The sequence below is a fragment of the Novosphingobium sp. LASN5T genome, assembly GCF_003856955.1.
Taxonomy (GTDB): Bacteria; Pseudomonadota; Alphaproteobacteria; order Sphingomonadales; family Sphingomonadaceae; genus Novosphingobium.
This window is the reverse complement of sequence record NZ_RQSI01000028.1, coordinates 1-53,863: the sequence shown is the minus strand read 5'-3', so window position 1 is coordinate 53,863 and position 53,863 is coordinate 1. Positions and strand designations below refer to the sequence as shown.

Genomic DNA, 53,863 nt, shown 5'->3' with positions numbered 1-53,863 from the left:
TGTTCGGCCATCTCAAAATCAACCGCGCCATCGCCACCCGCTACGACCAGCTTGCCAACAGCTTCCTCGGCATGGTCCATCTCGCCACCGCCAGATACTGGCTCAAATTTGTCCACGCCGCCTAGGCTTCCGGCTCGAACGATCAGGCTCTGCACCCGCACCATGACACGCTCCACCCGCAGGTCCGTCATCAAGGCCATGGCGCTCACGCCGGCCCTGCCCTTTGCTGTCCAGGCACGTCCGGCCGGACCGACCCGGGATGCCATCGCAGCGGACCTCGACCGCTACGTCGGCTTCGGCAACAAGGCGTCGGGCGGCCCCGGCGATACCGCCTGCGGCGCGTGGATCGAACAGCAATTGAAACAGGCCGGCGCGCAGACCGAACGGCAGGCGTTCAGCGTACCGTTCTTCTCCCCGCGCCGCACGGAACTGGTGAGCGGCGCGGCGCGGGCGGCGGTGCTGCCACTTGCTATCGTCATGCCGACGGGCGGGTCCGGGCTGACCGGAAAGCTGGTGCGCGTGGAGCCCGGATTGGTGCCGGCATCGGGCCTGTCCGGTGCGCTCGTCATGGTTGAACTGCCCTACGCGCGCTGGTCGAGCGCGCTGGCGCGGCCGGTCGCGGAGACGGTGCGCGCGGTCGCCGCAGCCGGTGCCGCCGCGGTCCTGCTGGTGACCAATGGCCCCACCGGAGAGGCCATCGCGCTCAATGCGGACGGGAACAAGGCCATGGTCGATGTCCCTGCCGCCATCCTTGCGCCCAGGGCGGCTGCTCCGTTCCGCGCGCTGGCGCAGGCAGGGGAGGCCGCCACGCTTTTCCTCGAGGGGGATGCCGGTCGCCGGGAGGCGTTCAATATCGCCGGCCGATGGCGGCGCGGCGGTGCGGGAACGCTGGTCGTGTCCACACCGCGTTCAGGCTGGACGATCTGCGCCGGCGAACGTGGTCCCGGCCTCGTTACGTGGCTGGCGCTGGCGCGCTGGGCTGGCGCGGCTCTCCCCCGGCACGATCTCCTGTTCCTGTGCAACAGCGGGCACGAGTACGAAAACCTCGGATCGGAACATGCGCTCGACGCGCTTGCGCCGTTGCCGGAACGCACGGCGCTGTGGCTGCATCTTGGCGCCAACGTCGCCGCGCGTGACTGGCATGAACCGGGCGCAGGGCGGCTTCTGCCGCTGCCGAGCGCGGATCCGCAGCGATTCCTGGCGGTTGGCGCCGACCTCCTGCCCTTGGCGAAACGGGTGTTCGCGGGGCTGCCCGGCCTTGAAATGGCGTATCCGGCCAGTGCCGGTGCGGCCGGCGAACTTTCGACGATCCTTGCGGCGGGGCACCGGCGCGTGGCCGGTATCTTCGGCGCGCACCGTTACCATCACGTCGAAGGCGACGATGCGCGTTGCGTGTCGCCCGATTTCGTTGCGCCGGTGATCGCGGCCTGCAAGGCGTTGATTCTCGGCGCGACGGCCTGACGATCAGACTTGTTCGAGCGGCGGCACTCGCCATTTGCGCTCGATCAGCTCGTCTTTCGGCAGATAGGCGCGCAGCGCAAGCCGCATGGGGCCAGCGGGGGCCGGCAGCCAGTTCGCGGCTAGGCGACCCTCGGGGCGTTCGCGCTGGATGCAGATCACCGTGCTGCCGTCCGGTTCGCGCACGAGATCGGGCGTGCGATCGCCGATCGAATAGCGCCCTATCGGATTCTCCACCAGGTAGTAGCGGCCGTCCGGCTGCGCGTCGTACATCGTCAGCGACCAGAACGCCTTGGCCGGAACGCCGCCGGGCGGCACTTTCCAGCGATAGGCGTTCTGGCCCGACAGACGTGCGCCGTGCGCATCGAAGTTGGCATGAAAGTACATGGCTTCCTGTTCGCCCAGCGCCGCGATCCCGCCCAGCGCCACAAGCGAACGAAGACGGTCGTTGCTGCCGAAATTCCCGACGCCGCGGGGCTGGTAGCTCCATCCGTTGACGACAAGATCACGGAAAAGGAAGCCTTCGCGCAGGTCCTTGATCCCCATCGGCAGGAAGCGCGTCCAAGCGGCGAGCAGGGCAGGGGAGGGTTGTTTGTCGGTGCCGATGCCAAAGGCGGCGAACTGCCCGGAGCGCGCGAGTTCCCCCTTGCGTCCCGGCGAACGGCGGATCAGCTCGTTGACGACGGCAAGGAAATTGGCGGCATCGGTCGCTTGCGGCTGGGCCGCGACCGTAAAGCCACGCGGCGGTTGGCGACCTGCCGGGGCGGATATGGTGATCTGTTGCTGCACGGCCTCTGCGGCGGGAAGATCGCCAGGCCCGTCGACAAGAATGCGCGCGAGCATCCAGACATCGTTCGTGCTCGACCGGAACACCGGCACCCCGTCGGGAGCGGTCCCCCGCCATTCCGGTCCCGCGATCCAGAAGCGGCCGCCGTTCCCGTTGGTCGCGCGCGTGCCGACATAGGCGAAGTTGTCGGTAAACGCGTTCATGAAGGCGATGGACAGATAGCGATCGCGCACCGTGGGCGCGGCCAGTTCCATCGGACCACCCGACAGGTCGAGCAGGCAGGACGAATAGATCGTGTCGTTGTTGGGCGCGGTCACGTTGCGGGAACGCCAGTCGGACAGCTGCGACCGCCGGACGATGGTGTTGAGCGTGCCGGGCGCGCCGACGCACCGGGCCAGCGCCTGTTCGTTGCGCGCGAACTCGTAGAGCGTGAAGGCATAATAGAACGCGGCGCGAATGCCGGCATCGGGATCGTCGGCCGCAAGCAGGCGTGCCGGCAGCGCCGCGCCGAACGACAAAGCGCCCGCCGTGCCCAGCAAGGCGCGGCGGGTAAGCGGCAGGGAACGTGAAGCACCGTCTGAAGTCATGGCCTGTATCCTTTCCCGATTACCGTGTGCCCGCCGCTTCAAGCGGGGAGTTTTGACGGACGTCATCGCCGTCTTTCATCCTACCTGCCGTTCCCGGCCTTCCCAGAAGGGCGCGCGCAACTCGCGACGCAAAATCTTGCCGGCGGCGTTGCGTGGCACCATGTCGATGAAACGGAATTCGCGCGGACACTTGTATCCGGCGATCCGGTCGCGGCAGAAGGTGGTAACCTCGTCCGTGGTCAGGGCATGTCCGAAGGCGGGCACGATCATCGCCAGCACGGCCTCACCCCAGCGCGGATCGGGCACGCCGATGACGGCCGCGTCCGCGATGGCGGGATGATCGAGCAGCGTGTTCTCGACTTCCACCGGATAGACGTTTTCGCCGCCGGAAACGATCATGTCCTTCACGCGATCACGGATGAAGAGATAGCCTTCGTCGTCCAGATAACCGGCGTCGCCCGTTTTCAGCCATCCCGCGCGGATTGTCTGCTTGGTGGCCTCGGGGTCATCGGCGTAGCCCGACATGACGATGTCCCCGCGCACCACGATCTCTCCTGTTTCCCCAGCAGGGAGCGGTGCGCCGTCCGCGTCGATCACTGCGATTTCGATTCCGTCTGCCGCGCGCCCGCACGACAGCAGCCGCTGCGCGCCCGGCGCATGGTCCTCCGGCGTCAGCAGCGTGACCGGGCCGGTGGTTTCCGTCAGGCCGTAGCACTGCGCGAATGCGCATCCCATCCGCTCGCGCGCTTCGCGCAGGACGGATTCGGCAATGGGTGAGCCGCCATAGACGATCATGCGCAACGCGGTGGGCGCGGCGTCGCGGAACGATGGCGCGGCAAGGCAGGCCTGGATCATCGCGGGGGCGAGCGTGGTATAGGTGACGCCTTCGCGCGCGATCACACGCACCGCCTCGTCCGGCACGAACTGGCTGGCCAGCACCAGCCGCGCACCCGACTGGACCGACCGCAGCACCGGGCCGATCCCGGTGATGTGGAACATCGGAGCGGGGGCATAGATCACGTCGGACGTGTCGAGATCGAGCGGCGGGCGGCTGAACAGGGCGATCGAGGCCATGACGCTCGCGTTGGTGAGCATCACGCCCTTGGGCAGTCCGGTGGTGCCGCTGGTGTACATCTGGAGCACCACGTCTTTGGCGCTTCCCGAGCGCTCGACCGGCGTGTCCGGCTGGCGGTCACGCCAAGCCGCGAAACCCTTCGCCCCTGCCTCGTCGAGCACGATCAGCGGCACCGGCCTTCCCTCCATCGCCTGCGCCACGATGCCCGCGAACTCCCGGTCCACGAAGACGCGCGTCGCGCGGGAATGGCTGAGGATATACCGGATTTCCGGCGCGGCGAGGCGCCAGTTGACGGGCAGGGCCACTTGCCCCGCGCGCGCGATGCCCAGCAGCAGTTCGACTTGCTCCGCGGAATTACGTCCGACGATGGCGATCCGATCGCCCGCGCTGCCGGAGGCGACGAGACCGTTGGCGACCCGGTGGACCCGCCCGTCGAGCGTGGCGAAATCGATCGCCGTATCGCGTTCTCCAAGCGCCGGCGCGTGCGGATGCCGGGCCGCGATCCGGCGCAGCAGATCATCGAGAAGGTGGCTTTCGCTCTCGCGGGAAACAGTATCGGTAGCAGAGGTATTCAAGGCACCACCCGATCGTCATGAATGAAATCGATGTCGGGATTCTCCCCGACGAACATGGAAAGCGTATCGGCGAAAGGGAACGCGCCGCCCCATGGCGGTGGCGTGAACCGGGGTTCGGGATCGAGGAACGCCGCACGCCAGTCGGCATAGCTGTCGAACCACAGTTCCATCACGCGGGGATATTCGGAGCGTTCGCTGACCGCGCGGTAGAGACCAAACCGCCGCAGCCCCGGCCGCGCCGCGATTTCCGGCGCGGCAACCTTGTCGAACCATGCATCCGCGTCCGCGGCCGGCATGGTGGCCGGATAGCGCAGGAACACGATCCAGCGCAGGTAGGGCATGTCCCGGGGCGGGGTGGGTTTCGAGAGGTAAAGCATGTCCGGATTGACCGGGATCGTCGCGGTGGTGCTGCGGAACAGCCGGTTGCCGGCCCATCCGCCGGGCGGTGGGGTGAACGACGCAAGATCGCCGCCATAGAGACCATTCCGGCGGCTCTCGCGAAAATCGTCGATGCTGTCGAAGTAGATCTCGGTCATGCGCCCGAACGCGACATGGAACCGATGCACGGCTTCTTCCGGCGGCAGATAGGCGCGAAACGAGAGGTAATCGCGCTGCCAGGCCTGATAGGCCCGCCGCACCTGGGGTGCGTGAAAGGTCATGTACCAGCGGTCCAGCGCCAGTTGATCGGCCCCTGGCAGTAGCTCGATCAGGATGTAGTGCTTGATCGCGCCGGTCGCCAGGGCGGGTTGCGGCACAGCCAGCGCGGCCAGCACCGCGGCGCCACCGGCCATGGCTTGGCGACGGGAAAGGTGGGCGGCCATCATGGTTCCTTCCTGGTTGAGGGTAGGGCCAGCGCGACCAGCCTGTGCGGCGCCTTGCGGAAGCCCATGCCGCAAACGATGAATTGCCGGCCGCCGGCCATGTAGGTCATTGGCGGCCCCAGCGTGTGATCGGGCAGTGGGATCTCCGCCCGGAGCGCCCCTGTCGCCTTGTCGTAGGCGCACAGCATCTTGCGTGACTGCGCCGGGCTGTGCGGCCCTTCCCCCAGGAACAGTAGCGTCTGCGTCAGCAGCGGACCGGTGCGGCTGGTCGTGCCGATCCAGCCGGGATTGTAGGGCCGGAACATCGGCAGGTCGCGCGCGCCCGGCGCATTGGCGCGGGTCCACGCGATCACGCCCCGATTGAGATCGATCGCGGTGATGCGGCCATAAGGCGGCTTGAGCAGCGGCAGGCCGCCCGGTCCGCGCACGACGCTGGCGCGGCCGGCGATCTCGCTGTCGCCGTCGGCCGCGTCGGTGCGCTTGCCTTCCCCGTCCAGCGCCATGGACACCGGCGCGGTCAGCGACGGGACATAGAGCATCCCGGCTTCCGGATCGGCGGCGGCGCCCCACCAGTTCGCTCCGCCCACCCAGCTCGGTAGCACGATGGTCGGCTGCGTACCCAGCGGCGTGAACAGTGGCCCGGCGGTATACTTCGCCAGAATGGTCCTGGCCTCGTCACGCAGGGCCGGGGTGAAATCGATCAGGTCGTCTTCGCCGATGCCCTGTCGGTCGAACGGTGGCGGCTTGGTGGGGAAGGGCTGCGTCGCGGCAGTGCGTTCGCCCGCGATGGTCGATTGCGGTACCGGCCGTTCCTCGATCGGCCAGACCGGCTTGCCGTCGCGGCGATCGAACACGAAGCAGAAGCCTTGCTTGGTGACTTGCGCGATGGCGGGGATGCGCTTCCCGTCGACCATGATGTCGATGAGATTGCCGGCGCAGGGAATGTCGTAGTCCCAGATGTCGTGGTGGACGAGCTGGTAGTGCCAGCGGCGCAAGCCCGTTTCGACGTCGAGGGCCACCAGCGCGTTGCCGAACAGGTTGTCGCCCGGCCGGTCGCCGCCGAAGAAGTTGTTGGTCGGGCAGGTGCCGGGGACATAGACGAGGCCGAGATCGTCGTCCGCGCTCATCGGTGCCCAGGCATTGGCGTTGCCGGTACGTTGGGCGGAGCCTTCGCGCCATGTTTCGGCGCCCGCTTCACCGGCGCGGGGAATCATCCGGAACGTCCATTTGTGGCGCCCGGAGCGCACGTCGAAACCCTGGATGACGCCCACGGGCATCACCGGACGGCTCGGCACGTCGTTGATGTACTGGCCCACGATCACGGTGTCGCGGCAGATCACCGGCGGCGAGGTCGCGCCGATCAATCGGGCGGGGGTGTCGGGAACCGGCTCTCCCGAGGTACGGAGCAGGTCGACTTCCCCTTTTGCCCCGAACCCCGCAACAGGCGTTCCGCTGGCTGCGTCGAGCGCGATCAGGCGGTTGTCGCCCGTGGCGATGAGGACGCGCGCATCTTTCCCCGCGCGCCAGAAGGCCACGCCACGATGCTGGAAACCCTTGCTGGTGGGATAGCCGTGCCGCCAGGTGCCGGGGTCGTAAACCCACAGCGTTCGTCCCGAAGCGGGATCGATCGCCGCCACCTGACTCATCGCCGTGGAGGTGAACAGGCGGCCATCGACCATGATCGGCGTTGCCTGGAATTCGCCGGGCTGCAATTCGGGGTGCGCCTCCAGGATGGCGGCGTCCGGCGATGTCCATTCCCACGCCACTTCCAGCGTGGCGACGTTCGAGGCGTCGATCTGGTCGAGCGGCGAATACTTCGTCGCCGCGTTGGTCGCGCCATAGACCGGCCATTCGGCGGCGTTGCGCGTTGGATGGCCACGCGCGGCGAGGCCGGGAGCGAGAGCGAGCGCCGCAACGGCGCCCGCCCCCTTCATGGTCGTCCGCCTGTCGAAACCGGCCACGGCGCGGCTCACCAGTTGAACGAAAGCGTCGCGCCATAGGTGCGCGGCGTGTTGTAGTAGGAATTCCCGCCCACCGACACGATCCGGTAGAAATCGTTGGTGAGGTTCTTCACATACCCCATCAGCGTCCAGTGGGGCGTCCTGATGCCGGCCGAAAGATCCACCATCGAGTAGTTCTGGCTGGGTCGGGCCAGCGAGGCATCGTCGAACCCGCCGGCGGCGGTCTGGTAGCTGGCCGTGAACATCGCGTCCATGCCGCCGCCGATCGGATGATCGTACATCGCGTTGAGGTTGATAATGTAGTCGCGGGTGCGGGGCGTGGTTTTGCCCGCAAGGTCGATGAGCGCGCCCGCGTTGATGATCGAGGCCCCGTCGTGCCAGCGACCGCGCTCGCCCGAGACATTCAGGCTGGTCAAGAGCTGTCCGCCCGCCAGCGGAATGGTGCCGCTCAGTTCGAACTCGCCGCCGAAGATGTCGTCGGTGCCGACGTTCTCCAGCGTGAAGGCGGGGTTGGTAGCGGACAGCGTGGTGGTCTGCTGCACGTTGCGGGTCACGCTGTAGTACAGCGCCAGCTGGCTCCGGAAGACCGCGCTGCCGATCCGGAAGCGGCCTTTCACGCCGATTTCGCCCGATGTGATGTCTTCGGGATTGTAGGGAACGCGGTCGAAGAAGCCCTGCGCTGGGCTCTGGTTGAAACCGCCCGGCCGGTAGCCTGTCGCGACCCGGCCATAGAACGTGAGATCGGGATTGACCGTGTAGGTCAGGGACGCGGTGGGCAGGAACCGGTGCCATGTCCGCCGGAAGGTGGTGAGCGGAATGGTTTCGTTGGTCGTCGGATCGAGATCGATCTGGCGGAACCGGAAGTTCTTCCGGTCGATCTGGAAACGCGCTTCGACCGAGAGTTTCAACTGGCTCGTCAGATCGAAGCCCAATTGCCCATAGGCCGAATACGAATCCAGCGTTTCCTGGGATTCCTGCCGGCGAAGCTGGCGCTTGAGCGAGATCGCGGTGGCGTTGCTGCCGGTGACCGTGCCGGTGCGCAGCGAATAGACGTTCGACGTGTAGGTCAGGAAATCCACGCCGCCGAGCCAGGTGAAGCCCGTCTTTCCGGTCGATCCCCAGCGCGCTTCGGTGCCGTAGCGCTTGAAGTCCTCTCCCTGCGCGTCGTACAACTGCGCCGTGGGCAGCCGGATGCCGAGGTAGTGGTCGAAATCCGCGCCCGATCGGGCGCCATCGCGTCCCTTGTAATTCGCCAGCAGCGTCAGTTCGCTCGTCCCGAAATCATGCGTGAATTCGCCGATCATCTGCGTCTGGTTGATCGTCACGCGGTCCACCGCGTCGAGCCCGGTGCGCACGAAGGGATCGGGATCGAGCACCTGGTTCTGCCCCAGCGCCGTGAACCCCGGCGCTTCTGAGCGGGAATGTTCGACCATCAACGTGGCGGTGCTGTCAGTCTTGATGCCCACGCCGATCGCGCCGCGAATGCCCCAGTCGCGTGACGTGTCTATGGTCTTGCCGCTCACCTGGTCCTTGTAGAACCCGCCGGTCTGGTTGACGTAGTAACCGCCCACGCGAACCGCGGCGGTCCCGCCGATCGGCACGTTCACGGTCAACGACGTGTCCAGTTCGTTGACCGAATCGTACCCGACCTTGCCGCGCACCTCGGTATCGAGCACGGGCTTGCGGCTGATGACATTGACCGCCCCGCCCACCGCGTTGCGTCCGTAAAGCGCGCCCTGCGGTCCCCGGTAAACCTCGACCCGTTCGACGTCGTGAAAATCGATGCGGCTATAGCTGCGACCACCGAAACCGCCGCCGGCCACGAAGATGCCGTCGCGATAGATGCCGGTGCTCGATTCCGAGAAGCCCAGCCGTCCGCCGCCCTGGCCGCGCAAGGCAATGTCGTTGAGATATTCGGGGCCGGAACCGATCAGGATCGCGCCCGGGGTCTGTCGCGTATAGTCGGCAACGTCCTTGATCGCGAGGCGGCTGAGATCGCTGTCCGACAGGACGCCGACGGAGACCGGCACGGATTCGATCGTTTCGGCCCGCTTGCGGGCAACCACGAAGATTTCGCCGGAACCGTCCTGCGGCGCATCCTCGGCATGAGCCGGTGCGCCGATCAGCGCGGTCGCCAGAATGGCCAGCGCGCTTCCCGCCCTCAACGCACGCGCCTGCCGCTCCATACCTTTCATCTCCATCCCCTTCTCTCGAAACGGGTGGCGATTCATCCTGACGCCACCTCTGTAACTCATGAGTAACATCTAGTTCCGGGTGAGTAAATAGGCTTGCGCTTTGCGCCGCCGGGACGGAAGGGGAGATGCCCGGTTGCAATCCGGCCGGCGGCGGGAGAACGTGGCGCGATGACGCAGAGCTATTCGGAAATGCTGGACGCGCATCGTGCCCGCAGGCGGGAGACGCTGCTGCTCGCGGCGGCGACGGTGCTGAACGAACGGGGCCTGCGCCAGACGACCATGGATCAGGTGGCGCAGGGCGCGGGTGTCTCGAAGGTCGTGCTCTATCGCTACTTCGAATCGAAGGACCGGCTGGTGCATGAAGTGCTGTCCGATGTCGTGGATGCGCTGTTGCGCGCCGACGACGTGGACGTCGACTGGTGGACCAAGCGATTGCACCGGACGCTGGCGGTCGCCCGCTCACATGCCGCCGCGATGTGCCTGCTGGTGCGGCACGCCTCGCACGATCCGGAATTCGGGATTCATTTCGACCGGCTCACGCAGGCGCTGGTGGGACGTGTGGAAGAGCGTCAGGCCGCGATCCTGGGGCCGGAAAGCAGCGACACGCCGGGCGATGTGCGCATCCTGGCCGAATCCGTCACCGCCTTCCTGCTCGACGCCTATGTGCGCTGGATGGAGAACGGCGATCCGGCCCGGGATGAGCAGTTCCTCGCCTGGATCACGTCTTCGGTCCGGGCCACGGTCTATTACTGGCGAGGCCTCGCGCCCTGATTGCCGGCCCCACGGCGCTCCGCCTTGAACTCTGCGGGATAGGTGTGTAACTCGTGAGTTACATGCTTGGTGGAGAGAGGAGAACGCGAATGGCGGGCTATCGGATGATCGCGGGCGGAATGCTGGTTATGGCGCTGTTTTCCGGCGCCGCCGCTGCGCAACGCCCCGGCTTTGGCGAACGTCTGCGCGAATTGCGCGCGGCGCGACAGCAAGCCTCTGCGGATGTCGATGGCGCCACGCGCCAGACGCTGATGTTCGCGGGGCGGGAACGGAGCTATGCGCTGCTCGATGCGCACAAGGGCGGCACGCCCGCTCCGCTCGTGATCGTACTGCACGGCGGCGGCGGCAATGGCGGTACGATGCTGCCACGTTGGGCCGACAAGGCGCGGTCCGAGGGGCTGGTCGTCGCGGCGCCCGATGGTGTGGGCCGTATGCAGGGCATGGGAACCTGGAATGCCGGTGGCTGCTGTGGCGAGGCCATGACCAGCGGGCTGGATGACGTGGCCTTCGTCAATGCCGTGGTCGATGACATCACGCGCAAGGGCGGTATCGACACGCGGCGGATCTACGTGGCCGGTTTTTCCAACGGCGGGATGCTGACCCACCGCTTCGCGATCACGCACGGAGACCGGATTGCCGCCGCCGCCGTTGTTTCCGGGGCGATGTTTGGCGATGAAAAGCCGGCCGCCGCCCCGGTTCCGATGCTGATCATGCACGGCAGGAAGGACAATGTTGTTGGCTATGACGGGGGCATGAGCCCGACCAGTTTCGTCGCGCGTGCCCAATCCGCGCCGTTCCTGCCGGTGGAGCGCGCCGTTGCGTTCTGGCGGGACGCGGATGGCTGCCGCGCCGCGCCGGCCGTCACCACGGGCGGGGATGTGACCAGCGCGCGATCCTCAGGATGCTCGGGTGGATCGGAAGTCCTGTTCTACAGCCTGGCAAGCGCCGGTCATGGCTGGCCGGGCGATACCCGCAGCCGGGGGATGCTTGGGAACGATCCTTATACGCAGATCAATGCCACCGAGGTGATCTGGGATTTCTTCAAGGCCCACCGGCGCTAGGGTCAGAACGCAAAGCTGACGCCCGCCGACATCCGGTGATTGCGATAGCTCTTGCCCCGGTCCACGCCATCGTAGCTGGCCTGGACCGAAAGGTTGCGCGCCAGATTTGCGCTGACGGCGGCGCCATAGGCCATGCCGCTCTTTGCCAGACCGGTGCTCTGCACCGTCCATGCCGCACCGTTGAGGACCGTCGTGCGCGAGGCCGTTGGCGCATCGCCAAGCTGGGTCAGCAAGGTTCCATAGGCGGATAGCCTGGCGGACGCGAACGTCTGCACCAACTGGCCGCCGACGCGGCTGTCCAGCGTGTTCCAGCCGCTGTGGGGCAGGGTCAGGGCGAAAGCGCTGTTCGATGCGGTTTCGCTGACCTGCCCGGAGGACGCATTGCCAAGCTGCACCCCGGCCAGCGCATAGGCCGCAAATCCGCCGGCCTGCACCGCCCGCAGCCGTGCATCGACCGCCAGTTGCGCCACGGAGACACGCGCGTTTCCGCTGGCCCGCACGGTATCGCGGGCGGTGGCGATGGTCCGGCTGGCGTTCATCGTGCCGGAAGCAAACCCGCCAATCGCGGAGAGATCGACGAAAGCCGCTGGCGCATAGCGGCCGTAGAGGTAACCGACCGCTCCCGCGCCGCTGGCTTCCGCCCCGAGTCCGGTGTTGATCCGGGTATGGGTGTAGCCGCCCGCCACGCCAAAGCGCAGGCGCGGCGTGTCGACCAGAGTGGCCCCGGCGATGAAGCCGCGCGTCGTTGCCGAATTGCCGTTGCCCCGCGCGCTGTCGCCCGGCGCCTCGTGGCTGTTGATGTAGCGCGTCCACAGCTGGACGCCCTGCTCGCCGCGCGCTCCGACGTAGCCCCCCTGATTCAGTTGATCGCGCACCGTGCCCAGGGCGGTATTCGCCGCGCTGGCATAGCCCTGCAGCGCATCGGCATAGATCTGGCCGCTGATCTGCGAGAAGGCCCGTTCATAACCGGCCGCATCAAGCCCATAGAGACTGTTGAACAGGCCGCCGTTCGCGGCATTGCCGCGGAGGCTGTCCAGCGCGGTGGCCGTGGCCCGCGTATTGCTGTTCCATCCGCTGGTCGCGCCCAGCGAGCCGAAGCTCACCGGTGTTACGACCAATTGCGCGGTGGTATCGGTGTAGAGCGCATCGAAGCGGGTGTTGGCCGCCAGGCCGCTGGCAGGCTGCACGATGGATTCGAATGTACCCCGCACCGCCGTTGCCGATACAACGGTGTAGCGGCTGCCCAGCGCCGGCGTGTAGCTGTTGGTGGCAGCACCGGTGATGCCGCGCAGTGTGGGGACAATCGTGCCGCCCAGCGTCACGGTGCCATTGACCACTAGCCGGTCGTAACTGCCCGCGCCACCGCCGGCGGACCAGGTCGCCCCGTCGATGTCGACGGCCATGGTGGATCCCGACGCCAGCGAGACGGATCCGTTCACCATCAAGGTGCCCGGGGAATTGCCCGGCGCCAGCGTGGCGCCGCTGGAGACTGCGAGAATGCCGTCGCTGGCCATGGTGATCGTGCCCGAACCGCTCAGCACGGCGCCATTGGCCACGGTCAGCCCGCCCGTCGCCAAAGTGCCATTGACCGCAAGCCGCCCGGCGGAAACGGTGGTGGCGCCACCAATCGCGCTGCTTCCGGTGAGGGTGAGCGCACCGCTGCCCGATTTGGCAAGGGTGCCGGTTCCGGTGATCGATCCGGCATAAGTGCCATCGGTCGCCTGGATAAATTCAAGCGCGCTGTCGTTCAGGATCGCCCCTTGCAGCGAAGTGCTTGTGCCCTTCAGCGTCCCGCCGGCGATCGTGGTGCCGCCGCTGTAGCTGTTGGCGCCGGTGAGCGTCAGCGTGCCGCCGCTCAGGCCGAACTGTCCCGCTCCGGAGAGGATGCCCGAAAAGGTGCCGGTTCCGGCCGAGACGGTCAGCGCCTTGCTTCCCAGCACGACCGAGCCCGACCCATCGAGATCGACTACGCTGGTCCCCTGATCCGCGATGCCCGAAATATCGAACGTGCCGTCGACCGTCAGAGAGGAAGAAACCACCGCCCCGGAACCCGTCAGCGCCAGCGTGCCGCCATCGACGACGGTGCCGCCGGTGTAGCTGTTGGTGCCCGAGAGCGTGGTCGTGCCGCTGGACTGGCTGACGCAGCCGGTGCCGGTCAGCGTGGCGCTGACCGTGCCGCCCTGCAGGGCGAAGGTGCCCGAGGAGGACAGCACGCCGTTCTGGATCGTCCCGCCGGCAAGGGTGATGCCGCCGTCCTCGGTCTGGCTGGTGCCACCGAGGTCGAGCGTGCCATTGGCGTTGACGGTGGTGGAGCCGCTCGTGTCACCCAGCGTGCCATCGCCCGTCAGCGCCAGCGTGCCGTCGCTGACGACGGTACCGCCGGTGTAGCTGTTGGTGCCCGAGAGCGTGGTCGTGCCGCTGGACTGGTCGACGCCGCCGGTGCCGGCCAGCTGCGCGCGGATCGTGCCGCCCTGCAGGGCGAAGGTGCCCGAGGAGGACAGCACGCCGTTCTGGATAGTCCCGCCAGCAAGGGTGACGCCGCCGTTCTGGGTCTGGCTGGTGCCACCGAGGTCAAGCGTGCCGTCGGCGTTGACGGTGGTGGAGCCGCTCGTGTCACCCAGCGTGCCATCGCCCGTCAGCGCCAGCGTGCCGCCGCTGACGACGGTACCGCCGGTGTAGCTGTTGGCACTGGACAGAGTGGTTGTGCCGCTGGACTGGTTGACTCCGCCGGTGCCGGCCAACGCGGCATTGACCGTGCCGCCGTGCAGCGTGAAGCTGCCGGAGGAGGTGAGGGTGCCGTTCTCAATCGTGCCGCCGGCCAGCGTGACGCTGCCGTCCTGGGTCTGGCTGGTAGCGCCAAGGTCAAGCGTGCCGTCGGCGTTGATGGTGCTGCTGCCGCTCGTATCGCCGAGCGTGCCGTTGCCCACCAGGGCCAGCGTGCCACCGCTGACGACGGTGCCGCCGGTGTAGCTGTTCGCGCCGGAAAGCGTGGTGGTGCCGCCGGACTGATGAACGCCACCGGTGCCGGCCAGCGCGGCGCTCACCGCGCCCCCTTGGAGCGCAAAAGTGCCCGACGAGGAAAGGACGCCGTTCTGGATCTCCCCGCCGGCGAGCGTGACGCCGCCGTTCTGGACCTGGCTGGTGCCGCCGAGGTCAAGCGAGCCACCGCCGATGACGGTGGTGGTGCCGCTCGTGTCACCCAGCGTGCCGTCGCCCGCCAGCGCGAGCGTGGCGTCGCTCACGACTGTGCCCCCGGTGTAGCTGTTGGTGCCCGACAGCGTTTGCGTTCCCGCTCCCAGCACCAGCCCCCCGGCTCCGGCGATCGTGCCAGCGAACGTATCGTTGGCGTGGGTGATTGTCAGCGTATTGTCGCCCAGCGTGACGACGCCACTGCCTGCCAGAGAGGCAACCGATGCCACGCCGCCTGCTCCGGCAATGTCGAAAATACCGTTGTTCACGAGGCGCGCGGAATTCGTGATCGACGCCCCGCCGGAAAGGGCGAGTGCGGCATCGCTGTCGATGGTCGTATCGCCGGTCCAGTTGTTGCCGGCATTGGTCAGCGCGAAAGGCCCGCCCGAGAACGTCACCTGCTGATCGATGGCAACAGCATCGCCGTTGATGTTGTTGCCCGTTCCCGTGGTGATCGCGCCTGAAAGAGTCACCACGTGCCCGGACGTGTTCCGGAAGACGGTCCCGTTGGCGCTGGCGGGCGAGGCCACCTCGAGCGAAACGTTGTTGGCATAGGTGCCGTCTGCGGCAAAGGCGATGGTCGGGTTCACGGCATGGATCGTGCCCGTCCCTGCGGCACCGGTATCACCCAGTTCCAGTGTGCCGCCATTGACATAGAGATCGCCCGAGAAGCCACTGTTGTTGGCCATCAGCTGCAGCGTGCCGGCGCCCCGCTTCACCAGCGATCCCGAACCGCTCAGCGTTCCGGTCAGGGCGATGGCGTTGCCGTCGGTATCGATCGCGCCGCCCAGTGATTGCACGGTGAAATTGTTGCCGATCGTTCCGCCAGCGACGATCTTGAGCGTTCCGCCCGCGAACACGGGGTTGACGGCATTGGCGGCCAGATCGGTGGAACTGTAATAGCTGACCGCCGTGTCGATGTCGGGAATGGCGGGGGGCGCGGGCGGGTTGGTGATCACGACCGTGCCCGTGGTCGTCCCCAGCTTCGAAGCGACGAATAGGATGGGGTCAAGCGCGTTATCGATCGCGTTGAAATCACCGAACCCCAGTTGATACGTGCCGCTGTTGTCGATCGTGAAGGTCTGGGCAATGAATGACGTGCTGCCATAGCTTTGCAGGATGACGGTCTGCGCGGGGTAGCCGGTGGACCCCGCCGTGATCCCCGCAGCGCCGTTGCGGGCCAGCAGGTCGACCGTGTTGAGGCCGTTGCCCGCGATCGAAAAGAAGACGCCATCCGTATAGGGAAGGTAGTCTTGCGCGGCATAGGCCCAATAGAACGTGTAGGAGCCCTGCGACAGGGTCAGCTGCTTGGAGATGTAGCCGAAGTTCGTTGTCGTAAGGTTGGCGCCCACGCCATTAATCGTGACATTACCGGTACCGGTGGCCGACAGCATCGTACCCGCACTGAGCCCCAGCGCGGCGTCGATGGAGTCGATCGTCGTGAGGCTGAGTTGAGGCTGGATCACGGCCATGGACTCACCCGGAGCCGGCGTCAGCGTGAAAGGGGAGACGCCCAGATTCAGCGTTACCGTGGTGGCGGTGACAGACGCGCCGCCGGCCGTCGTCCACCCGTTCAAGGTGCCATCGGCGAAGAGGTCGAGGCTGCCCGCGGTCTGCGCGATCGCGGCATGAGGCGGAATAATGGCGCTGGAAAAGAGCAGCGCCAGTCCAAAGGATTCAGCCTTTCTCGAAAACGTCATTCGCCGCCCTTTCCTGATCGACGCGCCAGTTTAAGTGGCGTTTTGAAAGCAACGGCTATCTACGATGGTAAAATATCCATCAAAATTACGGACGTATAAAGGAAAACACTTAGGGATTTCCGCGAGGGATAAGTGTTGGTCGTATTCCATTGTCCAGCACCCGTGCCGAACTGGGAAATCGGGACTTTCCCATTCCGCCGTCGGAAGCCGCCGCCGCATTGCACGCGCGTCCGGCCGTGCGCTTGACGAGGTGCTCCAAGGCCCCGCGATCAGCGCTGGCGGCGACCGGAGCGTGCGGATAGGGTGCGCTTCCGCCGTGCGGGAATCCCTTGGCCCGCGAAAACAAGGAAGCTGCGATGCGCCGTTTCACAATGCACGCGATAGGGTTGAGCCTGCTCGCGCCGATGGCCACCGCCGATGCCGCGCCCGCCCGCCATGTGCCGGCGGCTGTAGGCTTTCCGTTTTCCAAGGCGGTGGCGGTCGATGGAATTCTGTATCTCTCGGGCGAGATCGGAACGGGGCCGGACGGGAAGCTGGTGCAAGGTTTCGACGCGCAGGTGCGCCAGACGATGGACAACATCGTCGCCACGCTCGCGCGGGAGGGATTGAACACCGACGACGTGTTCAAGTGCACGGTCTATCTTGCCGACATGAGCCAGTGGAGCGCGTTCAACCGCATCTACGTGTCCTACTTCAAACCCGGTCGTTTGCCCGCGCGAAGCGCATTGGGCGTGAACGGTCTCGCGATGGGCGCGGTGACCGAGGTCGAATGCTGGGCCACGTTGCCCCGGAAGTAACCCGCTCCGAATCCGTCCTGGCCGCACTTTCCGCGTTGCCGCAAGCCATGCGGTGCGTCCTGCTCGTCACCGGAATTATTGGACAGGCCAATTTGGCATTTCCCGGGAAGGTTATTGCTCTGGCCCAGCCAACGAGCGGCGGGTGGCGGATTTTTTGCCGCGCCACGGTGAGCCTTCGGCCGTCCGAGGCTTCGTTTTCCGGGCGTTGCGATAGCGGCTATGATCCATAAATATATCGCTATATCAATGCCATGACGGGTTGTGCGGCCAATTCCCTGTAAGGAGGAATGACCAAAGTTGTCAAAATCTGCGAAGAACGGCTTGTATCTGGTAAGGCCATTTGATAGGAGGCCGATGCTTCACGGGCGAAGAACCCGTGCTTCTACTTCCAGGGAGAATGGAGATGACCTGTTTCCGCAATTCCGTTTGCCTCGGTGCGCTGGCTGCCGCGACGGCAGCGTTGGCGCAGCCGGCCATTGCGCAGAACGCGGCGCAGGATCAGGCATCTGCGAAGTCCGATTCCGGGGCTGATTCCGCGGCACCCGGCGAGATCATTGTCACCGCGCAGAAGCGCGCGGAAAACGTGCAGAGCGTTCCTCTCGCCGTTTCGGTGGTCGGGCCGACCCAGCTCAAGGCCGCCGGCGTCACGCAGTTCCAGGATCTGGGCAAGATCGCGCCCTCGCTGACGATCCGCCCCGCCGAACACCCCGCCAACGCCAACGTCTCGCTGCGCGGCGTCGGCACCTTCGCCTTCGGCATCGGCGTGGAGCCGAGTGTGGCCGTGCTCGTCGACGAAGTGCCGCTGGCCTTTCAGGCCCGCGCCTTCACCGATCTGCCCGACGTGGAACGCATCGAAGTGCTGCGCGGGCCGCAGAGCACGCTTTACGGCAAGTCGGCCTCGGCGGGTCTGATCAACATCATCACGCGTGAGCCGACCGACACCTTCCACGCCCGCGCCAATATCCTGGCCACCACCGATTCCGAAGTGGGCGGCAACGTGAGCATCTCCGGACCGCTTGCCCAGGATCTCGGCTATGTGCTCTCGGCCAGCTATTCGAAGTGGGATGGCAACGTCCACAACCTGTACAACGGCAAGACCGTGAACGGTCGCGAAACGGTGAACCTGCGCGGCAAGATCCGTTACGAGCCCAGCTCCGACGTCAAGATCACGCTGTCGGGCAACTACGTGAACGGCACCACCACCGTCGGCCGTCCGTTCATCCGCATGGCGCCCGGCGCGCTGCTGCGCAACACCGCCGGCCAGACCGTGGGCGTGACGATGCCCGGCGTGAACGTGAACCCCGAAAACCAGGACATCAGCAACAACTACGATTCCCGCACCAAGTATTACGGCGGCGGCGGATCGCTGCGCGGCGAATTCGGGCTGGGCGACCTGACGCTGATCTCGATCACGTCCTACGACAAGTTCCGCCTGAACGATTACCTTGATCACGACGATACCTCCTCGACGCTGCCGATCGGCAGCAACATCCAGGTCGGCGCGTTCAAATCGCGGCTGTTCACGCAGGAAGTCCGCCTGCTGTCGCCCGGCGACAAGCCGTTCCGCTACACGGTCGGCGCCTACTATGCCGATGTACGGTTCGAGCGGCCGTTTTATCGCGGCCCCGCGTTCTCGCCGGCCAACTGGTATGCCACGTCCAAGTCGCGGCAGGTTGCCGGCTTCGTGCAGGCCGACTGGGAATTCATGCCCAAGGCCACGCTGACGGCGGGCGGCCGCGTGCAGAACGAAAAGATCGCCTACACCTTCCAGGACAACCTGGCGGCGGCCGGCAGCCAGTTCTTCAGTGGCGGCGCCTCGAAGACGGCCGGCACCTACCGGATCAGCGCGCGCTATGAATTCACGCCCGACCTGATGGTGTTCGCGACCTATTCGACCGGTTACAAGGGCCAGACCTACGACCTCACCACCGGCTTCAATGCGGCGCGTGCGGCCGCCGGCCCGCTGCTGCCCGAACGCTCGCGCGATATCGAGGTCGGCGCGCGCATGCAGTTCCTCGACCGGCACGTGACGGTGAACCTCACCTACTTCGACACGACCTACAAGAACCTGCAGGCGCAATCGATCGAGACGATCGGCGGCACGCAGAACTTCCGCCTCACCAACGTCGGCAAGCTGGGCACCAAGGGCGTCGAACTCGATACCTCGGCGCGGACGGGCGACCTCTCGCTCAACTGGTCGCTGGCCTATCTCGACGCGAAGTACCTCTCGTACCCGACCGCGCAGTGCTATCCGTTGCAGACGGCCGCGACGGGCTGCATCAGCGGTTCGCCTAACTACCAGAACCTGACCGGCGCGCGCGCCGTGCAGGCGCCGAAGTGGAAGTTCGCGCTCGGCACGGAATACAGCCCGGCGCTGACCGACACCCTGCGCGGCGTGGCCCAGCTCAACTGGCAGTACCAGAGCAGCCTCTACTTCGTGGCGGAAGACCCGCAGACGTTCCAGCCGGCCTATTCGATCGTCAATATCGCGCTGGGCCTGCGCGCCGAGGATCGCCGCTGGGAACTGACCGGGTTCATCAACAACCTGTTCGACAAGCAGTACTACGGGTCGCTGGTGAACACGGCCAGCAACTTCGGCACGGTGCTGGCGACGCAGGCGGTGCTGCCGCGTGACTATCGCCGCTACGGCGGCGTGCGTTTCGGCGTCAATTTCTGACGATCCGGGTCCTCCGGTCGCAACGGTGGGGGCGTCCCTCAGCCCCCACCACCCTTCCGGAGCGCCAATAGACGTATCGGGCGACAAGCGCGGGAGAAGGACATGCGGCAGGTTCGGGTAAAAGCGGGATTGATCGTGGCGGCGCTGGGATGCGCCGTGCCGGCCATGGCGCAGGAAGCACCCGCGGTCCTGCCGCTCAGCACCGTGCAGAACGGGCCGCTGCTCGTTTCGGCCGACATGCGCCAAGGCACCGATCTTTCCGGCCCGTGGCATTATTCGATCGATCCCTATCGTGCGGGGATCGCCGGCTTCCATGGCGAGATGCCCGAGCGCGGGCAGCAGCGTTATGCCGATGTCGATGTCCGCAAGGCCATGGCCGAGGACAACCGCACGCTGTACGAATTCGACATGGCGCATTCGCCCACCGCCGCGCTGCCCGGTTCGTGGCTGGCGCAGACGCCCGAGATGCGCCACTATCAGGGCCTCGTCTGGTATCAGCGCGCGTTCGATGTGCCCGCGCAGCGCAAAGGGCGCACGTTCCTGCGCTTCGGTGCGGCGAACTACACCACCACGGTCTATGTCAACGGCCAGCCGGTGGGCCGGCACGAGGGCGGTTTCACCCCCTTCGCCTTCGATGTGACGAAGCTGCTGCGCGATGGCGCGAACCAGGTGACGATCGGCGTGGATTCGCAGGCGACCGCCACCACCGTCCCTCCGCCGGTGACCGACTGGGAGAACTATGGCGGCGTCACGCGCCCGATCCGCCTGATCACCACGCCCGACACTTACGTGGACGATGCGTGGGTGCGGCTGACGCGTGATGGCCGGATCACGGTCAGCGCGCATCTCGATGGCCCGCAGGCCGCCAACAGCGCGATCCGTCTGCGTATCGGGGAACTGAAGCTGGAGCTGGCCGGCAAGACCGACGCGCATGGAGACTGGCGCGCCACGATGACCGCGCCACGCGCACTGGTGCGCTGGTCGCCCGAAACGCCCCGGCTCTATGACGTGACGATCGCGGCGGGCGAGGATACCTGGCGCGACCGCGTGGGCTTCCGCACCATCGAAACGCGCGGGGCGGACATCCTGCTCAACGGCAAGCCGGTGTTCCTGCGCGGTATCTCGGTGCACGAGGAGGAAATCGGCAGCAATCCGGCGCGCGTGATCACGCCCGATGCGGCGCGGGCCTTGCTGGGCGAGGTCAAGAACGGCTTGCACGGCAATTACGTGCGGCTGGCGCACTATCCGCACAGCGAAGTGATGACCCGTGCGGCGGACGAAATGGGCCTGCTCGTGTGGAGCGAGGTGCCGGTCTACTGGATGGTCGCGTGGTCGAACCCGCAGACGCTGGCGACGGCACGCAACATGCTGGCGGAGAATATCCTCCGCGATCGCAATCGCGCCTCGGTGGCGATCTGGAGCGTCGCCAACGAAACGCCGGTAACGGACGCGCGCAACGTGTTCCTGCGCACGCTGGTCAGCGATGTGCGCCGGCTGGACGATACGCGGCTGGTCAGTGCGGCACTGCTGGTCGATCGCGCGAAGGATGCGGCGGTGCCGACGATGACGCTGGCCGATCCGCTGGCCGATGTTCTCGATGTCATGGCGATCAATACGTACAACGGCTGGTACACCAACGATCGGCTGGCCGATCTGCCGGGCAGCGTCTGGCATGTGCCCGCCAACAAGCCGCTGGTCTTTTCCGAGTTCGGCGCGGATGCCAAGGCGGGCTTTCACGATGGCGGCGCCGGGCAGAAGTTCTCCGAGGAGTTCCAGGCGGAATACTACCGCAAGACCCTGGCCATGGCGGACGAACTGCCCACGCTGCGCGGCATGTCTCCTTGGATCCTCAAGGATTTCCGCTCTCCCCGCCGCCAGAATCCGGATTTCCAGCAAGGCTGGAACCGCAAGGGTCTGATTTCGGAAACCGGCCAGCACAAGATGGCGTTCGACGTCCTGGCGCACTATTATCAGGCCAAAGATCAGGCAGGACGCTGAATGGCCCGGATCGTATGCGTGGGCGAAGCCATGCTCGAACTCTCGCGGCAGGGCGAGGGCTGGGCGCTGGGCTATGGCGGAGACACGCTGAACACTGCGATCCATCTGGCACGCGCCGGGCATGACGTAGCCTATTTCACCGCGCTGGGCAGCGATCCTTTCGCGGATGACTTGCGGCGGCGCTGGGCGGCGGAAGGGCTGGACTGTTCGCTGGCGCTGGCGCACCCGACCCGCCAGACCGGTCTTTATGCGATCAGCACCGACGCGCGGGGCGAACGCAGTTTCGCCTACTGGCGCGATACCAGCGCCGCGCGCGAAATGTTCGCGCTGCCCGGCGCGGCGGCGGCGCTGGAGCAGGTGGAGCGAGCGGACCTCATCCATTTTTCGCTGATTACGCTGGCGATCCTGCCGGCCGAAGCGCGCGAGGCTCTGCTGGCGCTGGCCCGCCGGGTGCGTGCGCGCGACGGCACAGTCTCGTTCGACGGGAACTACCGGCCCCGGTTGTGGAAAGATGCGGCAGAAGCGCGTACCGCGCGCGACAGCGCGATCGCGGTGGCGGATATCGGCCTGCCGACGCTGGACGACGAGATGGCCATGGGGGGCGCAAGCTCCGCACCGGCGGTGTCGGCGCACTGGCAGGCCGCCGGGTGCCGCGAAACCGTGGTCAAGCTGGGCGAGGCGGGGTGCCTGCTGCCCGATGCGACGATCATCGCGCCCGACGCCGTGCTCGATCCGGTCGATACCAGTGGCGCGGGCGATGCGTTCAACGGGGGCTATCTGGCGGAGCGGATGCGCGGCGCCGATCCGCGTGCCGCCGCGCGAGCCGGCCACGCGCTCGCCGGCTGGACGATCATGCGCCCGGGGGCGATCCCGGCGGATACGTTTGCATCCGTGGTGCCCAATTGACGCGGCATTCCCGCATCTTTACGCCTCCAGGCGCTCCGCGCAGCTTCCGGGAACAGGATCGCCTGAAATGACGAAAACAAGCGCATCGCCCGTTTATGACATCGTTGTCGTAGGAGGCGGCATCAACGGTGCCGGCATCGCGCGCGATGCGGCAGGGCGCGGGCTGAACGTCCTGCTGGTGGAGCGCGAGGATCTCGCCTCGCACACCTCGTCGGCCAGCACGAAGCTGATCCATGGCGGGCTGCGTTATCTCGAATACTACGAATTCCGCCTGGTGCGCGAAGCGTTGCAGGAGCGCGAACGCCTGCTGCGGATCGCTCCGCACATCATCTGGCCGCTACGCTTCGTCCTGCCCCGACCCAAGGGCGGCCGGCCCGGCTGGATGATCCGCATCGGGTTGTGGCTCTACGATCACATCGGCGGCAAGCAAAGCCTGCCAAAGTCGGAAGGGGTCTCGCTGCGCGATCCGCGCTGGAGCGATGGGCTCAAGCCCGGCCTGACCAGCGGCTTCGCCTATTCGGACGCATGGGTGGACGATGCGCGGATGGTCGTGCTCAACGCCATGGACGCCGCCGCGCGCGGGGCGACGATCCGGACGGGCGTGGCCATGACCGGGGCGCGGGTGGAAGACGGCCTGTGGCAGGTGGATTTGCGCGAGGAAGCCGGTGGCGCCGCGTCCACCGTGCAGGCGCGTGCCCTCGTCAACGCCGCTGGCCCGTGGGCAGGCAGCCTGCTGCACGACATCGGCGGCGTGGCGCATGAGGGCGGTATCCGGCTGGTCAAGGGCAGCCACATCATCGTGCCGCCGCTCTACAAGGGCGATCACGCGTTCATCCTGCAGAACCCGGACGGACGCATCGTCTTCACCATCCCGTACCAGAAGCGCTTCACGCTGATCGGCACGACGGATGTGCTGGTGGACGAGGCCGAGCGCGCGCGGCCCAGGATCAGCGCCGAGGAAACCGAGTACCTCTGCCACACCGTCAGCGAATACTTCGAGCGGCAGGTTGCGCCGGCCGACGTCATCTCGACCTATTCGGGCGTCCGCCCGCTGTACGACGATGGCGGAGACGACGCCAAGGCGATCACGCGCGACTATGTGCTCAAGCTGGGGCGCGAGGAAGGCCCGCAGCTGCTGAGCGTGTTCGGCGGCAAGCTGACGACGTATCGCCGGCTGGCGGAGCACGCGCTGGAAAAGCTGGCCCCGTTCCTGCCGGCGATGGGGCCGGCATGGACGGGCGCGGGGCCGCTGCCGGGCGGCGACTTGCCCGGAGGCGACTTCGATGCCTTCCTCCAGACCGTGCGCGCGCGCTGGCCGTTCCTGCCCGCCGACACGGCCGAGCGCGTGGCCCATGCCTATGGCACGCGCGTCGAGGAATGGCTGGGCGGTGCGGAGGGCTGGAACGCCCTGGGTGAGGATTTCGGCGCCGGCCTGACCGCTGCAGAAGTGGACTATCTCTGCGCGCACGAATGGGCGCGGACGGCGGAGGACATCCTGTGGCGGCGAACCAAGTTGGGCCTTGTCTGTCCTTCTGATACGGCGGAACGGCTCGCGCTCTATCTGGCAAGGCGCGCGGGACACGAAACGACCGCCGCGCCGGCGGTGGCCAGCGGGGGAGAAGGATAATGGCCGGGCTGATCCTCGCGCTCGATCAGGGCACCACGTCCACGCGGGCGCTGGTGTTCGACGCGGATCGCCGCGTCATTGCCAGCGCGCAGCAGGAATTCCCCCAGCACTACCCGCATCCCGGCTGGGTCGAACACGATGCCGAGGACATCTGGCGCGACACGCTGGCCTGCGCGAAGCTGGCACTGGAGCGCGGCGGGCTTTCGGCGGCGGACATCGCGGCGATCGGCGTTACCAACCAGCGCGAAACCACCGTGCTGTGGGACCGCAAGACGGGCAAGCCGCTGCACAACGCGATCGTCTGGCAGGACCGGCGCACCGCCGAAGTCTGCGCGGTGCTGCGCGATGCGGGCCATGAACCGCTGGTGCAGGAACGCACCGGCCTGCTGCTCGACCCCTATTTCTCGGCGACGAAGCTCGCCTGGCTGCTCGATACCGTGCCCGGCGCGCGTGCGGCGGCCGAAGCGGGCGAACTGGCGTTCGGCACGATCGACACCTTCCTGCTGTGGCGCCTGACCGAAGGGCGTTCGCACAGGACCGACGTGACCAACGCCAGCCGCACGCTGCTCTACGACATCCACCGCCAGCGCTGGTGCCCCGACTTGCTGGCGCTGTTCCGCATTCCGGCGGCGGTCCTTCCCGAAGTCTGCGACAGCGCTTCGGACTTCGGCCATACCGACCTGCTCGGCGCGCGTGTGGCGGTCGGCGGCATGGCGGGGGATCAGCAGGCGGCGCTGGTCGGCCAGTCGTGCTTCGCGCCGGGTCAGGCCAAGATCACCTATGGCACGGGCGGCTTCATGCTGCTCAACACGGGCGACAGGGCGGCGCGGTCGCAGGCGCGGCTGCTCACGACCATTGCCTATCGCGTCGGCGGACAGGCGCGTTACGCGATGGAAGGCTCGATTTTCGTCGCCGGAGCGGCGATCAAGTGGCTGCGCGACAAACTGGGCATCATCGTGGAGGCGCGCCAGACGCAGGAGATGGCCGCACGGCTGCCCGATAACGGCGGCGTCTTCATGGTCCCGGCCTTCGTCGGCCTGGGCGCGCCACACTGGCATACCGAGGCGCGCGGGATGCTGACCGGCATGACCTTCGACACCGGCGCGGCCCATATCGCGCGCGCCGCGCTGGAATCGGTTGCCTTCCAGACGGCCGATCTGGTCGCGGCGATGCAGGCGGACGGGGCGGGCAAGCTTGCCGTCCTGCGCGTCGATGGCGGCATGGCGGCGAACGACTGGTTCTGCCAGTTCCTGGCCGATATTCTCGACATCGTGGTGGAGCGGCCGGCCAACCTCGAAACCACCGCGCTGGGGGCGGCGCTGCTGGCGGGGCACCAGTCCGGCGCCTGGCCCGATGCGCTTTCGGCCGATCCGGGCGCGGAAGGCCTCGTCCGCTTCGCGCCGCGGATGGCGTCGGAAGAACGGGCCGGGCTGATCGGCGGCTGGCAAACGGCCGTGCGCCGGGCCATCAGCGCCTGAGGTAGAGAGGGAGAACCGCATGCGCATTTTCCATCGCGGTTGCATGGCGCTGATGGCGCTGTTGGCTCTGTCCGGCGTGGCGCGGGCCGCCCCGGGCGACTGGGTGCAACAGGTGCAACCCATCGCGATTCCGGCCGACGGCCAGGGCATCGCTCTGCCAGTCACGCTGCCATCGCCGAAGGGCGGGGAAAGCCGCCACGAAGCCTGGGCGCAGCAGGGGCCGGGACAGCGGCTGGTCTATAACGTCAACCGGCCGGAACTGATCGTCGTCCCTCCCGCCCAGGGTGCTGCGCCCGCAGGCGATCAACCGGCGGTGATTCTCGTTCCGGGTGGCGGCTTCGAGTTCCTGTCGATGGACAACGAAGGCTATGGCGTGGCCGAACGGCTCGGCAAGCTGGGCGTGCGCGTGTTTATCCTCAAGTACCGCACGCTGGTTCTGCCCGACAGCATCGACGGCTTCCGCGATGCGCTGGCGAGCACGTTCGCGGGCAAGGGGCCACCGATCGATATCCTGCAGGATCTGCCCTATGCCGTGGCCGATGCGCAGTCCGCCGTGCGCACGGTGCGTGCCCGGGCGAAGGAATGGCATGTCGATCCCCGCCGCGTGGGGCTGCTGGGCTTTTCCGCCGGCGCGATGACGACGCTCGCGATGATGCAGGCCGATGTGCCCGATACCATGCCCGATTTCGCGGGACTGATTTATGGCCCGACCAAGACCGGCCCCGTCCCGCCCCATGCGCCGCCCCTGTTCGCCGCGCTGGCGATGGACGACCGCTTCTTCGGCAAGGACGATCTCGGCCTGATCGATGGCTGGCGCAAATCCGGCGCATCGGTGGAATTCCACCTCTACAGCGGCGGCGGCCACGGCTTCGCCTCGCAGCCTAACGGCACCACCAGCGATGCCTGGTTCAGTCAGTACGCCTTGTGGCTCAAGGCCATGAAGATCGTGCCCTAGGGTCTTGACCCTAGATCCGCGCGGATTGTTTTTGACATAGGCGGCCCGCCAATCGGATACCACGGGCATGTGGGTATTGCTGGGCATCGCCATCATCGTCGCGGGCTTCATGCTCCGCTTCAATCCGCTGCTCGTCATCGTGGCGGCGGCGCTGGCGACGGGACTGGCGGCGGGGCTGAGCCCCGTGGCGATCGTCGCGGCCTTCGGCAAGGCGTTCAACGATACGCGCTACGTCAGCGTCGTGTGGATCGTGCTGCCGGTCATCGGCATGCTCGAAGCCTATGGCCTGCGGGAACGGGCGAGGACGCTGATCGGCGGGTTGCGCGGCGCCACGGCGGGGCGCCTGCTGGCGGGATACCTGCTCCTGCGCCAGGCGACGGCGGCGATCGGGCTGACCTCCGTCGCCGGCCATCCGCAGACCGTGCGGCCGCTGGTGGCCCCCACGGCGCTGGCCGCCGCCGAAGCACAGGCGGGCGATCTGCCGGAAGCGGAGCGCGAGGAAATCAAGGCCTGGGCTGCCGCGACCGACAATGTCGGGCTGTTCTTCGGCGAGGACATCTTCCTGGCGATCGGATCGATCCTGCTGATGAAGGGCCTGCTCGAACAATACGGGATCGTCGTCGAACCCTTCCAGCTTTCGGTCTGGGCCATCCCTACGGCGATCGCCGCCTTCGCGGTCCACGGCTTCCGACTATGGCTGCTGGACCGTCGCCTCGCCCGAACGAAGGGCCGGGAAACGGAGGCATGATCACGCTGCAATGGGTCTATGGACTGGCCGGGGCGGTCTTCGCCGCGTTCGCCGTGCTGGGGCTGCGCGATGCGGGGAACCCCCGGCGGTTCCGGAACGGCGCGTTCTGGGGGCTGATGGCCGCGAGCATGTGGGGCGGCGATCGGTTCGGCGATGTCGGCAACGGGCTGCTCGTGCTGGCGCTGGTGGGCATCGGCGCGCGGGGGCTGGGGCGGAGCGATGCGGGCGAAGTTCCATCGACCACCCTGACCGCGCGCGCGGCGCGCCATGGCAATCGCCTGTTCCTGATCGCGCTGGCCATCCCGTTGACGGCGCTGGCCGGTACGTTGCTGTTCAAGCAGTTTCCCGCGCTGATCGAAAGCAAGCAGGCGACGCTGATCAGCCTTGGGCTGGGCGTGGTGCTGGCCGTGGCGGCCGGTGGCGCGCTGCTGCGCGCGCCTCTCGCGCTGCCCTTGCAACAAGGCAGGCGGCTGATGGACCAGGTCGGCTGGGCCGCGATCCTGCCGCAGATGCTGGCCAGCCTGGGCGCCGTGTTCGCGCTGGCCGGGGTGGGCGAGGCGGTGGGCGGGATCGTCCGTCTTGGCATTCCGGAGGGCAGCCTGATCGGCGCGGTGGTGGCCTTCGGGCTGGGAATGGCGCTGTTCACCATGGTCATGGGCAATGCTTTCGCGGCGTTCCCGGTGATGTTCGCCGCCATCGGCATGCCCTTGCTGATTAGCACTTATCACGGCGATCCGGCGGCGATCAGCGCGATCGGGATGCTCGCCGGCTTCTGCGGTACGCTGATGACCCCGATGGCGGCCAATTTCAATCTGGTGCCCGCCGCGCTGCTGGAACTGCGCGACGAATACGGCGTGATCCGCCGCCAGATCGGCACCGCGCTGCCCTTGCTGGCGATCAACATCGCGTTTCTCTACTGGTTCGCGTTCGCCGCTCGATAGCCCCAAGGGCTGGCGCTTCAGTCGCAGGCGATGCCGGCCTGCTCCAGCCAGGCGCGGGCGGGGCCGAGATGCGCTTCGTAATGGCGCCAGCGCTGCACGGAATCGGCGTTCAGCGGCCGGCGCACCTGTTGCGCGCTGGGCGTTGCCACCGCGCCGCTGGCGGTGTGGAACGACAGGCAGGCATCGTCCCACGGCAGCCCGCAATGATCGAGCAGGCGCCGGGTTTCGCCTTCCTGATCGGCGATCAGGGCTTCGTAGCCGAGTTCGAGCACGGGGCCGGGAAACAGATCCCGCCACAGCGCGACCAGGCCATCGAACAGGGCATAGTACCGCGCCGCATCGACGAGGTCGTATGACCAGCCGTAGTAGGGCGAGGTGGTGGCGAACAGGTTCTTGTAGTTGCTCCACACCGCATCGAGCGGGTGGCGGCGCAGGCAGACGATCCGGGCGTTGGGCAGCGCGCGCGCGATGTGGCCGGCATAGAGGAAGTTGAGCGGGAACTTGTCGACGAAGATTGGCGCTTCGCCGCCGGCGTGCTGGCGCGCGCGGTCGAGATAGGCGCGGCCAAGGTCTTCGGGCCGTGCCGATCGCACGCCCGCGATAGTCTCGGGGTCGAGCACCATGCGCGAAGGGCTCTGCGACAGGCGTTTCAGCGCCAGCGGCATGGCCTGCAACTCGCCAACCGATTCCACCTGCGGGTGGGCCGCCAGGATGCGGTCGACCAGCGTCGTGCCGGTGCGCGGCATGCCCACCACGAAGATCGGCGCGTCGGCCAGCGTGCTTTCACCGGCGAAATAGGCGGGATCGGCAAAGGCCTCACGCAGCGCGGTGGCGTTGTGCTCGTCGCTCTCCATCGAAAAGCCCAGCCGCTTGCGGTGCGCGGCGTTGGCCGTGGAAAGATGGCGGAAGACATCCTCGTGCCGCCCCAGATCCTCGTATTCCTTGGCTGCGGCATAGTGGATGCGCAAGCGTTCGACCGGATCGGGCTGCGCGCCGATGGCCGTCTCCAGCCGCGCGGTGTGGTTCCGCTCCGCCTTCTGTCGCCGCAGACCAGCCAGGCCCAGATGCGCGCGGCCATGGCCCGGATCGTGCGCCAGCATGGCCTCGTACTGCGCTTCGGCATCGTCGGTGCGGCCGAAGAAGCCGTAGCTGCTGGCCAGGTTGAAGCGGAACGTAACGTTCGCGGGCATGGCGGCCACCGCGCGTTCGAACAAGGGCACGGCTGCGCCGTGATCGCCGAGCCGGGCATAAGTGCAGCCGATCGTATCCAGCACCAGCGGATCGTCGGTGGGACAGCGCGCGGCATGGTCGGCGGCGGCGCGGGCTTCGGCTTCCCGCCGCAGCAGGATCAGCAGGCGGGCGTGCTGCGCGGCGTATTCGGCATTGCTGCGCGCCAGTGAAACCGCCCGTTCCACGGCTGGCAGCGCGGCGTTGATCCGCCCGGTTTCGGCCAGCGCCATGGCGAGCAGGAAATGCGCCTCGGGGAGCGCGGCATTCACGCGCAGCGCGGCATCGGCGAGTTGCGCGCAACCCGCCACATCGCCCCGGCGCAGCGCCGCGCGCGCTTGTTGCAGCGAGGCGATGGTGCGATCGGGCGCGGGCGAACGCAGCAGGCTCACCGCTTAGCCGGCGGTAGCCGGGGGATCGTTGCGCCGGGCCTTGATCGCGTCGATCACCGGGCGGAACGGGAACAGGAACTGTTCCCATATCGACAGCCGCTTGCGTTCGTCCTGCCCCACGATGTCCGCTTCGCCTTCGCGATAGGTGCCGAACACGCGATCGATCAGGATCAGCGAATTGGCGTAATTGCAGCGGGTGTCCTCATAGGGCACCGAATGATGCAGGCTGTGGTTGCGGATCGTCGTGAAGAAGAAAGAATAGAACAGCGGCGGATCGGACCGCACATTGGCATGCGCGAACGTGGAAACCACGCCCAGGATGTTCGCCGCGCAGAAGATCGCGGCCAGCGGCAGATCGAACAGCGCCACCACGCTCAGGCTGATCAGGAACAGCTCTATCGGATTGCCGACATATCCCTTCATCGCGTTCAGCTGGGTGATGTGGTGGTGTGGCGCATGGGTGAGCCAGGCCGGATGCCAGTTGTGCATCAGCCGGTGCATCCAATACTGGCCGAACTCGATCAGGAACACGACAAGCGCCACCTGGAGGAGAAAGGGCATGTGCATCGCCCAGTCGGTGGTGATGCCCAGCGATTTCTTGACCGCCTTCAGGGGGTCTTCCGCGAGCGTGTTGGAAACCCACGAGATCGCGGTGTAGCCCAGGACAACATAAAACGTATCGGTCAGGAACTCGCGCTTGTTCAGCCGCCAGCCGGCGTGCCGTTCGAACAGGAACTCCAGCCCCAGAACAATCGCGGTGATGACAAGGCCGGCCGCGATGATGGTCGCCGGATGTTTGGCCAGCGCTTCGGGAATAAAGGCCCAGAACAGCACCACGGCGACGATCATCGCGGGCGGGATCAGGTTGACCAGCGTCTGCTTGAAGTCCTTGCCCATCGTGGTCCTCGGCGGATGGATTTCCGAATGATGCCGGCATGCTATCGATATTACCTATATCGTCAAGCGTAATATTCCGCATTTGCTAACGCGCCCCGCAACGCATCCGATGGCACGCGCGCCCAAAAAGGTATTACATAGCCACATTCTCGTAATAACGGCGTGGACAAGACGGTTGTTTCGGACAATGCTGCAACGCGAAAGCGCATGCGCTGTTTCCTTGAAGGAGAACCGAAATGAACAGGCTCGGGTTGGCGATGGTGGCGCTTGCCGCTCTCTGCGTGGAGCCGCCGGCGGCGCAGGCGCAGGAGGAACAGGTCATCACCGTGCCGGGCTTCGCGGATTTCCTCGCGGTCGATGGCGATACCGTGTGGGCGACCAACAAGGGCAGGGTGGAACAGTGGGCGCGTGGCGGCAAGCGCGCGGAAGTGCCGATGACGCGTCCGTGCGGGGCCATGGCGGTGGCCGATGGCGCGCTGTGGGTCGCCGATTGCAAGGAAGGCGCGCTCAAGCGCATCGACACGCGGACCGCGCAGATCACCGCCACGATCCCGACCGGCATCGCCAATCCGTTCGGCGAGCTGAACGTCGTGGCGGGCGCCGGCTCGATCTGGGTTGCCAGCGACGGCAAGGGCGTGGTCTCGCGCGTCGATCCCGCGACCAACAGCGTGATCGCGACCATACCGGTCGATCCGGGCACGTTCTATCTGGCGTTCGGGCTGGGATCGCTGTGGGCGGTCAGCAGCGCGCAGCAGTCCGTCCAGCGCATCGATCCCGCGACCAACACGGTTGCCGGGAAGACCGCGCTGGGCAAGGAACCCGGCTTCCTCGCCGCCGGCGAAGGCGCGGTGTGGGTGCAGGAGCAAGGCGATGGCACCGTCGCGCGGATCGATCCCGCCACGGGCGCTGTCACCGGCCGCGTCAAGGTGGGCGACAATCTCAAGTACGGCGACATCGATACCGGCGGCGGCAAGGTGTGGCTGCGCACCACCGCCGACCAGGTGTTCGTGGTGATCGACCCGGCGACGCTGGCGATCCGCGCGCGCATGGGCAAGGCTTCGGGCAGCGGCGCGCTGCGCTACACGCGCAAGGGTGTGTGGACGACCTCGCACGACGTGCACACGCTTTCGTGGTGGTCGAAGCCGGGCAAGATCGGGAAGTAGGGGGCTTTTAGCCCTCTCGCCTTCAGGGGAGAGGGTTGGGAGAGGGGGCGCACCGCGCTTGCCCCTCTCAATTTCGGCTAGGCCGTTTCACGACCAAGCCTGCGTATCTCTCCCCTGAAGGGGGGAGAGTGGAAGTGCCAGGTCCGCCCGACCCTAAAGGCTCGCGATATAGGCGCGCCAGCCACCCAGGTGCGTGATGTCGGTGGCCCCGTCGATCGCGCGCGGCTCCGCCACGAAACCCTTAACGCTGCTGCCGTCGGCCAGCGTCACCGTGCCGATCGCGAGCGGGGGCACCACTTCGGCCACGAAGCTGCCGAAGGCGGCGACATCGAGTTCATAGACCTCGACCGCGATCGCCGCCCCATCCGCGTTGTGGATCAGCGCGGGCTTGGGCGGCACACTGTCGGCGATGGCATAGAGCCGGTACGTGGGCGCGGTCTCGAACGCGCCAACGAACGTGGCCTCGCGCGAGGTGAGTTGCCAGTGCAGCGGCATGTCCTTGAGATGGGCGCCGACGACGGCGAGTTTCACGGTCTGCATTCGTCCCTCCAGATCGAGCGGCGGTGGCGGCGGCAAGTCGGCGGCCGCCAGGTAGTCGTTGGCCAGCGTCAAAAGACCCTGATCGGTATCGGCAGGCCCGATCAGGGTGATCCCGAAGCCGGTGGCATTAGCGCGCGCGCCGGCCGGCACGGCCACGGCGGCCATGTCGAGCAGGTTCACGAAGTTGGTATAGGCGCCGAGGTTGCTGTTGAGCGCGATCGGCGCCGCCAGCAGTTCCGCCACGCGATAGGTCGTGCCCGTGGTGGGGAAAGCCAGCACGTCGATGGCGTCCCACATCTGGTCTGCCTGCCGCTTGAGCGCGGCCAGGCGATAGATGCCGTTGAACAGTTCGACCGCCCCGATGTCCCCCCCCGGTTCGACGACCTTGCGCACGGTTTCGTCGATCGCATCGGGATCGCTGGCGAGAAGGCCGGCGATGGCCGCGGTGCGTTCGGCAACCCAGGGGCCGCCATAGAGAAGCTGCGCCGCTTCCTGCAGCGGCGCCGTGTCGATCTCCACGATCTCGCCCAGCGCGCCAAGCTTCTCGAGCGCGCGATTATAGAGATATTCGGATTCGGCATCGCCGAACCACAGGCGCTGTGCCCGGCGCGGTACGCCAATGCGCGTGCGGCCCACTGGGCGATCGGCCAGCGGCTTGGAATAGGGATCGGCGGCATCGAAGCCCGCCACCACGGAATCGATCAGGGCCGCACCGGCGATGTCATCGGTGAACGCGGTGATGCAGTCGATCGTGCGGCACGCCGGAATCAGGCCGCGCGTGCTCCAGCGCCCCTTGCTGGGCTTGAATCCGATGAGATGGTTGAACGCGGCGGGCACGCGGCCCGATCCGGCGGTGTCGGTGCCGAGCGCGAAGGGCACCAGCCCCGCCGCGACGACGACCGCCGAGCCCGAACTCGATCCGCCGCTGACATAGGCGAGGTTGTGTACGTTGCGGGGGATGCCGTAGGGCGTTCGCGTGCCGACGAGGCCGGTGGCGAACTGGTCGAGGTTGGTCTTGCCGACGCAGAGCGCGCCAGCCGCCTTCAGCCGCGCGGCCACGTCCGACGAACTATCGGGACGATAGGTGAAGGCGGGGCAGCCGGCCGTGGTCTCGAACCCGGCGACATCGATGTTGTCCTTCACCGCGAAGGGCACGCCCGCCAGCGGCAATGTTTCGCCCGCCGCGATGCGGGCGTCCACCGCACGCGCGGCTTCGCGCAGCGCCTCGGGATCGGCGCGGCTGATCCAGGCCTGCGGCTGCACCGCATCGTAGGCGGCGATGCGGGCCAGCGTTTCTTCCATCACGGCAAGCGCGCTGGTCTCTCCGCTGTTGACGGCGGCGGCGGTAGCGGCAACGCCGCGCCGGGCGAACGACACGCTCATGCCAGCGGGCTCAGCGCCAGCATCGGCGCACCGGGCAGCAGCGATTGCCGCTCTTCCAGATAGAGCGCGGCCACCGTGCCGGCACCGGGGCTTTCGACCGGGCATTCCATCTTCATCGCCTCGATCACCGCGATCGTGTCCCCGGCTTCCACCGTATCGCCGGGAGCAACGAGCAGCTTCCACACGACGCCGCCGAACGGCGCCTCGATCACATCGGCGCCATCGGGCACCTCGATGGCGACGGCGGGCTCGGCCCCGCCATCGCGATCGGTCAGGTCGGTCACCCGGTCGAACTCGCCGATGCGCTGCCATTCGGCGCGCTCGGCATCGAAGGCCGCCTGCCGCTGTGCCTCGAACGAGGCGATCGTATCGGCGTTGTCGCGCAGGAACGCGCGGTAATCGGCCAGGCGGAACTCCGACTCCTCGACCTGGATGGATCGGCGCCCGCTGGGGAAATCCCGGCGCCAGTCGGCCAGTTCCTCGGCGCTCACCTTGAAGAAGCGGATCTGGTCGAAGAAACGCAGCAGCCACGGCTTGCCGCCCTCGAACGCGTCGGTCTCGCGATGCGTGTTCCAGACCTGGATGGTGCGGCCGAACAGCTGGTATCCGCCCGGCCCTTCCATGCCATAGATGCACATATAGGCCCCGCCGATGCCGACCACGTTGGGCGGGGTCCAGGTGCGCGCCGGGTTGTACTTGGTCGTGACCAGACGGTGCCGGGGATCGACGGGCGTCGCCACCGGCGCGCCGAGATAGACATCGCCCAAGCCCAGCACGAGGTAGCTGGCGTCGAAGATCACCTGCTCGACCGCGTCGGCATCGGGCAGGCCGTTCACGCGGCGGATGAACTCGATGTTGTCCGGGCACCACGGCGCATCATCGCGCACGGCGGCGATGTATTTCTGGATCGTCTCGATCGTGGCGGGATCGCGCCAGCTCAGCGGCAGATGGACGATGCGGGATGGCACCGCGAAGTCCTCCAGATCGCCCAGCCGCTCCTCTGCATCGATCAGCGCGGCCAGCGCCGCGCGCTGGTCCAGCCGCACGCCGTCGAAATGGAACTGGAGCGAGCGGATGCCGGGCACGATGTCGATCACGCCGGGCAGGGCCATCCGTTCCAGCTCCGCCATCAGCGCGTGGACGCGGATGCGCAGTTCGATGTCGAGCACGATCGGGCCGTATTCGACCAGGATGTTGCGGTCGCCCTGCTGGCGATAGACGGTGCGCGGGCGCTCGCCCTTCGCCGGCAGATCGGCCAGGATCGGCGAAAGATCGACGATGGCGCGGGCGGCGGTCGGGGCCGGCACCGTGCCGCTGGCGACGAGCGTACGCTGCGCCGCGTCCGCTTTCATCGCGTCGTCGATCGTCACCGGGCGGAAGCACAGGCGATCGCCCGGCGCGAGCTGCCCGATCTTCCAGCGGTCCGCCGCGATCACCACGAACGGGCAGACGAAACCACCGAGCGAGGGGCCGTCAGGCCCGAGGATGATCGGCATGTCGCCGGTGAAATCGACCGCGCCGATGGCATAGGGATTGTCGTGGATGTTCGACGGGTGCAGCCCGGCCTCGCCACCATCCGCGCGTGCCCACTGCGGCTTGGGGCCAACCAGTCGCACGCCGGTGCGGTTGCTGTTGTAGTGGACCTGCCATTCCGCCGCCAGGATGGTGTCGATGTCCGCGTCTGTGAAGAAGTCCGGCGCGCCGTGCGGGCCATAGAGCACGCGCAGCGTCCATTCCTTCGCCAGATCGGGCAGCGGCGCGGTGGGAAGGGCATCGCCCGTGGCTGCGCCCGCCGGATGCAGCGTATCGCCCGCCAGCAGCCGGCGCGCGGCATGGCCGCCGAACTGGCCCAGCTCGAACGTGCTGCGGCTGTCGAGATAGGGCGGCACGTCCAGCCCGCCGGCGATCAGGATATAGCCGCGCAGCCCGCCGCCGGTGACGCGGCCGAACGCTAATGTCTGCCCCGCCGCGATCTCGATCGCCACGCCGCGTTCGACCGGAACGCCATCGAGGCGGGCCTTGAAGTCCGCCCCCATCAGGCAGATGCGCGCGGGGGCGTTGAACAGCAGGATCGGCCCGGTGATGGTCATTTCCAGCCCGGCCGTGCCTTCGGGATTGCCGAGCAGGCGGTTGCCCAGGCGGAACGACTGGTCGTCCATGGGGCCAGACGGCGGCACGCCGATGGCCCACAGGCCTTGCCGGCCCGGCCAGTCCTGCACCGTGGTTGCGGTGCCGCCGCTGATGACGCGGATGCCGCGCGGACCGAAATTCAGCCCGTCGAGCAGGCGGGTGGAAACATCGCCGGCCACGAACGGGGCCGCGCGCACCACGTCGCGCAGCCAGCGCAAGTTGGTCTCGATCCCGTCGATGCGGCTGGCGTTGAGCGCCTGCTGCATCGCCGTGACCGCCTCGGCCCGCGTGGGGGCGTGGACGATCAGCTTGGCCAGCATCGGATCGTACCACGCGCTGACCGTGGTGCCCGCCATGCACCATGTTTCGGCGCGAATATCCCCGGGGAAACTTACCGCGGTGAGCGTGCCGGATGTCGGGCGATAATCGAGCGCAGGATCTTCGGCATAGAGCCGCACCTGGATGGCATGGCCCTTGGGCTGCGGCGCTGGCGCGTCGAGCATCGCGAAATCGCCCGCAGCGCCCCGGATCATCCATTCGACCAGGTCGATGCCCATGACCTCTTCGGTCACGCCGTGTTCAACCTGCAGCCGTGTGTTCATTTCCAGGAAGAAGAACCGTTCGCGCTCGGCATCGTAGAGGAACTCGACCGTGCCGGCCGACTTGTAGTTCGCGGCCTCGCCCAGCCGGACGGCGGCGGCGATCAGGTCGGCGCGCACGCTGGCGGGCAGGTTGGGCGCCAGCGCTTCTTCCACGACCTTCTGGTTGCGGCGCTGGAGCGAACAGTCGCGCTCGCCCAGGGCCATGATCCGGCCGGCGCCGTCGCCGAAGATCTGCACCTCGATATGGCGCGCGCGGCCGACGTAGCTTTCCAGGAACACGCCGGCATCGCCGAAGTTGCCTTCGCCCAGCCGCGCCACGGCGGCGAAGCCCTGCCGCACCGCGTCATCGTCCTCGCACACGCGCATGCCGATGCCCCCGCCGCCGGCCGTGGCCTTCAGCATGACCGGGTATCCGATCTCGCGCGCGGCCGTGACGGCCTCGTCCTCGTCCTGCAGCAGTTCGGTGCCCGGCGCCAGCGGCACGCCGTGTTCGCGCGCCAGCGCGCGCGCGCTGTGCTTGAGGCCGAAGGTGCGGATGTTGTCGGGGTTCGGGCCGATGAAGGCGATGCCGACAGCCGCGCAAGCCTCGGCAAACTCGGCGTTTTCGGCGAGGAAGCCATAGCCGGGATGGATCGCGCCCGCGCCCGTCGCCTTGGCCGCCGCCAGGATCGCGGCGACGTTGAGATAGCTCTCCGCCGCCGGCGCGGGGCCGATGCACACCGCTTCATCGGCTTGCGAGACATGGAGCGAATCCACATCGGCTTCCGAATAGACGGCGACCGACTTCAGGCCCATGCGGCGCAGGGTGCGGATGATCCGGGTGGCGATGGCGCCCCGGTTCGCGATCAGGACGGTATCGAAGCTCATGCCGCCACGATCATCCGTACCGGCGTCGGGTTGAACGCGTTGCAGGGATTGTTGATCTGCGGACAGTTGGACACGACCACCGTCACGTCCATTTCCGCGCGCAGGTCCACCGTAAGCCCCGGCGCCGAGATACCGTCGACGATGCCGAGCGCGCCGTCGGCCTCGACGGGAACGTTCATGAAGAAGTTGATGTTCGAGACGATGTCGCGCTTGCTGCGCCCTTCGAGAAGGTTCGCCTCAAGGAAGTTCTCGACGCAGGCGTGCTGCGCCTTGGTGTGATGGCCATAGCGCAGGGTATTGGATTCGCACGAACACGCCCCGCCGATGGTGTCGTGGTAATCGACCGAGGTGCCGGTGATGACCATCATCGGCCGCCCCTCGTTCGATCGCAGCACGGTTCCGGCGCGCAGGAACAGGTTACCCTGCGCCGCCACCGTATCCTGCGCGCTGTAGCGTTCGGCATCGTCGGCCGTGGCATAGAGTAGGAAATCGACCGCCTGGTTGCCTTCCAGATCGACGATCCGCAGCGTCTGCCCGGCGGCGACATGGTGCAGCCACGGCGCGCGCGACGGCACGATCTCGTCGTGCACGATGGTGCCGGGAAGCCCGGCGGTATGGGGGTCCACGCTCATGCTGGCGAATTCCTTGGCTAGCGGCGGTAATAGTCTTCGACGTTGAGGAAGGCGCGCAGGCCTTCCGGCGTCGCATTGCGGATCGCGTCATCGGCCGGCGTCACCGGGCCGCGCCAGGCCGAAAGGCGCAACGGGGTCACGGTCCATTCCGGACGGGGATCGAGCACGTGCGGGCAGTTGGCGATGACCACGATCACGTCCATTTCGGCCCGCAGCAGCACGGTACGGCCGGGGTCGTAGGGACCGACCAGCGGCGTGATCGCGCCGTCGGCCTCGATCCGCGTGCCCTTGAACAGGTTGATGCAGGGATGCACGTCGCGGCGGCCAAGGCCGTGCTTCGCCGCCCCCAGCAACAGGCGGTCGCGCCCGTTGGGGAAGGCGCCGCTGTTGCGGCCTTCGCCATAGCGCGCGGCGTTGGTCGCCGCGTTGGACGTGCCGCAGAACGCATCGTGCGTTCCGGCGTCGTCCTCGATGATGCTCATCAGCACGCGGCCCATGTCCGACAGCAGCAGCTTGCCCGCGCCCAGATAGGCGTTCCACTGGACCTTGACCGTATCGGCGACGTTGAGCCGCTCGGTGGGCATTTCGGCGTTGAAGACCATCAGCGAGGCGCAGGCATCGCCGCGCAGGTCGGTCAGGCGCAGGCGCGTACCACGCGCCAGCCGGCGCGTGGCATAGCCACCGGCGGCCACCACTTCTTCCCACAACAGGTCATTCGCGGGAACATCGCCGGGGAGGTCTTCGGCGACCGGCGGAAGCACCGGCATCGCTTCCACCTTGGTGCCGCCCATGGCGCGGGCATGGTCGCGCGCGGCGAGCGGATCGGCCAGTCCCCCACTCATGCCGCGGCTCCCTTGCGCGCGCCGCGCACGGGCTTCTGTTCCCGAAGCCCGCCGCCATCGGCCTCCACGTCATCCTGTTCGTACAGCGGCGGCAGCAGCGCGGTGGTCGTGACCAGTTCGAGCTGGTGGACGCCGCGAATGCCCCGCAGCGCATCGCACAGCGCCTTCAGCCGCACCGCCGGTCCCTGCACGAGCAGGACTTCGAGCGACTGGTCGTCTTCCAGGAAGACGTGCTGCGAGGAGATGACCTCCTTGAGGTAATCGGCCTGCGTCTGGGCAAGCTGGTGCCGCACCCGCCCGCGATCGCCCCGATAGACCAGCGTGATCGTTCCGGCGAGCATCTCGTCGGGACGGGTCAGGGCTTCGTGTTCGGCCAGGGCGTGGCGAATCAGTTCGGCGATCAGCTGGGAACGCGACGGCAGGCCGCGTTCCTCCACCATCACGTCAAGCTGGCGGAACAGTTCCGCCGGAAGGCTCATGCTGAGCCGGGCGAGGTTGGCGAGAGGAGGCTCGGTGCTCATGACGCAGGTCTCTCAATTATTACTAACTTGGTCAAGTGTAATACTCTCGTCGTTCGTCGGAACCGGACGAGGCTTCAGTCGCAGGTCGTAAACGGCGGTCGCGCCAAAGCGGTGCGGCGCGTGCGGATCGATCCGGCGCTTGTCGAGTGTGAGGACGCGGGTGCCCAGCGCAAAGGCTTCGCGCAGATCGTGCGTCACCATCAGGATGGTCAGCGAGTAGTCCCGCCACAGCCGCGTGATGAGCGCGTGCATATCCGCCCTGATGCCCGGATCGAGAGCACCGAACGGTTCGTCCAGCAGCAGGATGCGGGGGCGCTTGATCAGCGCCTGCGCGATGGCAAGCCGCTGCTGCATCCCGCCCGACATCTCCGCCGGAAGCAGATCCAGGCTGTCGCCCAGGCCAACGGCGGCGAGCATGTCCGCCGCTTCGGCGGCCGCGGCGCGGCGGCGTGCGCCGAACAGCCGCGCGGTGAAGGGCGCTTCCGCGCATTCCAGCCCGAACATCACGTTGCGCAGGGCGGACAGGTGCGGAAACACCGAATAGCGCTGGAAGACCACGCCGCGGTCCGGCCCGCATTCGGGCGCCAGCGGCACGCCATCGAGCAGGATCGAGCCGCGCGTGGGCCGTTCCTGCCCGAGAACGACGCGCAGCAGGCTGCTCTTGCCCGCGCCGGACGGGCCGATGATCGACACGAAGGAGCCGGCCTCGATGTCGAGGTTCACCCGTTCGAGCACGACCTTGTCGCCGTATTCGACCCAGAGGTCGCGGAGGCTGAGGAGCGCGCTCAATGTCCGGCTCCATGCGCCCAGGGATAGAGACGATGGCTGATCTTCACCAGCGCCACGTCCATCACGATCGCCAGCAGCGCGATCCACGCGACGTAGGGCAGGATGATGTCCATCGAGAGGTAGCGGCGAACAAGGAAGATGCGGTACCCCAGCCCGACATCGGACGCGATCGCCTCGGCCGAGATCAGGAACACCCAGGCCGGTCCCAGCGAAAGGCGCACCGCCTGGATCAGGCGCGGCATCGCCTGCGGCAGCGCCACGCGCAGCATCAGTTGCCAGCTGCTTGCGCCCAGCGTCTGCGCCTTGATGATCTGTTCCCGCGGCAGGCTGGCGACGTGCGCGGCGATATCGCGGATCATGAACGGGGCGATGCCGACCACGATCAGCGCCACCTTGGCGGTCTCGCCCAGGCCGAAGGCGATGAACAGGATCGGCAGCAGCGCGATCGGCGGGATCACCGCGATGCCGGTCACCAGCGGACCGAACGTGGTGCGCACCGGTGGCAGCACGCCCAGCACCAGTCCAACGAGCAGCGCCGAGACGGTGGAGATGGCCAGCCCCAGCCCGAGGCGTTGCAGGCTCGCCAGCGTATCGGCCCAGAACACGATCTGTCCTGAAAGCGCGTCCGGCTCGCTCAGCAGCCCGGACATGGCCTCCACCATGCCGCCGGGCAGGGGCAGGATCTTGTCCGAGGGGTTGGCGGCATGGCGGCTGGCCGCCATGAACAGATAGACGATGATCAGGATCACGACCGGCGCGGCGCCTAGCAGCACGCGATTGCCCGGCCGGATCTGGCGGTTCACCCAGCGCATGGAACCTCTACTTCGTTCGTGCGGTCAACGGGCACCGGGCCGGCTCAAAGCTTGCCGTCGGCGGCCATTTTCATGAAGCTTTCGTCGAAGCGCAGCGTGACGTGCGCGGGATCGCCCAGCGTCTTGCCGCCGGGAAAGGCCATGCCCACCGCGTCGGCCGACTTCGCGCCCTGGCCGAACAGCCCCTTGGAGAAGCTGAAGTCGCGCACGCGGGTCATCGTGGTGATCAGCGCCGGCGCGGAGGTGGCCTCCACCGCTTCCTTGGGATCGGCATAGAGGTGCGTGGTCGCCAGCTGGCTGTCGAACACCTCCGGCGTCGTCCCCGCCAGCTTGGCCATCGCCGCGCGGGCGGCCTTGCCCTGTTCGTCCTGCCGCAGCATCAGCGCCGTCGTCTCGTACCAGATCGCGGTCAGCGCCTTGCCCAGATTGGGATTGGCCTTCAGCGTCGCCGTATCCACCACCAGCAGATCGAGGATTTCACCGGGGATTTTCGACGAATCGAATACCAGCTTGGCGTTCGGCTGCGCTTTCATTACCGAAAGCTGCGGATTCCAGGCGACCGCGGCGGTTGCCTGCGGGCTGGCCCAGGCGCTGACGATGTCGGCGTCCGAGGTGTTCACCGTCTTCACGTCGGTCAGTTGCAGTCCGATGGAATTGAGGGCGCGCGCGAGCAGGTAGTGCGACACCGACAGTTCGGCGAGATAGACCTGCCGTCCCTTGATCGCGGCCAGATTGTCGGCGCCCTTGAGCACGATCCCGTCGTTGCCGTTGGAATAATCCCCCATGATGAGCGAGGTGGTGTCCTTGCCGCCGGCGGCGGGAATGGTCAGCGCATCCATGTTGGCGACGGTCACGCCGTCCAGCTTGCCGGCGGTGTACTGGTTCACCGATTCGACGTAGTCGTTCACCTGAACGATGTTGATCTTCACGCCGTACTTGTCGGCCCACTTCTTCACGATGCCCGCCTGCCGCGCATAGGGCCAGGGCATCCAGCCGGCATAGATCGACCAGCCGATGTTGAATTCGGTGCGCGACTCGGCCTTCGTGCCGCCCCCGGATGAGCACGACGCGGCCAGCAAGGCCCCGGCCATAAGGGTGATCGTTCCAGCGACGCGAATCCGGTTCAGCATGAGTGAGACCCCTTTTTGCACTGCAACATTGCCGCATCCAAAGGCGTTTGTCTATGCGTCATTATTACCATTGCGCACTTTTGTAATATCCCTAGCTTTCCCTCGCATCGCGATCGGCCGCAGGAAGCCGAAGCATCCGCAGTTCCGGGAGAGAATGCCCCCTGAGGCATTTAGCCGCCGCCCGTCTCATGGGGAGGAGGGCGGTAGGCCGTGGCAATTGGGGAGCCGCTACATGGTGCAAAAGAACGCATTCCGCGCCGCCATCTTATCCGCAACCGCGCTCGTCGGAGTCTGGGGAACGCCCGGATTCGCGCAGACCGCTCCCGCCGAGGCGTCGGCGGACGTGCCGGCCGATCCGTCGGCCGAAGGTCTGGAAACCATCGTCGTCACCGGCACGCGCCGTTCGGTGAGCATCCAGGATGCGCCAATCAACATCGCTGCCGTCACGGCCGACAGCCTCAAGCGCGATCACATCGACGATGTGCGGTCGCTGGCGGCGTTCACGCCCGGCATTACCGTGCAGGACACCGGACCGCGCAATACCGGCACGATCGTTCTGCGTGGTCTCAGCGCTGACGACAACAGCAGCTTCGGTGACAACTACAACAACACGCTCGCCACCTATATGGGCGAAATTCCGCTCTATCAGGACTTCAAGTTCCTCGACATGGACCGGATCGAGGTTCTGCTTGGCCCGCAAGGCACGCTCTATGGCCTGGGTACGCTGGCGGGGGCGATCCGCTACATTCCCAACCGTCCCGATCCGGACAACTGGTCGGGCACGGCCCACGGTCGTGTCTACGGGGTATCGCATTCGTCAAAGCCGGGCTTCCAGATGGACGGCACGATCAACATTCCGATCGTTCCCGGCAAGATCGCGTTCCGTTCGACCACGGGATACTACAACGATCCCGGCTTCATGGATTACGTCTATCTGGTGAACACGCCGGGCGTTTCCCTGGCGCAGCCGCAACAGCCCGGTACGTTCTTCGGCTCGATTGGCACGCCCGACCAGATCAAGGCGAACCTCCACACCTACAAGGACGCCAACTTCGAGCACACGTTCACGACGCGCAACCAGCTTGGCATTTTCCCGGCTGACTGGCTCAAGGTCTACCTGACCTATGCCTACCAGACCACCGACACCAACGGTCGGCAGGCCAACGGTGGCGGCGTGTTCGGCACCAGCAAGTACCAGGCGCCGTGGCGCTATCTCGAACCGTCAAAGCGCAAGGCGCACCTTTACGCGGCCGAGGTCGAGGCGGACATCGGCGAGATTGCCCAGCTGGTTTCGGCAACGGCGATCACGAAGCAGACGATCGACAGTTCGGTCGACGTGACGGACCTGCTGATCGATCTCGATTACGGTTACGAACTGTTCCCGGCGTTCTCCGGCTACACCAAGCAGAACGTCAAATACGACCAGTTCAACCAGGAAATCCGTCTCGTTTCCAAGCATGGCGGGCCGTTCAGCTGGGTTCTGGGCGGGTTCTACAACAACTTCCGCACCAAATCGCAGTATCGCGAAATCGTGCCGGGCTACCCGGCCTATGCCGGGATCAACCGCCCGGACGAAGTGGAATATGCCTCGTTCGTTGACAGCCGCACCAAGGAAAAAGCGGTATTCGGCGAACTCAGCGTAACGCCAATCAAGAATCTGCAGTTCACCGGCGGTGCCCGCTATTACAACTACGATGCCTTCGTGAACGGCGGTCAGGCGCTGCCCCTGTTTCAGACTTATCCGAACATCAATTTCCGTTCGCGTTCGGGCAGCACCAAGGACAACGGTGTGGTCTGGAAGTTCAACGGCTCGTACAAGTTCTCTCCCGACCTGATGGCCTACGCAACCTACAGCAAGGGCTATCGCATCGGCGGTGTGAACCGCGTTGCGCCGTGCGTGCTGCCGTTGCCGCCGGGCCAGAACATCTGCGCCCTGCCTAACGAGCTGTCCTATCAGCCCGATACCACCAAGAACATCGAAGTGGGCGTTCGTGCCACGCTGTTCGGCGGCAAGCTGCGCGGCAGCATCGCGGCCTATCACATCGACTGGGACGGCATCCAACTTGCCGGCCAGACGGTCAACGGCGCGACCGGCATTACCGTCAATGGCGGCAAGGCCGTTTCGAAGGGCATCGAACTGACGTTCACCGCCAAGCCCTTCGAAGGGCTGACCATCAACGGCAGCTATGCCTACAACGATGCGCATCTGACCCAGACGGTGCCTGAGCTGCTGAAGGTGGAAGGCGGCGCGGTGGATGCGCTGGCAGGCGCGCGGCTTCCGGGATCGACCAAGAATTCCGGCAGCCTGGGCGCGGTTTACGAACTGCCAGTCAACGAACGCGACAGCATGGTCTTTACCTGGACCGCGACCTACACCGGCAACATCCTCTCGCGCGTTGGCGCGCTGGGGAACGGTGAGGTGCTGCCCGCCTATACCGTGCATCGCGCCTCGATCACCTACAAGCTGGGGCCGGATCTCGAATTCCGCGCCTATGCGGACAACATCTTCGACAAGTTCGCGGTGACATCGGTGGGCAACGATCTTTCGCGCCGGATCGTCAACGACGGCATCGTTTCGCGCTATTATGCGAACAACGTGCTGTCGCCGCGCAAGTTCGGCGTGGAATTCACCAAGCGGTTTTGAGTGACACTCGATCGGGGCCTTGCCGAAAGGCTTGGCTCCGATCGCATTCCGCAGGCTTTTCCCAGGAGTGTCCGATGGAACCGACGAAAACCTACAATCCCGCGCTGTCGGGCAATCCGCAGTCCGCAACCGGCCGCGTCTATCCCAACGGCAATCCCGATCTCGGCTACAACCTGCCCGGTGCCCGCAATACCGACAGCGCGGTTCCGCTCCATCGCGGCAAGCCGGTGGTGCATGACTACGCCTGCGATGGCCCCGCGCCGGGAGCCATCGGGTTCCGCTGGACCTATGGCTCCAACGTCGCGGCGAAGAACCGCGATCCGCGCGTGCAGGTGATCCAGTACAACGAGGACACCTTCATCCTGCGCCAGAACGTGTGCGTCCATTGGGAAGCGCCGTTCACCTACCTGCTGTTCGGCAACAAGGGCGCGCTGCTGATCGACAGCGGCGCGACGGCCGAAGCCCACCTCTATCCGCTGCGCGAAACGGTCGATGCGATCATCGCCCGCATCGGCCAGGTGCGCGGCTGGCGCGACATTCCGCTGACCGTCGCCTGCACATCGGGCGAGGACGTGGCGCAGAACCAGGGCTTGCGGCAATTCGCCGGGCGTCCCGGCACGACCATCGTGCCCACGCCGCTGGCGGTGATGAAGCAGCACTACGGCCTCGCCGCGAGCTGGCCGGCGGGCACCGGCCGGATCGACCTCGGCGGCCGCGTGATCGACGTGATCCCCACACCCGGCACGCACAAGGACGGCGTCAGCTTCTACGATCCCTATTGCGATTTCCTGTTCACCGGCGACCTGCTGTTTCCGGGCAAGATCAACATCGGCAACGACCGGGACTTCCTCGCCTCGCTCGAACGGTTGAAGGCATGGACGGGGAGCCATCCGGTCAAGTGGATCATGGGCGGCCACATCGAGATGATGTTCGTGCCCGGAAAGGCCTATCCGCGCTTCGCCACTTACAAGCCCTATGAACGCGTGCTGGAAATGGTGCCGGCGGTGCTGGACGAGGCAATCCAGTACGCGCGCGAGATCCAGGGGCACGACCGGATGCTGATCCGCCCGGACTTCATCCTGCTCAACGGCGTCAGCCCGGACCAGCGCACGCTGGAATGGCCCGAAGGCGTGCCCAACATCAATCCGCCCCGCCCCTTCTGACCCGGCCATTCTGAAACGCCCTATTCTTCTTCGACAAGGAAGAGACCCATGGATCGTCGCACTTTCCTGACCACCTCCTCGGCGGCGGCGGTGCCGCTTGGCAGCATCGGCGCGGCGGGCCTTGCACGGGCGGCCGCGCCAGCCACACCGCCAGCCACGCCGATCGACTTCAAGAGCAATCTTCCCGCGCCGGGCAGCTTCCCCGACCGGTGGATCTGCGGTTCCCCTTCGTGCATGGACAACACCGATCCGCCGGTGCAGGTCCACTGGTACAACCCGCACACCGCCATCCTGCGGCAGAACAAGGCCTACAGTTACGAAGCGCCGTTCGCGCCGCTCTATTTCGGCAACGATCGCGTGCTGCTGCTCGACGAAGGCTTCGTCCAGCTGCGCAACGACTGGGATTTGCGCGGCGTGGTCGATGGCTGCATCGCCGATTGGTGCAAGCGTAACGGGCGCGATCCCGCCAGCCTGGAACTGCTCGTCGCCTTCAGCCACCTGCACGCCGATCACTACGCCGCCACCAACCAGTTCGCCGACCGGCCCAACACGCGCTACATGGGCCTGACCCAGGAAGAGATGATGGGCTTCTGGGGCATGACCAATTTCCCCGAGGAGCGCGTGACGCTGGACCTTGGCGGGCGCGACATCCTGATATGGGGATCGCCCGGCCACGTCATGTCCGAATTCGCGCACTACGATACCTATACCCAGATCCTCTACACCGGGGACATGTTCTATCGCGGGCGCTGCTATATCAGCTTCTGGCAGCCATGGTTCGACAGCATGAAGCGCCTGATCGATTTCTGCGACACACACCCGGTCAGCCATGTGATGGGCTGCCATGTCGAAATCAGCAAGGACGGGCAGGACTATGCCTATGGCATGACTTACCAGCCCGACGAGGCGCCGGTGCAGATGACCGTGCAGCAACTGCGCGAGGCGTTCGAATACGCCAAGACGATCACCAAGCCGGGCATCTACTTCACTGGCACGGTGTTCCTGTGCAACCAGACGCGCGGCACCACCACGATCGACCAGAACCCCTACCGGTACTGAAGCGCGGGACGGCCGGCTGGCCGGCGGCACGGTCCTGCGCTAGGGTCGCCATAGCATGGCCACGCTGACGCAGGACACCGCCGCCGGTTTCGCCCGGCTCACGCTGGGCCATCTGGGCCGGCCGTACCCGTTCAAGATGGATCTCATCCTGAACGGGCCGGAGGACGCGCGGCCACCGGCCGATCATCACCCGATCTTCCATGGCAGTTTCGACTGGCACAGCTGCGTCCATGGCTGGTGGCAGGTGATGCGGCTGGCGCGGCTCTATCCCGCCATGCCGGAGGCCGCCGAAGCCCGCGCACGCGCCGATGCGATGCTGGTGCCGGAAAAGGTCGCGGGCGAACTGGCCTATCTCCAGCGGCCCGGCGCGGCGGGGTTCGAACGGCCCTATGGCTGGGCGTGGCTGCTGGCGCTGCACGAGGAGCTGGCGCGGCACGATGGCCCCTGGGCCGCCGCCGTGGAACCGCTGGCCCGCGCGTTCGCCGCGCGCTTCCACGCGTTTCTGCCCAAACTGACCTATCCCATCCGCGTGGGCACGCATTTCAACATCAGCTTTGCCCTCGTGCTCGCCCATCGCTGGGCGGCGATGCATGATCCGGCTCTGCACGCGCTGATCGAAGCCCGCGCGCATGACTGGTTCCTGGACGATCGCGATTGCCAGGCGTGGGAGCCGGGCGGGGACGAATTCCTCTCGCCCGCGCTGGCCGAGGCGCTGCTGATGAGCCGTGTGCTGGACTGTGACGCCTTCGCGGCCTGGTTCGCCGCATTCCTGCCGCGTGCCGCACAAGGCCAGCCTGGCACGTTGTTCACGCCCGCGCTGGTGTCGGACCGCAGCGACGGCAAGATCGCGCATCTGGACGGGCTGAATCTCAGCCGGGCTTGGTGCTGGCGCGCGATCGGCGCGGCGCTGGCGCCGCATCCGCTCGAGCCACTGATCGCGCGGACGATCGAGGACCATCTGGCCGCCAGCCTGCCGCACGTCGCCGGCGATTACATGGGCGAACACTGGCTGGCGACGTTCGCGCTGCTGGCGCTGGCCGGCGATTAGCTCACGCGGAAGGCCGCTTTTCGGGGCTGTATCGCCAACGCCAGATCAGCGCCGGCAACAGCAGCAGCGACAGCACCAGCGACGTCGCCAGCCCACCCAGGATGACCAGCGCCATCGGCCCCTGGACCTCGCGCCCCGATTGCCCGCTTTCCCACGCCAGCGGCGCCAGCGCAAACGCGGTGACGAGGGCGGTGAGGACAATCGGCGTCACCCGTTCGCGCGTGGCGCGCAGCACGGTCTCGATCGTCCAGGGCAGGCCATCGCGGGCGACGAGTTCATCGACATGCGCGACCAGCAGGATCGCGTTGCGCGCGGAGATGCCGAACAGGGTGATGAAGCCGACCAGCGAGCCTAGCGAAATCACGCCGCCGGTCAGCGCCACCGCCAGCACGCCACCGGCCATCGCCAGCGGCATCCCGGCCAGGATGAGCAGGGCGGGGCGCAGGCCGCCGAAGGCCACGACCAGCAGGATCACCATCGCCACGGCGGTAAACAGGACGTGGCTGCCCAGTTGCCGCGCCGCCTTGGCCTGCCCTTCCGCCGCCCCGGCCCAGGACAGGAACACGCCGGGGGGCAGATGGATATTGCGCGCGATCCGCGCCTTGGCGGCGGAGACGAAGCCGGAAACGTCGCCATCGGTGACGTTGGCCGTCACCACCTGCCGGCGCTGCCCGCCCTCGTGCGCGATCGACAGGCGTTCGGTGCCGAGTGCAATCGTGGCGATGTCCGCCAGCCGCACCGCGCCGCCGCTGGCCGTGCGCACCAGCGTCTGCCCCAGCGCTTCGGGATCGCGGCGCTGGTCTTCGGGAACGGTGACCGCGACATCGACCGTGCGGTCCGGCAGCGCCACCACGCCCGCCGGTTGCCCCGCGAACGTGGCGCGGATGGCGTCGCCCGCGTCGGCCCCGCTCACCCCGCGCAGCGCCATGCGCGCGGGATCGAGCGTGACTCCCAGCATCGGCGTGCCGGGATCGGTCTTCACGCGGACGTCCGCCGCCGTCGGCAAGGCGCGCAACTGCGTGGCAATCGCCGCAGCGACGCGATCCAGCGTATCGAGATCGGCGCCGTGGACGCTGATCGAAACGGCGGCCGTCTCGCCCGAAAGCGATTCGCTGATGCGGTCGCCCAGGAACGTCGTCACCTCGCTCTGAAGCGCGGGGGTATCGGCCAGGACTTTGCGCATCCGCGCCAGCGCGCGGTCTTCTCCCGCCCCGTCGACATCGGGCTTCAGGCGGACGTGGAACTCCCCCCGGTGCGGAGGCCAGGTATCCTCGCCCGCTTCGGCCCGACCGATCTGTTCCTCGACGCTCAGCACTTCGGGAATGGCCAGCAGCCCGCGCGAAATCCGCTCGCCCGTGGCGCGCATCCAGTCGAACGAGGCGCCCGCCGGCCCGCTCACCTGGAGCACGTAATGCCGTTCGCGGAAGGAGGGCAGCAGCTCGGCCCCGAACGAGAGCGCGCCGGCCAGCGCGACTGCGCCGAGCAGCCCGATCGCCAGCGCCGCGCCGGCCGGCCTTTGCATCAGCCGCGCGACCAGCCGTTCGTGCCGTTGCTTCAAGCGGTGCAGAAACGCCGGTTCCGGGCGCGGCTCGTGCCCGTGCAGGAACAGCAGCGCCAGTGCCGGCGTGACCGTCAGCGCGACGAGCAGCGACGCCATCGTCGCCAGCAGGAACGCGAGGCCGAGCGGCGCGAAGAACGCGCCCTGCAGCCCGGTCAACAGGATCACCGGAACCATGGTCAGCGCCAGTACGAACGTGGCATAGACCACTGGCGCGCGCACTTCGATCGAGGCGGCCTCGATGATCGCGCGCCGGTTGGCGCTGTCCGGCACGCCGCGCAGACGGCGCACGATGTTCTCGATATCGACGATGGCATCGTCGATCACCACGCCCAGCGCTACGGCAAGGCCGCCCAGCGTCATCGTGTTGATCGTCTGCCCCATCGCATCGAGCGTGACCAGCGCCGCCAGCAGCGAGAGGGGGATCGAAACGAAGGCGATCAGCGTCACGCGCCAATCGCGCAGGATCAGCATCAGCACCAGCGCGATCATCAGTGCCCCGACCACCAGATCGCGTTCGATCCCGCCCAGTGCGCTTTCGATGAAATTCGCCGGCCGGTGCATCGCCGGCATGATCCGGACGCCGGCGGCGGTCAGCGCGGGCGTGACTTCGGCCAGCGCCGCTTCCAGATTGCGCGTGGTCTGCAAGGTGTTCGCGCCGTACTGGCTCGACAGCGTCATCAGCACGCCGGGGCGCCCCATGATCAGCGCGTCGCCCTGCCGGGGCGCGGCGGCATCGATCACTTGCGCGACATCGCCGATCCGCACTGTGCCGCCGCTGCCCGTGGACAGCACGCCATCGGCGATCTGGCGCGCGGTCATCGCGCTGGGGCCGGGATCGATCAGGATGCGCTGGCTGGGCGTATCGGCAAAGCCGCCGCCGTTGACGTGGATCGCGCGGTCGACCGCCCCGGCGAGGTCGGCGAACGTCAGGCTGCGGGCGAGCAGGCGCGCGGGATCGGCGCGCACCTCGATCCGGCGCTGTTCGCCGCCGAACACGTTCGCGCGCGCTACCCCCGGCGCGGCGAGCAGGCGCGGGCGGACCGTCCATTCGACCAGATCGCGCAGCGCCATGGGGCTCAGGCGGTCGCTGGTGAAGCCGATCTTGAGCAGGTCCATGGTCGAGGAGGTCAGCGGGGTGATGCGCGGCGTGTCGGACCCGGCGGGCAATTGCGGAATGGCATCGGCCAGCGCTTCGGAAACCTGTTGCCGCGCGCGGTAGGGATCGACGCCCTCGTGGAACGTCACGTCGATGACCGACAAGCCCTGGATCGATTCCGAACGGACCGTCTCCACGCCGTTGGCGCCGTTGATCACCGCTTCGAGCGGTCGGGTGATGAGCATTTCGACCTGCCGCGGCGTATAGCCCGGCGCTTCGGTCTGGATGCTGGCCTGCGGCGGCACGAACTCCGGAAACACGTCGTAGGCGGCACCGACCATCCGCATCGCGCCAAGCCCGAGCAGGGCCAGCGCGAGCACCAGCACGGTCCAGGCATGACGCAGCGATTGACGGACGACAAACGACAGCATCGCTATTCGTCGCCCCCGTCGGCCGGACCGTCGGCGGGGGCGGCGTGTTCAAGCCCCAGCAGCGTGCCCGCGCCCGATACCACGATGCGATCGTTCGCGCGCAGCGCGGCGCCGGGAACGAACCAGCCTTCCCGGCGCGGGACCGCGCCTTGCAAAGTCACACGCTCGAAGCCGTCGCGCCCAGCCGTGCGATAGGCACAGAGCGCGCCATCTACCCGCACCAGCGCTTCGCGCGAAATCAGGTATCCACCCTGTGTTCCGGCACCCGTGCGGTGCGCCGCCAGGATGCGCCCCACGCCGGCGCGGGCCACGGCAGCGCCACGGAGCAGCGCGAGCGTGCCGGCCGTCTGCAATTGCGTGTCGCCCATCGCGGCGGGGCCGAGCGCGCGGACGCTTACCTGCTGGTCGCCGGCATCGATCGTGATCGCGGATCCGGCAGGAACGACGCCGTCGGGGAAATCGATGCGCAGCACGGCGACTTTGCCCGCCGCCGCTTCGCGCGCCAGTCCCGGCACGCTCCCACATCCCAGCCGGGCAAGGCCCGCGCCGAATTCCAGCCCGATCCGTTGGCAGGCCGCGCCCAGCCGCGCCCGGTCGGCGACCGCCTGCGAACGGGCGGCTTCCACATCGCGTTGCGACGCGCCCTGATCGGCGCTGGCCAGGCTGGCCAGCCGCGCCGCCTCGCGTCCCGATGCGTCGGCCGCCGCCGTTGCGGCGGTCACTTCGGAAGCGATGGCCGAAAGCGCGGTGAGGTCAATCGCGCGGGCATAGCCGGCCGCTTCCGTGTGCTGCGTGGCCGGCATGGGCGCGCTAAGCCTGATCCCGGCGCGCGCCTGCGCCCCGGCGTCCAGATGCAGTCCCGCGCCGGCAGTCGATACGGGCGGGTCGGAATCGCCGGCCTCGGCATCCGCGTCCATGCGCGAAACGGCAAGCAGGGTGCCCAGCACCCCCGCGCCGATACCCCCCAGCAGCAGTCCCGCGCCGGCCAGCCTTTTCATGGTTGCTTCTCCAGCACAGCGACCAGGCGGTTGCGGTCGATCATCGTTTCCGGTCCTTCCAGCGGCTGCCGCAGAGCGTCCTCCAGTGCGGCGTCCGCCGCTCGGAGGCGCGCGAGCACATCGATTTCGGCAAGGCGCGCTTCGAGCGCCGCGATCTGTGCGCCGGCCCAGTCCGCGCGACCGGCCGTGCCCTTTGCAAGCTGGGCATCGGCGCGCCGGGCAACAGCCGCGGTCTGCGGCAATTCGGTGCGGCGCACGCGATCGAGCGCCGCCGATGCCGCCGCCCGTTCCGCCCGGGCGCTTTCGATCGCGGCCTGCGCTTGCGCCAGCGTGGTTTCGATCGCCGCCCCGGCCTGCGCGCGACGCGCTTCGGCCGCGCGGATCGCGGCGCGGTTGAGATCGAACGACGGCACGGCCAGGTTGATCGCGAACGGCAGCTTCACCAGCCCCCGCTCCCAGGTATAGCCCGGCCCCAGGCTGACCGCCGGATACTGGCGCGCCAGCTCCCCGCGCAGATCGGCTTCCGCCTGATCGTAGGCGACGATCGCCTTGAGCACGTCGGCGCGGCCGGCCACGGCACGGGCCATGGCGGAGGGGGACAACGCGGGCGCATCGGTGGACGCGGCGTCGAAACCATCCCATGCGACATCAAGGCCATCGAGCGCGGTTGCGGGCAGGCCGAGCACGCCCGCCATCGCGATGCGGGCCTGTTGCGCGCGCCGCTGCGCGTCTTCCAGCGCCCGCGCCGCCTGCGCGCGCTGTGCGCGATAGGGAAACAGATCCAGTCCGGCCGTCTCGCCACGCGCCACGCGCTGTTCCAGCACGGCCAGTTGCCGGTCGCGCATGGCGACGATGGCCGTGCCGAGCTCCGCCTGCCGGCGCGCGATCAGGTGATCCGCCAGCGCGCGCACCAGCGCCATGCGATCGGCCCAAGCCACCTCGGCCAGATCATAGCGCGCCGCAATCACGCCAAGATCCGCCCGCGCCAGCCGCGCGCCGCGCCGGCCGCCGATGTCCAGCGGCAGGTCCACCCCGCCGCCCAGCAGCCATGGCGAGGACGTCGACGGGTCGTTGGCGTATTCGCTGCTGAGCGTCAGCGTGGGCGATCCCACCTTGCGCGCGCTGCGCGCGTCGCGCCGCGCGGTTTCCAGCGCCGCGCGCGCCTCGGCCACGCGCGGATCGGAGGCAAGCAGCGCCGCGAACAGCGTGAGGCGATCGATACGGCCGGCTTGTGCGCCGGGCGCGAGCAGGGCCGCGTCGCGCTCCGCCGCGGGCGCATCGAACGTGCGCGCTGCCTGGCCGGCGATGCGCGCCTCGAGATGGACCGGCGCGGGCGCGACATGCGTGCAGCCGCCTATCCCCGCCAGCAACAGCGGCAGCGCCCGGCGATGGAGCCGGCACCCGGCCTGTCGATCGCGTCCCATGTGCCCGTCCCCCAATACCTGAAAGCGTAACCGGGCCGTCGAACGCGGAAAAGGCCAGAACACGATGATGACAGGAGTTTAGAGCGGTTTCCACACGAACTGACTCGTCAGGGATTCCCTTCGCGGCGCCGTTGTGATTCAGACTTCCTGCTGGTGTCAGGAGGCCAGCATGGATGGCACGAACGCTTTCACAGGATCTTCGGGA

The 53,863-nt window shown here is 67.2% G+C and carries 36 protein-coding genes; 17 read left to right on the top strand and 19 right to left on the bottom strand.

Translation table 11 applies throughout. The annotated features are described in order from the left end of the window. Nucleotides 1-162 precede the first annotated feature (162 nt). The gene (locus tag EH199_RS16860; RefSeq protein WP_124810430.1) at nt 163-1,461 is read left to right on the top strand and encodes a hypothetical protein; all 1,299 of its coding nucleotides are present in this window, start codon (nt 163-165) and stop codon (nt 1,459-1,461) included. 3 nt (nt 1,462-1,464) lie between these two features. On the opposite strand, the gene EH199_RS16855 is transcribed toward EH199_RS16860, so the two are convergent. The 5 genes from EH199_RS16855 to EH199_RS16835 form a co-directional block, all read right to left on the bottom strand. Continuing rightward, nucleotides 1,465-2,832: a DUF1254 domain-containing protein gene (locus EH199_RS16855; RefSeq protein ID WP_190287313.1), complete on the bottom strand. Its 1,368-nt coding sequence runs from the start codon at nt 2,830-2,832 to the stop codon at nt 1,465-1,467. Between the two features lie 75 nt (nt 2,833-2,907). After that, nucleotides 2,908-4,482: a long-chain-fatty-acid--CoA ligase gene (locus tag EH199_RS16850; protein WP_124810428.1), complete on the bottom strand. Its 1,575-nt coding sequence runs from the start codon at nt 4,480-4,482 to the stop codon at nt 2,908-2,910. Beyond that, complete coding sequence (locus tag EH199_RS16845; protein WP_124810427.1) at nt 4,479-5,306, bottom strand: hypothetical protein; 828 nt, start codon at nt 5,304-5,306, stop codon at nt 4,479-4,481. The genes EH199_RS16850 and EH199_RS16845 overlap by 4 nt, the downstream gene beginning before the upstream one ends. Beyond that, nucleotides 5,303-6,949 (bottom strand): PQQ-binding-like beta-propeller repeat protein, encoded by a 1,647-nt coding sequence (locus tag EH199_RS16840; RefSeq protein ID WP_370449695.1) that lies wholly within the window; start codon nt 6,947-6,949, stop codon nt 5,303-5,305. The genes EH199_RS16845 and EH199_RS16840 overlap by 4 nt, the downstream gene beginning before the upstream one ends. Before the next feature lie 323 nt (nt 6,950-7,272). Then, nucleotides 7,273-9,459 (bottom strand): TonB-dependent receptor, encoded by a 2,187-nt coding sequence (locus EH199_RS16835; RefSeq protein WP_190287311.1) that lies wholly within the window; start codon nt 9,457-9,459, stop codon nt 7,273-7,275. Between the two features lie 168 nt (nt 9,460-9,627). On the opposite strand from EH199_RS16835, the gene EH199_RS16830 reads away from it, so the two are divergent. Together EH199_RS16830 and EH199_RS16825 are read left to right on the top strand one after the other, a co-directional pair. After that, nucleotides 9,628-10,230: a TetR/AcrR family transcriptional regulator gene (locus EH199_RS16830; protein WP_124810424.1), complete on the top strand. Its 603-nt coding sequence runs from the start codon at nt 9,628-9,630 to the stop codon at nt 10,228-10,230. A gap of 89 nt (nt 10,231-10,319) precedes the next feature. Then, nucleotides 10,320-11,291, top strand: a complete 972-nt coding sequence (locus EH199_RS16825) for a PHB depolymerase family esterase (protein WP_190287310.1) — start codon at nt 10,320-10,322, stop codon at nt 11,289-11,291. A 2-nt stretch (nt 11,292-11,293) separates the two neighbouring features. Here the strand turns inward: EH199_RS16825 and EH199_RS16820 are convergent, their stop codons facing one another. Further along, nucleotides 11,294-16,180 carry an S-layer family protein gene (locus tag EH199_RS16820; protein ID WP_124810422.1) on the bottom strand — a complete coding sequence of 1,629 codons (4,887 nt, stop codon included), beginning with the start codon at nt 16,178-16,180 and terminating at the stop codon, nt 11,294-11,296. Nucleotides 16,181-16,536: 356 nt separating this feature from the next. On the opposite strand from EH199_RS16820, the gene EH199_RS16815 reads away from it, so the two are divergent. From EH199_RS16815 to EH199_RS16775, 9 genes are all read left to right on the top strand, one after another. Further along, nucleotides 16,537-16,977: a RidA family protein gene (locus EH199_RS16815; protein ID WP_124810421.1), complete on the top strand. Its 441-nt coding sequence runs from the start codon at nt 16,537-16,539 to the stop codon at nt 16,975-16,977. Between the two features lie 403 nt (nt 16,978-17,380). Next, nucleotides 17,381-19,654, top strand: coding sequence for a TonB-dependent receptor (locus tag EH199_RS16810; protein WP_124810420.1), 2,274 nt, complete (start codon nt 17,381-17,383; stop codon nt 19,652-19,654). Nucleotides 19,655-19,756: 102 nt separating this feature from the next. Further along, nucleotides 19,757-21,652 carry a glycoside hydrolase family 2 protein gene (locus EH199_RS16805; RefSeq protein ID WP_124810419.1) on the top strand — a complete coding sequence of 632 codons (1,896 nt, stop codon included), beginning with the start codon at nt 19,757-19,759 and terminating at the stop codon, nt 21,650-21,652. Then, entirely contained in the window at nt 21,653-22,558 is a 906-nt protein-coding gene (locus tag EH199_RS16800; protein WP_124810418.1) for a sugar kinase, read from the top strand. Between the two features lie 67 nt (nt 22,559-22,625). Next, nucleotides 22,626-24,185, top strand: coding sequence for a glycerol-3-phosphate dehydrogenase (gene glpD, locus EH199_RS16795; protein ID WP_124810417.1), 1,560 nt, complete (start codon nt 22,626-22,628; stop codon nt 24,183-24,185). After that, the gene (glpK, locus tag EH199_RS16790; protein ID WP_124810416.1) at nt 24,185-25,663 is read left to right on the top strand and encodes a glycerol kinase GlpK; all 1,479 of its coding nucleotides are present in this window, start codon (nt 24,185-24,187) and stop codon (nt 25,661-25,663) included. Before glpD ends, glpK begins: the two co-directional genes overlap by 1 nt. A gap of 19 nt (nt 25,664-25,682) precedes the next feature. Continuing rightward, nucleotides 25,683-26,618, top strand: a complete 936-nt coding sequence (locus EH199_RS16785; protein ID WP_124810415.1) for an alpha/beta hydrolase — start codon at nt 25,683-25,685, stop codon at nt 26,616-26,618. 67 nt (nt 26,619-26,685) lie between these two features. Then, the gene (locus tag EH199_RS16780; protein WP_124810414.1) at nt 26,686-27,366 is read left to right on the top strand and encodes a DUF969 domain-containing protein; all 681 of its coding nucleotides are present in this window, start codon (nt 26,686-26,688) and stop codon (nt 27,364-27,366) included. Next, on the top strand, nt 27,363-28,307 hold the full coding sequence (locus tag EH199_RS16775) for a DUF979 domain-containing protein (RefSeq protein ID WP_124810413.1): 945 nt from the start codon (nt 27,363-27,365) through the stop codon (nt 28,305-28,307). The genes EH199_RS16780 and EH199_RS16775 overlap by 4 nt, the downstream gene beginning before the upstream one ends. 17 nt (nt 28,308-28,324) lie before the next feature. On the opposite strand, the gene EH199_RS16770 is transcribed toward EH199_RS16775, so the two are convergent. Together EH199_RS16770 and EH199_RS16765 are read right to left on the bottom strand one after the other, a co-directional pair. Continuing rightward, nucleotides 28,325-29,926 carry a sulfotransferase gene (locus tag EH199_RS16770; RefSeq protein ID WP_223806736.1) on the bottom strand — a complete coding sequence of 534 codons (1,602 nt, stop codon included), beginning with the start codon at nt 29,924-29,926 and terminating at the stop codon, nt 28,325-28,327. Nucleotides 29,927-29,929: 3 nt separating this feature from the next. Beyond that, nucleotides 29,930-30,823 carry a sterol desaturase family protein gene (locus tag EH199_RS16765; protein WP_124810412.1) on the bottom strand — a complete coding sequence of 298 codons (894 nt, stop codon included), beginning with the start codon at nt 30,821-30,823 and terminating at the stop codon, nt 29,930-29,932. Between the two features lie 236 nt (nt 30,824-31,059). On the opposite strand from EH199_RS16765, the gene EH199_RS16760 reads away from it, so the two are divergent. Beyond that, entirely contained in the window at nt 31,060-31,986 is a 927-nt protein-coding gene (locus tag EH199_RS16760) for a YncE family protein (RefSeq protein WP_124810411.1), read from the top strand. A gap of 153 nt (nt 31,987-32,139) precedes the next feature. Here EH199_RS16760 and atzF read toward each other — a convergent pair whose 3' ends face one another. From atzF to EH199_RS16720, 8 genes are read right to left on the bottom strand one after another with little or no spacing between them, the layout of a single operon-like run. After that, on the bottom strand, nt 32,140-33,909 hold the full coding sequence (gene atzF, locus EH199_RS16755) for an allophanate hydrolase (RefSeq protein ID WP_124810410.1): 1,770 nt from the start codon (nt 33,907-33,909) through the stop codon (nt 32,140-32,142). Beyond that, nucleotides 33,906-37,508, bottom strand: coding sequence for an urea carboxylase (gene uca, locus EH199_RS16750; protein WP_124810409.1), 3,603 nt, complete (start codon nt 37,506-37,508; stop codon nt 33,906-33,908). Before uca ends, atzF begins: the two co-directional genes overlap by 4 nt. Further along, a complete protein-coding gene (locus EH199_RS16745) occupies nt 37,505-38,140 on the bottom strand; it encodes an urea amidolyase associated protein UAAP2 (protein ID WP_124810408.1) in 636 nt (211 codons plus the stop codon). The genes uca and EH199_RS16745 overlap by 4 nt, the downstream gene beginning before the upstream one ends. 17 nt (nt 38,141-38,157) lie before the next feature. Next, nucleotides 38,158-38,982, bottom strand: a complete 825-nt coding sequence (locus EH199_RS16740) for an urea amidolyase associated protein UAAP1 (RefSeq protein ID WP_124810407.1) — start codon at nt 38,980-38,982, stop codon at nt 38,158-38,160. Then, complete coding sequence (locus EH199_RS16735; RefSeq protein WP_223806735.1) at nt 38,979-39,503, bottom strand: CopG family ribbon-helix-helix protein; 525 nt, start codon at nt 39,501-39,503, stop codon at nt 38,979-38,981. The genes EH199_RS16740 and EH199_RS16735 overlap by 4 nt, the downstream gene beginning before the upstream one ends. A 12-nt stretch (nt 39,504-39,515) precedes the next feature. Beyond that, entirely contained in the window at nt 39,516-40,292 is a 777-nt protein-coding gene (locus tag EH199_RS16730) for an ATP-binding cassette domain-containing protein (RefSeq protein WP_124810406.1), read from the bottom strand. Continuing rightward, nucleotides 40,289-41,104, bottom strand: a complete 816-nt coding sequence (locus tag EH199_RS16725; RefSeq protein ID WP_124810405.1) for an ABC transporter permease — start codon at nt 41,102-41,104, stop codon at nt 40,289-40,291. Before EH199_RS16725 ends, EH199_RS16730 begins: the two co-directional genes overlap by 4 nt. Nucleotides 41,105-41,148: 44 nt before the next feature. After that, the gene (locus tag EH199_RS16720; RefSeq protein ID WP_124810404.1) at nt 41,149-42,234 is read right to left on the bottom strand and encodes a putative urea ABC transporter substrate-binding protein; all 1,086 of its coding nucleotides are present in this window, start codon (nt 42,232-42,234) and stop codon (nt 41,149-41,151) included. A gap of 232 nt (nt 42,235-42,466) precedes the next feature. Between EH199_RS16720 and EH199_RS16715 the strand changes: the two genes are divergently transcribed. The 4 genes from EH199_RS16715 (at nt 42,467) to EH199_RS16700 (ending at nt 48,148) form a co-directional block, all read left to right on the top strand. Continuing rightward, nucleotides 42,467-44,878, top strand: coding sequence for a TonB-dependent receptor (locus EH199_RS16715; RefSeq protein ID WP_124810403.1), 2,412 nt, complete (start codon nt 42,467-42,469; stop codon nt 44,876-44,878). 74 nt (nt 44,879-44,952) lie between these two features. Further along, entirely contained in the window at nt 44,953-46,041 is a 1,089-nt protein-coding gene (locus EH199_RS16710; protein WP_124810402.1) for an MBL fold metallo-hydrolase, read from the top strand. Between the two features lie 48 nt (nt 46,042-46,089). After that, nucleotides 46,090-47,100: an MBL fold metallo-hydrolase gene (locus tag EH199_RS16705; RefSeq protein WP_124810401.1), complete on the top strand. Its 1,011-nt coding sequence runs from the start codon at nt 46,090-46,092 to the stop codon at nt 47,098-47,100. A gap of 55 nt (nt 47,101-47,155) precedes the next feature. Further along, a complete protein-coding gene (locus tag EH199_RS16700) occupies nt 47,156-48,148 on the top strand; it encodes a DUF2891 domain-containing protein (protein ID WP_124810400.1) in 993 nt (330 codons plus the stop codon). 1 nt (nt 48,149) lies between these two features. Here EH199_RS16700 and EH199_RS16695 read toward each other — a convergent pair whose 3' ends face one another. Genes EH199_RS16695 through EH199_RS16685 form a run of 3 tightly spaced genes read right to left on the bottom strand, consistent with a single transcriptional unit; the run spans nt 48,150 to nt 53,658 of the window. Beyond that, entirely contained in the window at nt 48,150-51,236 is a 3,087-nt protein-coding gene (locus EH199_RS16695; protein ID WP_124810399.1) for an efflux RND transporter permease subunit, read from the bottom strand. A 2-nt stretch (nt 51,237-51,238) separates the two neighbouring features. Continuing rightward, complete coding sequence (locus tag EH199_RS16690) at nt 51,239-52,234, bottom strand: hypothetical protein (protein ID WP_124810398.1); 996 nt, start codon at nt 52,232-52,234, stop codon at nt 51,239-51,241. Then, the gene (locus tag EH199_RS16685) at nt 52,231-53,658 is read right to left on the bottom strand and encodes a TolC family protein (RefSeq protein ID WP_124810397.1); all 1,428 of its coding nucleotides are present in this window, start codon (nt 53,656-53,658) and stop codon (nt 52,231-52,233) included. Before EH199_RS16685 ends, EH199_RS16690 begins: the two co-directional genes overlap by 4 nt. Between the last annotated feature and the right edge of the window lie 205 nt (nt 53,659-53,863).

Coding starts and splice junctions, on each gene's coding strand:
- EH199_RS16805 (WP_124810419.1), top strand. CDS start 19,757: ATGCGGCAGGTTCGGGTAAAAGCGGGATTGATCGTGGCGGCGCTGGGA.
- EH199_RS16835 (WP_190287311.1), bottom strand. CDS start 9,459: ATGAAAGGTATGGAGCGGCAGGCGCGTGCGTTGAGGGCGGGAAGCGCG.
- EH199_RS16840 (WP_370449695.1), bottom strand. CDS start 6,949: ATGAGTCAGGTGGCGGCGATCGATCCCGCTTCGGGACGAACGCTGTGG.
- EH199_RS16705 (WP_124810401.1), top strand. CDS start 46,090: ATGGATCGTCGCACTTTCCTGACCACCTCCTCGGCGGCGGCGGTGCCG.
- EH199_RS16820 (WP_124810422.1), bottom strand. CDS start 16,180: ATGACGTTTTCGAGAAAGGCTGAATCCTTTGGACTGGCGCTGCTCTTT.
- EH199_RS16825 (WP_190287310.1), top strand. CDS start 10,320: ATGGCGGGCTATCGGATGATCGCGGGCGGAATGCTGGTTATGGCGCTG.
- EH199_RS16760 (WP_124810411.1), top strand. CDS start 31,060: ATGAACAGGCTCGGGTTGGCGATGGTGGCGCTTGCCGCTCTCTGCGTG.
- EH199_RS16710 (WP_124810402.1), top strand. CDS start 44,953: ATGGAACCGACGAAAACCTACAATCCCGCGCTGTCGGGCAATCCGCAG.
- EH199_RS16690 (WP_124810398.1), bottom strand. CDS start 52,234: ATGAAAAGGCTGGCCGGCGCGGGACTGCTGCTGGGGGGTATCGGCGCG.
- EH199_RS16800 (WP_124810418.1), top strand. CDS start 21,653: ATGGCCCGGATCGTATGCGTGGGCGAAGCCATGCTCGAACTCTCGCGG.
- EH199_RS16780 (WP_124810414.1), top strand. CDS start 26,686: ATGTGGGTATTGCTGGGCATCGCCATCATCGTCGCGGGCTTCATGCTC.
- EH199_RS16720 (WP_124810404.1), bottom strand. CDS start 42,234: ATGCTGAACCGGATTCGCGTCGCTGGAACGATCACCCTTATGGCCGGG.
- EH199_RS16815 (WP_124810421.1), top strand. CDS start 16,537: ATGCGCCGTTTCACAATGCACGCGATAGGGTTGAGCCTGCTCGCGCCG.
- EH199_RS16860 (WP_124810430.1), top strand. CDS start 163: ATGACACGCTCCACCCGCAGGTCCGTCATCAAGGCCATGGCGCTCACG.
- glpD (WP_124810417.1), top strand. CDS start 22,626: ATGACGAAAACAAGCGCATCGCCCGTTTATGACATCGTTGTCGTAGGA.
- EH199_RS16700 (WP_124810400.1), top strand. CDS start 47,156: ATGGCCACGCTGACGCAGGACACCGCCGCCGGTTTCGCCCGGCTCACG.
- glpK (WP_124810416.1), top strand. CDS start 24,185: ATGGCCGGGCTGATCCTCGCGCTCGATCAGGGCACCACGTCCACGCGG.
- EH199_RS16715 (WP_124810403.1), top strand. CDS start 42,467: ATGGTGCAAAAGAACGCATTCCGCGCCGCCATCTTATCCGCAACCGCG.
- EH199_RS16775 (WP_124810413.1), top strand. CDS start 27,363: ATGATCACGCTGCAATGGGTCTATGGACTGGCCGGGGCGGTCTTCGCC.
- EH199_RS16785 (WP_124810415.1), top strand. CDS start 25,683: ATGCGCATTTTCCATCGCGGTTGCATGGCGCTGATGGCGCTGTTGGCT.
- uca (WP_124810409.1), bottom strand. CDS start 37,508: ATGAGCTTCGATACCGTCCTGATCGCGAACCGGGGCGCCATCGCCACC.
- EH199_RS16695 (WP_124810399.1), bottom strand. CDS start 51,236: ATGCTGTCGTTTGTCGTCCGTCAATCGCTGCGTCATGCCTGGACCGTG.
- EH199_RS16735 (WP_223806735.1), bottom strand. CDS start 39,503: ATGAGCACCGAGCCTCCTCTCGCCAACCTCGCCCGGCTCAGCATGAGC.
- EH199_RS16810 (WP_124810420.1), top strand. CDS start 17,381: ATGACCTGTTTCCGCAATTCCGTTTGCCTCGGTGCGCTGGCTGCCGCG.
- EH199_RS16765 (WP_124810412.1), bottom strand. CDS start 30,823: ATGGGCAAGGACTTCAAGCAGACGCTGGTCAACCTGATCCCGCCCGCG.
- EH199_RS16740 (WP_124810407.1), bottom strand. CDS start 38,982: ATGAGTGGGGGACTGGCCGATCCGCTCGCCGCGCGCGACCATGCCCGC.
- EH199_RS16855 (WP_190287313.1), bottom strand. CDS start 2,832: ATGACTTCAGACGGTGCTTCACGTTCCCTGCCGCTTACCCGCCGCGCC.
- EH199_RS16830 (WP_124810424.1), top strand. CDS start 9,628: ATGACGCAGAGCTATTCGGAAATGCTGGACGCGCATCGTGCCCGCAGG.
- EH199_RS16685 (WP_124810397.1), bottom strand. CDS start 53,658: ATGGGACGCGATCGACAGGCCGGGTGCCGGCTCCATCGCCGGGCGCTG.
- EH199_RS16745 (WP_124810408.1), bottom strand. CDS start 38,140: ATGAGCGTGGACCCCCATACCGCCGGGCTTCCCGGCACCATCGTGCAC.
- atzF (WP_124810410.1), bottom strand. CDS start 33,909: ATGAGCGTGTCGTTCGCCCGGCGCGGCGTTGCCGCTACCGCCGCCGCC.
- EH199_RS16725 (WP_124810405.1), bottom strand. CDS start 41,104: ATGCGCTGGGTGAACCGCCAGATCCGGCCGGGCAATCGCGTGCTGCTA.
- EH199_RS16845 (WP_124810427.1), bottom strand. CDS start 5,306: ATGATGGCCGCCCACCTTTCCCGTCGCCAAGCCATGGCCGGTGGCGCC.